46 protein-coding genes are annotated in these 47,043 nt (G+C 75.9%); 20 read left to right on the top strand and 26 right to left on the bottom strand.

The window, feature by feature from the left end; translation table 11 throughout:
* Nucleotides 1-111: 111 nt before the first annotated feature.
* The gene (locus ACI8AC_RS18720) at nucleotides 112-1,182 is read right to left on the bottom strand and encodes a sugar ABC transporter substrate-binding protein (RefSeq protein WP_456899346.1); all 1,071 of its coding nucleotides are present in this window, start codon (nucleotides 1,180-1,182) and stop codon (nucleotides 112-114) included.
* A gap of 255 nt (nucleotides 1,183-1,437) precedes the next feature.
* On the opposite strand from ACI8AC_RS18720, the gene ACI8AC_RS18725 reads away from it, so the two are divergent.
* Both ACI8AC_RS18725 and ACI8AC_RS18730 read left to right on the top strand, forming a co-directional pair.
* Nucleotides 1,438-2,643: a thiolase family protein gene (locus ACI8AC_RS18725; protein ID WP_456899347.1), complete on the top strand. Its 1,206-nt coding sequence runs from the start codon at nucleotides 1,438-1,440 to the stop codon at nucleotides 2,641-2,643.
* Nucleotides 2,640-4,739, top strand: coding sequence for a 3-hydroxyacyl-CoA dehydrogenase NAD-binding domain-containing protein (locus ACI8AC_RS18730; RefSeq protein ID WP_456899348.1), 2,100 nt, complete (start codon nucleotides 2,640-2,642; stop codon nucleotides 4,737-4,739). The genes ACI8AC_RS18725 and ACI8AC_RS18730 overlap by 4 nt, the downstream gene beginning before the upstream one ends.
* A 277-nt stretch (nucleotides 4,740-5,016) precedes the next feature.
* Here ACI8AC_RS18730 and ACI8AC_RS18735 read toward each other — a convergent pair whose 3' ends face one another.
* The 6 genes from ACI8AC_RS18735 to ACI8AC_RS18760 all read right to left on the bottom strand — a co-directional run bounded on the left by ACI8AC_RS18735 (nucleotide 5,017) and on the right by ACI8AC_RS18760 (nucleotide 11,646).
* Entirely contained in the window at nucleotides 5,017-5,301 is a 285-nt protein-coding gene (locus tag ACI8AC_RS18735) for a thiamine-binding protein (protein ID WP_456899349.1), read from the bottom strand.
* 102 nt (nucleotides 5,302-5,403) lie between these two features.
* Complete coding sequence (gene dxs / locus ACI8AC_RS18740) at nucleotides 5,404-7,338, bottom strand: 1-deoxy-D-xylulose-5-phosphate synthase (RefSeq protein ID WP_456899350.1); 1,935 nt, start codon at nucleotides 7,336-7,338, stop codon at nucleotides 5,404-5,406.
* A gap of 132 nt (nucleotides 7,339-7,470) precedes the next feature.
* On the bottom strand, nucleotides 7,471-7,839 hold the full coding sequence (locus tag ACI8AC_RS18745) for a hypothetical protein (protein WP_117379361.1): 369 nt from the start codon (nucleotides 7,837-7,839) through the stop codon (nucleotides 7,471-7,473).
* A gap of 48 nt (nucleotides 7,840-7,887) precedes the next feature.
* Complete coding sequence (locus ACI8AC_RS18750; protein WP_456899351.1) at nucleotides 7,888-8,118, bottom strand: DUF4177 domain-containing protein; 231 nt, start codon at nucleotides 8,116-8,118, stop codon at nucleotides 7,888-7,890.
* A gap of 152 nt (nucleotides 8,119-8,270) precedes the next feature.
* Nucleotides 8,271-9,614, bottom strand: coding sequence for a class I SAM-dependent RNA methyltransferase (locus ACI8AC_RS18755; RefSeq protein ID WP_456899352.1), 1,344 nt, complete (start codon nucleotides 9,612-9,614; stop codon nucleotides 8,271-8,273).
* Nucleotides 9,607-11,646 (bottom strand): APC family permease, encoded by a 2,040-nt coding sequence (locus ACI8AC_RS18760; RefSeq protein WP_456899353.1) that lies wholly within the window; start codon nucleotides 11,644-11,646, stop codon nucleotides 9,607-9,609. Before ACI8AC_RS18760 ends, ACI8AC_RS18755 begins: the two co-directional genes overlap by 8 nt.
* A gap of 160 nt (nucleotides 11,647-11,806) precedes the next feature.
* Between ACI8AC_RS18760 and ACI8AC_RS18765 the strand changes: the two genes are divergently transcribed.
* Both ACI8AC_RS18765 and ACI8AC_RS18770 read left to right on the top strand, forming a co-directional pair.
* Complete coding sequence (locus ACI8AC_RS18765; protein WP_456899354.1) at nucleotides 11,807-12,475, top strand: potassium channel family protein; 669 nt, start codon at nucleotides 11,807-11,809, stop codon at nucleotides 12,473-12,475.
* Nucleotides 12,475-13,143 carry a potassium channel family protein gene (locus tag ACI8AC_RS18770; RefSeq protein ID WP_456899355.1) on the top strand — a complete coding sequence of 223 codons (669 nt, stop codon included), beginning with the start codon at nucleotides 12,475-12,477 and terminating at the stop codon, nucleotides 13,141-13,143. The genes ACI8AC_RS18765 and ACI8AC_RS18770 overlap by 1 nt, the downstream gene beginning before the upstream one ends.
* A 145-nt stretch (nucleotides 13,144-13,288) precedes the next feature.
* Here ACI8AC_RS18770 and ACI8AC_RS18775 read toward each other — a convergent pair whose 3' ends face one another.
* The 7 genes from ACI8AC_RS18775 to ACI8AC_RS18805 all read right to left on the bottom strand — a co-directional run bounded on the left by ACI8AC_RS18775 (nucleotide 13,289) and on the right by ACI8AC_RS18805 (nucleotide 18,040).
* Entirely contained in the window at nucleotides 13,289-14,146 is an 858-nt protein-coding gene (locus ACI8AC_RS18775; RefSeq protein WP_456899356.1) for a DUF3159 domain-containing protein, read from the bottom strand.
* Nucleotides 14,143-14,520: an OB-fold nucleic acid binding domain-containing protein gene (locus ACI8AC_RS18780; protein WP_456899357.1), complete on the bottom strand. Its 378-nt coding sequence runs from the start codon at nucleotides 14,518-14,520 to the stop codon at nucleotides 14,143-14,145. The genes ACI8AC_RS18775 and ACI8AC_RS18780 overlap by 4 nt, the downstream gene beginning before the upstream one ends.
* A complete protein-coding gene (locus ACI8AC_RS18785) occupies nucleotides 14,517-15,326 on the bottom strand; it encodes an alpha/beta hydrolase family protein (protein ID WP_456899358.1) in 810 nt (269 codons plus the stop codon). Before ACI8AC_RS18785 ends, ACI8AC_RS18780 begins: the two co-directional genes overlap by 4 nt.
* Nucleotides 15,323-16,183: a DUF3710 domain-containing protein gene (locus ACI8AC_RS18790; RefSeq protein ID WP_456899359.1), complete on the bottom strand. Its 861-nt coding sequence runs from the start codon at nucleotides 16,181-16,183 to the stop codon at nucleotides 15,323-15,325. Before ACI8AC_RS18790 ends, ACI8AC_RS18785 begins: the two co-directional genes overlap by 4 nt.
* 1 nt (nucleotide 16,184) lies before the next feature.
* Nucleotides 16,185-16,688 (bottom strand): dUTP diphosphatase, encoded by a 504-nt coding sequence (gene dut, locus ACI8AC_RS18795; RefSeq protein WP_456899360.1) that lies wholly within the window; start codon nucleotides 16,686-16,688, stop codon nucleotides 16,185-16,187.
* Nucleotides 16,689-16,829: 141 nt separating this feature from the next.
* Nucleotides 16,830-17,666, bottom strand: a complete 837-nt coding sequence (locus tag ACI8AC_RS18800; RefSeq protein WP_456899361.1) for a hypothetical protein — start codon at nucleotides 17,664-17,666, stop codon at nucleotides 16,830-16,832.
* A gap of 71 nt (nucleotides 17,667-17,737) precedes the next feature.
* Complete coding sequence (locus ACI8AC_RS18805; RefSeq protein ID WP_117380010.1) at nucleotides 17,738-18,040, bottom strand: DUF4193 domain-containing protein; 303 nt, start codon at nucleotides 18,038-18,040, stop codon at nucleotides 17,738-17,740.
* Nucleotides 18,041-18,353: 313 nt separating this feature from the next.
* Here ACI8AC_RS18805 and ACI8AC_RS18810 point away from each other — a divergent pair, with 313 nt between their 5' ends.
* Together ACI8AC_RS18810 and ACI8AC_RS18815 are read left to right on the top strand one after the other, a co-directional pair.
* The gene (locus ACI8AC_RS18810; protein WP_456899362.1) at nucleotides 18,354-19,400 is read left to right on the top strand and encodes a phosphotransferase family protein; all 1,047 of its coding nucleotides are present in this window, start codon (nucleotides 18,354-18,356) and stop codon (nucleotides 19,398-19,400) included.
* 60 nt (nucleotides 19,401-19,460) lie between these two features.
* Nucleotides 19,461-20,009, top strand: coding sequence for a LytR C-terminal domain-containing protein (locus ACI8AC_RS18815; protein ID WP_456899363.1), 549 nt, complete (start codon nucleotides 19,461-19,463; stop codon nucleotides 20,007-20,009).
* A gap of 57 nt (nucleotides 20,010-20,066) precedes the next feature.
* On the opposite strand, the gene ACI8AC_RS18820 is transcribed toward ACI8AC_RS18815, so the two are convergent.
* Nucleotides 20,067-20,891 (bottom strand): inositol monophosphatase family protein, encoded by an 825-nt coding sequence (locus ACI8AC_RS18820; protein WP_456899364.1) that lies wholly within the window; start codon nucleotides 20,889-20,891, stop codon nucleotides 20,067-20,069.
* Nucleotides 20,892-20,950: 59 nt separating this feature from the next.
* Here ACI8AC_RS18820 and ppgK point away from each other — a divergent pair, with 59 nt between their 5' ends.
* The 5 genes from ppgK to ACI8AC_RS18845 all read left to right on the top strand — a co-directional run bounded on the left by ppgK (nucleotide 20,951) and on the right by ACI8AC_RS18845 (nucleotide 27,964).
* Nucleotides 20,951-21,694: a polyphosphate--glucose phosphotransferase gene (gene ppgK / locus ACI8AC_RS18825; protein WP_117380020.1), complete on the top strand. Its 744-nt coding sequence runs from the start codon at nucleotides 20,951-20,953 to the stop codon at nucleotides 21,692-21,694.
* Between the two features lie 261 nt (nucleotides 21,695-21,955).
* The gene (locus ACI8AC_RS18830; RefSeq protein ID WP_456899365.1) at nucleotides 21,956-23,323 is read left to right on the top strand and encodes an RNA polymerase sigma factor; all 1,368 of its coding nucleotides are present in this window, start codon (nucleotides 21,956-21,958) and stop codon (nucleotides 23,321-23,323) included.
* Nucleotides 23,324-23,902: 579 nt separating this feature from the next.
* Nucleotides 23,903-24,127, top strand: a complete 225-nt coding sequence (locus ACI8AC_RS18835) for a DUF7455 domain-containing protein (RefSeq protein WP_117380019.1) — start codon at nucleotides 23,903-23,905, stop codon at nucleotides 24,125-24,127.
* A gap of 140 nt (nucleotides 24,128-24,267) precedes the next feature.
* On the top strand, nucleotides 24,268-26,742 hold the full coding sequence (locus tag ACI8AC_RS18840) for a VanW family protein (protein ID WP_456899366.1): 2,475 nt from the start codon (nucleotides 24,268-24,270) through the stop codon (nucleotides 26,740-26,742).
* Between the two features lie 82 nt (nucleotides 26,743-26,824).
* Nucleotides 26,825-27,964, top strand: coding sequence for a YihY/virulence factor BrkB family protein (locus ACI8AC_RS18845; protein WP_456899367.1), 1,140 nt, complete (start codon nucleotides 26,825-26,827; stop codon nucleotides 27,962-27,964).
* Nucleotides 27,965-27,995: 31 nt separating this feature from the next.
* Here ACI8AC_RS18845 and ACI8AC_RS18850 read toward each other — a convergent pair whose 3' ends face one another.
* Nucleotides 27,996-28,226 (bottom strand): DUF3039 domain-containing protein, encoded by a 231-nt coding sequence (locus ACI8AC_RS18850; protein WP_117380005.1) that lies wholly within the window; start codon nucleotides 28,224-28,226, stop codon nucleotides 27,996-27,998.
* Nucleotides 28,227-28,324: 98 nt separating this feature from the next.
* Here ACI8AC_RS18850 and ACI8AC_RS18855 point away from each other — a divergent pair, with 98 nt between their 5' ends.
* Together ACI8AC_RS18855 and ACI8AC_RS18860 are read left to right on the top strand one after the other, a co-directional pair.
* A complete protein-coding gene (locus ACI8AC_RS18855) occupies nucleotides 28,325-29,227 on the top strand; it encodes a pseudouridine-5'-phosphate glycosidase (protein WP_456899368.1) in 903 nt (300 codons plus the stop codon).
* Nucleotides 29,228-29,247: 20 nt separating this feature from the next.
* Nucleotides 29,248-30,111 (top strand): carbohydrate kinase family protein, encoded by an 864-nt coding sequence (locus ACI8AC_RS18860; protein WP_456899369.1) that lies wholly within the window; start codon nucleotides 29,248-29,250, stop codon nucleotides 30,109-30,111.
* Between the two features lies 1 nt (nucleotide 30,112).
* Here the strand turns inward: ACI8AC_RS18860 and ACI8AC_RS18865 are convergent, their stop codons facing one another.
* The 7 genes from ACI8AC_RS18865 to ACI8AC_RS18895 form a co-directional block, all read right to left on the bottom strand.
* Nucleotides 30,113-30,460: a DUF3099 domain-containing protein gene (locus ACI8AC_RS18865; protein ID WP_456899370.1), complete on the bottom strand. Its 348-nt coding sequence runs from the start codon at nucleotides 30,458-30,460 to the stop codon at nucleotides 30,113-30,115.
* A 175-nt stretch (nucleotides 30,461-30,635) separates the two neighbouring features.
* A complete protein-coding gene (locus tag ACI8AC_RS18870) occupies nucleotides 30,636-31,244 on the bottom strand; it encodes an HhH-GPD-type base excision DNA repair protein (protein ID WP_456899371.1) in 609 nt (202 codons plus the stop codon).
* 156 nt (nucleotides 31,245-31,400) lie between these two features.
* Nucleotides 31,401-32,999, bottom strand: a complete 1,599-nt coding sequence (locus tag ACI8AC_RS18875) for a molybdopterin-dependent oxidoreductase (protein ID WP_456899372.1) — start codon at nucleotides 32,997-32,999, stop codon at nucleotides 31,401-31,403.
* A gap of 35 nt (nucleotides 33,000-33,034) precedes the next feature.
* Nucleotides 33,035-33,283 (bottom strand): hypothetical protein, encoded by a 249-nt coding sequence (locus ACI8AC_RS18880; protein ID WP_456899373.1) that lies wholly within the window; start codon nucleotides 33,281-33,283, stop codon nucleotides 33,035-33,037.
* 262 nt (nucleotides 33,284-33,545) lie between these two features.
* The gene (locus ACI8AC_RS18885; protein ID WP_456899374.1) at nucleotides 33,546-34,661 is read right to left on the bottom strand and encodes a flavin-containing monooxygenase; all 1,116 of its coding nucleotides are present in this window, start codon (nucleotides 34,659-34,661) and stop codon (nucleotides 33,546-33,548) included.
* 57 nt (nucleotides 34,662-34,718) lie between these two features.
* Nucleotides 34,719-35,195, bottom strand: coding sequence for a hypothetical protein (locus tag ACI8AC_RS18890; RefSeq protein ID WP_456899375.1), 477 nt, complete (start codon nucleotides 35,193-35,195; stop codon nucleotides 34,719-34,721).
* A gap of 118 nt (nucleotides 35,196-35,313) precedes the next feature.
* Nucleotides 35,314-38,031 (bottom strand): AAA family ATPase, encoded by a 2,718-nt coding sequence (locus tag ACI8AC_RS18895; RefSeq protein ID WP_456899376.1) that lies wholly within the window; start codon nucleotides 38,029-38,031, stop codon nucleotides 35,314-35,316.
* Nucleotides 38,032-38,159: 128 nt separating this feature from the next.
* Between ACI8AC_RS18895 and ACI8AC_RS18900 the strand changes: the two genes are divergently transcribed.
* The 4 genes from ACI8AC_RS18900 (at nucleotide 38,160) to ACI8AC_RS18915 (ending at nucleotide 40,857) form a co-directional block, all read left to right on the top strand.
* Complete coding sequence (locus ACI8AC_RS18900; RefSeq protein ID WP_456899377.1) at nucleotides 38,160-39,683, top strand: MFS transporter; 1,524 nt, start codon at nucleotides 38,160-38,162, stop codon at nucleotides 39,681-39,683.
* A gap of 96 nt (nucleotides 39,684-39,779) precedes the next feature.
* On the top strand, nucleotides 39,780-40,013 hold the full coding sequence (locus tag ACI8AC_RS18905; RefSeq protein ID WP_456899378.1) for a cation transporter: 234 nt from the start codon (nucleotides 39,780-39,782) through the stop codon (nucleotides 40,011-40,013).
* 80 nt (nucleotides 40,014-40,093) lie between these two features.
* On the top strand, nucleotides 40,094-40,216 hold the full coding sequence (locus ACI8AC_RS18910; protein WP_456899379.1) for a hypothetical protein: 123 nt from the start codon (nucleotides 40,094-40,096) through the stop codon (nucleotides 40,214-40,216).
* 215 nt (nucleotides 40,217-40,431) lie between these two features.
* Nucleotides 40,432-40,857 carry an ABC transporter ATP-binding protein gene (locus ACI8AC_RS18915; RefSeq protein ID WP_456899380.1) on the top strand — a complete coding sequence of 142 codons (426 nt, stop codon included), beginning with the start codon at nucleotides 40,432-40,434 and terminating at the stop codon, nucleotides 40,855-40,857.
* A gap of 377 nt (nucleotides 40,858-41,234) precedes the next feature.
* Here the strand turns inward: ACI8AC_RS18915 and ACI8AC_RS18920 are convergent, their stop codons facing one another.
* A complete protein-coding gene (locus ACI8AC_RS18920; RefSeq protein ID WP_456899381.1) occupies nucleotides 41,235-42,923 on the bottom strand; it encodes a LuxR C-terminal-related transcriptional regulator in 1,689 nt (562 codons plus the stop codon).
* Between the two features lie 73 nt (nucleotides 42,924-42,996).
* On the opposite strand from ACI8AC_RS18920, the gene ACI8AC_RS18925 reads away from it, so the two are divergent.
* From ACI8AC_RS18925 to ACI8AC_RS18935, 3 genes are all read left to right on the top strand, one after another.
* Nucleotides 42,997-43,797, top strand: a complete 801-nt coding sequence (locus ACI8AC_RS18925) for a class I SAM-dependent methyltransferase (protein ID WP_456899382.1) — start codon at nucleotides 42,997-42,999, stop codon at nucleotides 43,795-43,797.
* 510 nt (nucleotides 43,798-44,307) lie between these two features.
* Nucleotides 44,308-44,952: a dihydrofolate reductase family protein gene (locus ACI8AC_RS18930; protein ID WP_456899383.1), complete on the top strand. Its 645-nt coding sequence runs from the start codon at nucleotides 44,308-44,310 to the stop codon at nucleotides 44,950-44,952.
* 43 nt (nucleotides 44,953-44,995) lie between these two features.
* Entirely contained in the window at nucleotides 44,996-45,634 is a 639-nt protein-coding gene (locus ACI8AC_RS18935; RefSeq protein WP_456899384.1) for an SDR family NAD(P)-dependent oxidoreductase, read from the top strand.
* A gap of 49 nt (nucleotides 45,635-45,683) precedes the next feature.
* On the opposite strand, the gene ACI8AC_RS18940 is transcribed toward ACI8AC_RS18935, so the two are convergent.
* Both ACI8AC_RS18940 and ACI8AC_RS18945 read right to left on the bottom strand, forming a co-directional pair.
* Complete coding sequence (locus ACI8AC_RS18940) at nucleotides 45,684-46,535, bottom strand: alpha/beta fold hydrolase (protein ID WP_456899385.1); 852 nt, start codon at nucleotides 46,533-46,535, stop codon at nucleotides 45,684-45,686.
* A gap of 73 nt (nucleotides 46,536-46,608) precedes the next feature.
* Nucleotides 46,609-46,845, bottom strand: coding sequence for a VOC family protein (locus ACI8AC_RS18945; RefSeq protein ID WP_456899386.1), 237 nt, complete (start codon nucleotides 46,843-46,845; stop codon nucleotides 46,609-46,611).
* Between the last annotated feature and the right edge of the window lie 198 nt (nucleotides 46,846-47,043).

Raw genomic sequence — 47,043 nt, forward strand, 5'->3', positions numbered from 1 at the left:
CCGGGTCGCCCGGGGGGGCAGGGCCCCCGGGTGTTTGGGGGGGTTGGGGGGGGGGGGGGGGGGGGGGGGGGCGGGGGGGGGCCGGGGGGGCCCCCCCCCCCCCCCGGCGGTTCAGGCCTGGATGCCGAGCTCCTGGCAGGCGGCGAGGAACTGGCCCTCGCACAGGTCGGCGGCCTCGACGAAGCCGTCGTCCACGACCTGCTTGACGTTGTCCCGGAACACCGAGACCGGCTCGAGCAGCACGGCGTTGACCTCCCGGTCGCCCTCGGGGTCGTTGACCGTGTCGTCCACCTGCGGCTCCTCGCCCTGGGCCAGCGCGATGGCCAGCTCGGCCAGCGCGTTGGCCTCCTCCTGGATCGGCTTGTAGACCGTCATGCACTGGTTGCCGGCGAGGATGTTCTGCAGGCCCTGGGTCGTGGCGTCCTGCCCGGTCACCGGCACCTGCCCGGCGACGTTGTTGCGGGCCAGGATCGAGATGACCGCGTTGGCCAGGCCGTCGTTGGCGGCCAGGACGCCGTCGATGTTGCCGCCCTGCTGGGTGTACATCTGCTCGAAGATGGTCGCGGCCTGCTGGTTGTCCCAGTCGGGCACGGCCTGCTCGGCGACCTGGGTGTACTGGGTCATCGGGTCGAGGACCTCGTGCGCCCCCTGCGAGAACAGCGTGGCGTTGTTGTCGTCGGGCGAGCCGTTGAGGAACGCGATGTTGGCCGGCTCCGGGCCCAGGCACTGGGCCAGCCCCTCCCCCTGCAGGCGACCGACCTGGGTGTTGTCGAAGGAGACGTAGTAGTCCGACTCGCCACCGAGGGTGAGCCGGTCGTAGTCGATGGTCTGCACGCCCTGCTGCTCGGCCTGACGCTGGATGGCCGCACCGGAGGCCGAGTCGAGGTTGGTGATGGCCAGGACGGTGACGCCCTCGGTGATCATCTGCTCGGCGATCGTGGCCATGCGCTGCGCGTCGCCCTGGGCGTTCTGGATGTCGTAGTCGATCCCGGCCTCCTCGAAGGCCTGCTCGAGCAGCGGGCGGTCCGCGGACTCCCAGCGATCGGAGGACGCGGTGTCCGGGAGGATGACCCCGATCCGGCCGGCGGACTCACCACCGCCACCACCACCGCCGCCGCCACCGCCGTCGTCCCCGCCGCACGCGGCCAGGCTGAACACGAGCGAGGCGGCCAGAGCCGTCATCAGGGGGCGGGGTCGCGCCATGGGGTTCCTGCCATTCGTCGTGGTCCGACACGTTCCGGCCGCAGAGTGTGGTCGCGCTCACACGGCGATGGCAACGGGGCGGACGCCTCGTTGCGGGAACGTGACCGTGCCGGCGCGGGACCTCCCCTCGGTGGGAGAAGCCCCCGCGCGGCGTGGACCACCGTCATTACCAGCGGGTAACTTGGGCACCCCGGTCGGTCGTACCGGTCGGTAACCACTCGCTGCGGAGGTCCCATGTCCCGCTCCCTGCGCGAGGTCGTCTTCGTCGACGGCGTCCGCACCCCCTTCGGCAAGGCCGGCCCTGAGGGCGTCTACGCCGAGACCCGCGCCGACGACCTCGTCGTCCGGGTGATCCGCGAGCTGCTGCGGCGCAACCCCGCGCTGCCGGCCGACCGGGTCGACGAGGTCGCGATCGCGGCCACCACCCAGATCGGCGACCAGGGCCTGACCATCGGCCGCACCGCCGCGCTGCTCGCCGGGCTGCCGGAGACGGTGCCCGGCTACGCGATCGACCGGATGTGCGCCGGCGCGATGACCGCGGTGACCACCACGGCCTCCGGCATCGCCTTCGGCGCCTACGACGTCGCCATCGCCGGCGGGGTCGAGCACATGGGCCGCCACCCGATGGGCGAGGGCGCCGACCCGAACCCGCGGTTCTTCAGCGAGAAGCTGGTCGACGGCTCGGCGCTCGTCATGGGCTCGACGGCGGAGAACCTGCACGACCGCTACCCGCACCTGACCAAGGAGCGGGCCGACGCCTTCGCGCTGGCCAGCCAGCAGCGGTACGCCAAGGCCGTGGCAAACGGGCAGATCGGCCCGGAGCTGGTCCCGGTCGCCACCCGCAGCGCCGAGCAGGGCTGGGGCTACGCCACCGCCGACGAGCCGCCGCGGCCGGGGACCACCCTCGAGGGCCTGGCCGGGCTGAAGACGCCGTTCCGGCCGCACGGGCACGTCACCGCGGGCAACGCCGCGGGCCTCAACGACGGCGCCACCGGCTGCCTGCTGGCCGCCGAGGACGTCGCCCGCGAGCTGGGGCTGACCGTCGGCATGCGGCTGGTCGGCTACGGCTTCGCCGGCGTCGAGCCCGAGGTCATGGGCGTGGGCCCGGTCCCCTCGACGGAGAAGGCGCTCGCCCGCACCGGGCTGTCCGTCTCCGACATCGGGCTCTTCGAGCTCAACGAGGCCTTCGCCGTCCAGGTGCTGGCCTTCCTCGACCACTTCGGCATCGCCGACGACGACGAGCGGGTCAACCCGTGGGGCGGCGCCATCGCCGTCGGGCACCCCCTGGCCTCGTCCGGTGTCCGGCTGATGACCCAGCTGTCCCGCCAGTTCGCCGAGCGGCCCGACGTCCGGTACGGCCTGACCGCCATGTGCGTGGGCCTCGGCATGGGCGGCACCGTGATCTGGGAGAACTCGAACTGGGAGGGCTTCGACAAGTGAGCACCACCGTCCTCGCCGACGAGGTCGTGACCCGGGCGCTGGTCCGGTACCTGCGGGTGCCCGCCCTGGCCGGCGAACTGGCCCTGATCACCCTCGACAACGGCCACGACCACACCCGGCCGTCCACCTTCGGCCCCGGCGGGCTGGCGTCGCTGGACGCCGCGCTCGACGAGATCGCGGCGCGCACCCCGGCGCCGGCGGCCATCGCGGTCACCGGCAAGCCGTTCGTCTTCGCCGTCGGCGCCGACCTCTCCGGCGTCCCGGCGATCACCTCGGCGGCCGACGCCCGGGAGATCGCCGAGACCGGCCACCGGGTGTTCCGCCGGCTCAAGGACTCCGCGATCCCGACCTTCGCCTTCGTCAACGGGGTGGCGCTCGGCGGCGGCCTGGAGCTGGCGCTGCACTGCCACCACCGGACCATCGCCACCACCGCCGCGGTCGCCTTCCCCGAGGTCTTCCTCGGCCTGGTGCCCGGCTGGGGCGGCACCCAGCTGCTGCCGAACCTGATCGGCCCCGACCCGGCGGTCACCGTGATCGTCGAGAACGCCCTCGCCCAGAACCGGATGACCCCGGCGCCGAAGGCCGCGGAGCTCGGCATCGCCGACGCCGCGTTCCAGCCGGCCGACTTCCTCGAGCGGTCGATCGAGTGGGCGGCCGGCGTCCTCACCGGGGACGTCGAGGTCCGGCGTCCCGAGGTCGACCGCGCGGCCTGGGACGACGCCGTCGCGCGCGCCCGCGGGATCGTCGCCGCCCGCACCCGCGACGCCTCCCCTGCAGCCCTGCGGGCGGTGGAGCTGCTCGACCGGGCGCGGGCCGGGGTGGAGGGCGAGGCGTTCACCGCCGGCACCGCGGCGGAGGACGACGCGCTGGCCGAGCTGCTCATGAGCGATCCGCTGCGGGCCTCGCTGTACTCGTTCGACCTGGTCAACAAGCGGGCCAAGCGGCCGGCCGGCGCCCCCGACCGGTCGCTGGCCCGGAAGGTCACCGCGGTCGGCGTCGTCGGTGCCGGCCTCATGGCCTCCCAGCTCGCGCTGCTGTTCGTGCGCCGGCTGGAGGTGCCCGTCGTCCTCACCGACGTCGACCAGGCCCGCGTCGACAAGGGCGTCGGCTACGTGCACGGCGAGCTCGACCAGCAGGCCGCCGCCGGCAAGCTGTCGGCCGACCGGCTCAACCGGCTCAAGGCCCTGGTCACCGGCTCGCTGGACAAGGCGGCCTTCGCCGACGCCGACCTGGTGATCGAGGCCGTGTTCGAGGAGATGTCGGTCAAGCAGCAGGTGTTCGCCGAGGTGGAGGCGGTCGTCTCCCCCGAGTGCGTGCTGGCCACCAACACCTCCGCGCTGTCGGTGACCGAGATGGCCTCCAAGCTGGAGCACCCGGAGCGGGTGGTCGGCCTGCACTTCTTCAACCCGGTCGCGGTGCTGCCGCTGCTGGAGGTGGTCCGGGCCGAGCGGACCGACGACGCCACGCTGGCCACCGCCTTCGCCGTCGGCAAGCAGCTGAAGAAGTCGTGCGTGCTGGTCGCCGACGCGCCGGCGTTCGTGGTCAACCGGCTGCTCACCCGGTTCCTCGGCGAGGTCACCGCGGCCGTCGAGCAGGGGACGCCGGTGGCCGTGGCCGACCGGGCGCTGGACCCGCTGGGCCTGCCGATGACGCCGTTCGAGCTGCTCACGCTCGTCGGCCCGCCGGTGGCCCTGCACGTGGCCGAGCGCATGCACGAGGCCTTCCCCGGCCGGTTCGCCGTCGGCGAGGGGCTGCGGAGGATGGTCGAGCTCGGCAAGTCCTCGGTCTACTCCGAGCCGGGCGTCGTCGACCCCGACCTGGCGGGCATCGGCCATGGCTCCCCCACCCACCCCACGCCGCTCACCGAGGAGCAGGTCCGGGAGCGCGCGGAGCGGGCGCTGGCCGAGGAGATCGGGCTCATGCTCGACGAGGGCGTCGTCCAGGCGGTGCAGGACATCGACCTGTGCATGCTGCTGGGCGCCGGCTGGCCGTTCTGGCTGGGCGGCATCTCCGCCCACCTGGACCGCACCGGCGTCTCCGAGGCGGTCACCGGCTCCCGGTTCCTCCCGCGCGGGGTGGCGTCCCTGCCGGCCTGAGGGGCCCGGCCGATGACCAGGTGACCCGGTCGTCGCCGGTCCTGGCTCACCACCGTGGGAGGACCCCGTCCTCCTCACCGCTCGCAGGCTCGCGGCGAGCCTCTGGACGGGGCCGGGACCGGCGACGGTGAGCCAGGACCGGCGGCGAGCCCCGGGGATCGCCGGCCGCACCGCGGAGGCGCCGTCCTCACCGCGCACGGCGCGGCCGACCACCGCGAGGCGAGGACGGCGATCACGGCGCGGCGCACCCGGTCCCGCCGCGAGCCGCCACGGGGCCTCAGCGGAACTTCTGCGTGAGGCTGTCCATCGTCCGGCCCACCGAGGCGATCTTGACGTGCGAGATCCCGGCGGTCGCACCCGCCGCGAGCATCGCCTCGTGCGCGGCCCGCAGGGTGGCCCACACCGCGTCGGCGTCCCCCTCGAGCGTGGTGCCCAGCGCACCCACCTCGTGGCGCAGGCCCGAGGCCTCGATGACGGCGATGGCCGCCTCGACGTGCGCGTGCGGGTCCTCGGGCGTCCCCGCCGGTGAGGGCGCGACCTGGATCTCGGCGATCACCTGCACGACGTCCTCCAGTCCGATGGCGGTCCGGCCCTCCTGCCGAGCGGCCCCCGTGCCGGGCCCGGCCCGCCCCGAGGCCCCGAGGCGTGTGGCAGGAGGGTGGTCCTACTGCTGCGCCCCGTCCACCGGGGCGACCACGCCGCCCTCGGTCCGTTCGGCGAGCACGGCGGTCCACTCGGCGATCCGGCGGGCGACGTCCTGCTCGGTGAGCCCGGCGTCGGCGAGCACCTGCCCGCGGCTGCCGTGCTCGAGGAAGGCCTGCGGCAGGCCCAGCGTGCGCACCGGGACGTCGCACTGCCGGTCCTGGAGCTCGCGGGTGAGCGCGCTGCCCACCCCACCGGCGCGGCCGCCGTCCTCGACGGTGACCACCAGCCGCGCCCCGGCCGCCATCTCGACGAGGTCCTCGGGGACCGGCAGCACCCAGCGGGGGTCGACCACGGTCACCTCGATGCCGTGGTCGGCGGCCCGCTCCGCGACCGCCTGGCACATCGGCACCATGGAGCCGACCGCGACGAGCAGCACGTCCGGCCGCTCGTCGCCCCCGTGGCCGGCACGGCGCAGGACGTCGACCCGGCCGCGGCGCTCCAGGGCCGGGATGTCCGGGGGGAGGGTGCCCTTCGGGAAGCGGACGGCCGACGGCCCCTCGGTGACCGCCACCGCCTCGCGCAGGGCCTCCCGCAGGGTCGCCTCGTCGCGCGGCGCGGCCAGGTGCAGGCCGGGCACGACGGAGAGGATGGACATGTCCCACATGCCGTTGTGCGAGGCGCCGTCGTCGCCGGTGACCCCTGCGCGGTCGAGCACGACGGTCACCGGCTGGCGGTGCAGGGCGACGTCCATGAGCAGCTGGTCGAAGGCCCGGTTGAGGAACGTCGAGTAGACCGCGACCACCGGGTGCAGGCCGGCCATCGCCAGCCCGGCGGCCGAGGTGAGCGCGTGCTGCTCGGCGATGCCGACGTCGAAGGTCCGCTCGGGGAAGCGCTCGGCGAAGGGCGCCAGCCCGGTCGGGTGCAGCATCGCCGCGGTGATCGCCACGACGTCGGCCCGCTCGGCGCCGATCCGCACCAGCTCGTCGGCGAAGGCGTCGGTCCAGGCCAGGCCGGCCTTGCGCGCGCTCGTGCCGCTGTCGGGGTCGAACACGCCGGTGGCGTGCCAGGCGTCGACCTGGTCGGTCTCGGCCGGCGGGTAGCCGAAGCCCTTGGTGGTGACGGCGTGCACGATGACCGGCCCGCCGAAGGACCGGGCCCGCCGCAGCGCCGACTCCAGCGCGCGCACGTCGTGGCCGTCGACCGGGCCGACGTACTTCAGGCCGAGGTCCTCGAACATGCCCTGCGGGGAGAGGACGTCCTTGAGGCCCTTCTTGATGGCGTGCAGGGCGTCGAACAGCGCCGAGCCCACCACCGGGGCGCGGTTGATCGCCCGCCGCACCTGCAGCAGCGCCTGCTCGTAGCCGGGGCGCAGCCGCAGGGTGGCCAGCGCGTCGGCCACCCCGCCGATGGTCGGGGAGTAGGAGCGGCCGTTGTCGTTGACGACGATGACGACCGGGCGGTCCTTGTCGGCGGCGATGTTGTTGAGCGCCTCCCAGGCCATCCCGCCGGTCAGGGCGCCGTCCCCGATGACGGCCACGACCGGACGGCCGTCCCCGCGCACGGCGAACGCCTTGGCCAGCCCGTCGGCGTAGGACAGCGAGGTGGAGGCGTGGCTGTTCTCGACCCAGTCGTGCTCGCTCTCGGCCCGGCTCGGGTAGCCCGAGAGCCCGCCGCGCTGGCGCAGCCGCTCGAAGCCCTCGACCCGGCCGGTGAGCATCTTGTGCACGTAGGACTGGTGGCCGGTGTCGAAGACGATCGGCTCGCGGGGCGAGTCGAAGACCCGGTGCAGGGCGATGGTGAGCTCGACGCAGCCGAGGTTGGGGCCGAGGTGGCCGCCGGTCCGCGCGACGCTGGTGACCAGGGCGTCGCGGATCTCCGCGGCCAGGGCCGGCAGCTGGTCGGCGGGCAGCGCACGCACGTCGTCGGGTGTGCGGATCGATCGCAGGAGCGACACGAGGGGTCGGCGTCCTCTCCGTCGGCGGCAGGTCCACGGCGTCGGAACGGCCGCCGACCAACTGTAGTCGCGGTTCGCACGGTCTTCCGGTCGAGCGCCGGACCCGGATGCAGGGTTCGGGCGCGGGCCCGGTCAGAGCCGGGGCACCCACCGCTCGCCGCGCAGCGCGCCCGCGACGACCCCGACCGCGCGGGCCGCCGCGGCCAGCCGGGCGCCCTCGCGCTCGTAGGCGCGCATCGCCGCCTCCATGGCGTCGGCGGGCAGCTCGTCGGCGAGGTCGACCCGCACCGTCCGCCAGCCCGCCCGGGCCGCCTCCAGCCCGGCGGTCACGTGGTCACGGGCGAAGCGGGCCAGCAGCACCGGGTAGCGCCGCAGCACCTCGTGCGCCCGGTAGTCCGGCGGCACGAGGTCGAACAGCCAGGCCACCGCGCTCTGCTCCCAGTCGGGGGCACCGGGCGGGCGCACGGCGTCCGGCCAGCCCGGCGGCAGCGTCTGCTCCACCGGCCCAGTGTGCCACCGGGTCGAACGTGCGTTCGACGGCGAGATCCGCTACGCCGAGGTGGGCCGCTTGAGCCAGAACTGCTCGAACCCCCAGGTGCCGGCCCCGCTCGAGTGGTAGCTGACCAGCTCCCAGCCCTCGCTGCCCAGCCGGTTGAGCACCGAGCTGGTGTCGCCGCTCTGGCGTTCCAGCTGCCCTCCGGGGAGCTTGACGCTCACCCCCGCGCGGTTGGACTCCGCTTCGTTGGCCGTGATGACCGAGGCGTACTCCCAGGTGGTCACACCGGAGACGGTAGCCCGTGGCCTCCGCGGACCGACGCGGGACGGGGTCGGTGCGGGGTCAGGGTGCCCACGGCCGCGGGGGCGACCCGGACGGGTCCCGCGCTCACCCGGGCCGGCGAGGGGCCGCCCGCGCGTGGCGGACGGCCCCCGGGTCAGGGGCGCCGCGCCGGCACAAGCAGCGCCACGCACTCCACGTGGGCGGTCATGGGGAAGGCGTCGAAGGCGCGCAGGGCGGCGAGCCGGTACCCCCCGGCCGCGAGGGTCGCGACGTCGCGGGCGAGGGACGCCGGGTCGCAGGCCACGTAGACGAGCGCCCGGGCACCGGTCCCGGCCAGCACCCGGCTGACCGCCGTGCCCGCGCCGGCCCGCGGCGGGTCGAGGACGACGACGTCCGGGCCGCCCACCTCGGCCAGCAGGTCCTCGAGCCCCGGCGCGTCGACCTCGCCCTGCCAGACCTCGGCCTGCGGCAGCGCGGCCAGGTTGGCCTCCGCGGCGGCGCACGCGGCCGGGTCGGCCTCGACGCAGAGCACCCGGCCGCCCTCCCCCACGCCGGGGGCCAGCGCACCGCCGAACAGGCCGGCGCCGGCGTAGAGGTCCAGCACCGTCTCCCCCGGGGTCACGCCGGCGAACCCGGTCACGGCGCTCACCAGCGCGTCGGCGGCCGCGGGGTGCACCTGCCAGAACCCGGTGCCCTCCACCTCCCAGTCCCGGCCCGCGGCGGCCCGCGACGCCCGCCCGGCCGGCGGCTCGGGGCCGTCGGCGCCGAGCACCCGGGTGGAGCGGGCGGCACCGCGGCGGTCGAGGCGGGTGGTGGTCACCGTCCCGCGCGCGTCGACCGCGACGTCCACTGCGCCGTCACCGGGCCAGGTGCACCCCAGGACGGCGTGCGCCGCGGGCTCGGCGGTGATCGGGCAGTCGTCGAGCACCTCGACCTCGTGCGACCGGTGCCGGCGCAGGCCCGGACGGCCGTCCCGGTCGACGGCGAACCGGGCCCGCGAGCGCCAGCGCAGGGGACCGCCGGGGAGCTCCTCGACCACGAGACCGGTCAGCAGCGGGTCGTCGGCGGGCAGGCCGCCGAGCCGGGTCAGCTGCTCCCGGACGACGGCCGCCTTCAGGTCCCGCTGCGCGGCCGGCGCCACGTGCTGCCAGTCGCAGCCGCCGCAGCGGCCGGGCCCGCTGTGCGGGCAGGGCCGCTCGACCCGGTCGGGGGCGGCGGCGAGCACGCGGACGGCGTCGGCCCGGCAGAAGGCGGGCCGGCGGTCCTCCGTCACCCGGACCACCACGCGCTCCCCGGGCAGCGCGTGCCGGACGAAGACGACCCGGCCCTCGTAGCGGGCCACGCAGTGCCCGCCGTGGGCGACGGGGCCGACGGTGACCTCGAACTCGCGCCCGGTCCAGCCCTGCCCCCGGGCATCCTGGCGCCCACCGCCGCGGCCCCGTGCCGAGGAGGACGGGGTCCCCTCGCGGCGGGGGGACGGGCGTCGTCGCTCAGCCATAGGGTGTCGCCTGCGACTCGTCCTCGGCGAGGCCCCGGCGCAGGTCCCCGGGCGCCGGTCCGGTGGCGCGCAGCCCGGCGTCCTCCCGCCCGATCGAGCTCTCCAGCTGCCAGGGCACCGTGGTGATCATGACGCCGGGCTGGAACTGCAGCCGGGCACGCAGCCGGAGCGCGCTCTGGTTGTGCAGCACGTTCTCCCACCAGTGGCCCACCACGTACTGCGGGACGAACACCACCACCAGCTCGCGCGGGCTCTCCCGGCGGATGCCCTTGACGAAGTCGACGACCGGCCGGGTGATCTCCCGGTACGGCGACTCCAGCACGGTGAGCGGCACCGGGATGTCGTAGCGCTCCCACTGCGCCTGCAGGGCCCGCGTCTCGTCGTCGTCGACGTTGACGGTGAGCGCGGTGAGCTGGTCGGGCCGGGTGGCGCGGGCGAAGGCGAGGGCCCGCAGGGTCGGCTTGTGCACCTTGGACACCAGCACGACCGCGTGCACCTTGCTGGGCAGCATCCGGGAGTCGGTGTCGGGCGCCAGCTGCTCGGCGACGTGCGAGTAGTGCCGGTAGATCGCCCGCATGAGGACGATGAGGAACGGCATGGAGACGAGCACCAGCCATGCGCCGTGGACGAACTTGGTGACCACGATGATCACCAGCACGGTGCTGGTCAGCACGGCGCCGGTCAGGTTGATCGCCTGCGAACGGCGCATCCGCCCCCGCTCGCCCGGGTCCTCCGTGGCGCGCAGTTCCCGGTTCCAGTGCCGGACCATGCCCCACTGCCCGATGCTGAAGCTGATGAAGACCCCGAGGATGTAGAGCTGGATCAGCTGGGTGACCGACGCGTCGAAGACGACGATCAGCAGGGCGGCGAACCCGGCCAGCAGCAGGATGCCGTTGCTGAAGGCGAGCTTGTCCCCGCGGGTGTGCAGCTGGCGGGGCATGAACCGGTCCTGGGCGAGCACCGAGCCCAGCAGCGGGAAGCCGTTGAACGCGGTGTTCGCCGCGAGGATCAGGACGGCGGCGGTGAACGCCTGCACGGCGAAGAACCCGACCGACTGAGGTCCGCCGAAGGTGGCCGCGGCCACCTGGGCGATGACCGTCCGCTGCGGCGCGGTCTCGCAGTCGGCGAAACCGACCAGGTCGCAGGGCGTCTCCGCGTACCGGACGCCGGACAGCAGCGCCAGCGCGGTGATGCCGGCGAACATCGTGGCCGCCACGCCACCCATGAGGGCGAGGGTGGTGGCGGCGTTGCGGCTCTTGGGCGGCCGGAAGGCCGGGACGCCGTTGGCGATCGCCTCCACCCCGGTCAGCGCGGTGCACCCGGAGGCGAACGCCCGCAGCACGAGCAGGACCAGCGCCAGACCGCCCACTTCGGCGTACCCCGCCTCGGGGGTGATCCCGTACCCGGCGCTCTCGGCGCTCAGCCCGTCGCCGAGGAAGTGCCGCACGAGGCCGGTGACGATCATCAGCAGGATCGCGGTGATGAACAGGTAGGTGGGGGCGGCGAAGGCGCGGCCGGACTCCCGCACCCCGCGCAGGTTCAGCGCGGCGAGCAGGGCGACCAGGCCCAGGGCGATCACCACGCGGTACTCGTTGAGGACGGGGAAGGCGGAGATGATGTTGTCGGTGCCGGCCGAGACGGACACCGCCACGGTGAGCACGTAGTCGATCAGCAGCGCGCTCGCCACGACCAGCCCGGCGAACTGGCCGTGGTTCTTCATGGCCACCTCGTAGTCGCCGCCGCCCGACGGGTAGGCCCGGACCACCTGCCGGTAGGACGCCACCACCGTGATCAGCAGCAGCACCACGCCGACCGCCAGCCACGGGGTCAGGAAGAGGAACGCCGTCCCGGCGAGGGTGAGGATGACCAGCAGCTCCTGGGTGGCGTAGGCCACCGAGGAGAGCGGGTCGCTGGCGAAGACGGGCAGCGCGAGGCGCTTGGGGAGCAGCGACTCACCGAGCCGGTCGCTGCGGACGGCACGACCGACGATCAGGCGTTTCGGCAGTTGTCCGAGGTCGGACAGGTGAGGCACGGCGGCGATGGTACGGAGCCCGCGCGCCCCCGCGCCGCTCCCCGAGGGGTGAGTTCCGGCGCTGCGGACGGCGGCCGGTCACCCCGCCGGGTGTAGCTTCGCGCCCGGACCGCGCCGGGATCCGCCCGGCGCCGGCGGACCGGGAGCGGGGAGTCGTCCAGTGCACGTGGTCGTGATGGGCTGCGGCCGCGTGGGGTCGGCCATCGCCCGCCGGCTGGAGGAGATGGGCCACAGCGTGGCCGTCATCGACCAGGACCCCGAGGCCTTCCGCCGGCTCGGCCCGGACTTCAACGGCCGCCAGGTCACCGGGCTGGGCTTCGACCGGCAGACCCTGCTCGACGCGGGCATAGACTCCGCGGGTGCGTTCGCCGCGGTCAGCAGCGGCGACAACTCCAACATCATCAGCGCGCGGGTGGCGCGGGAGACCTTCGGCGTCCAGCACGTCGTGGCCCGCATCTACGACTCCAAGCGCGCCGAGGTCTACGAGCGCATGGGCGTGCCGAGCGTGGCCACGGTCCCGTGGACGGTGAACCGGCTGCTGCGCGAGCTCCTGTCGGTCAAGGTCAGCGAGCTGTGGCGCGAGCCCAGCGGTCAGGTCGTGCTCGTCCGCGTGACCGTGACCGAGGTGTGGGTCGGCCGCAAGCTCGCCGAGCTCGAGGCCGCCTCCGGGGCCCGGGCCCCCTGGATGGTGCGGTTCGGGGAGGCCGTCATCCCGACCGCGGGCACGGTCCTGCAGGACGGCGACCAGCTCGTCCTCGCCGCGACCGACGCCATCACCCCGCGGCTGCACGAGGTGGTCGAGCGCGGTCCCCAGGGAGGGGTGTCCTGATGCGCGTGGCCATCGTCGGCGCCGGCGCGGTGGGCCGGTCCATCGCCGGGGAGCTGCTCAGCAACGGGCACACCGTGATGCTCATCGAGAAGGACGGCCGCAAGGTGCGCACCCGCGCGGTGCCCGGCGCCGAGTGGGTGCAGGCCGACGCCTGCGAGGTGTCCTCGCTCGAGGAGGCCCAGCTGGCCACCTGCGACGTGGTGGTGGCCGCGACGGGTGACGACAAGGCCAACCTGGTCGTCTCGCTGCTGGCCAAGACGGAGTTCGCGGTCAACCGCGTCGTCGCCCGGGTCAAGGACCCGCGCAACGAGTGGCTCTACACCGAGGCCTGGGGCGTCGACGTCGCCGTCTCCACCCCCCGCGTGCTCGCGGCGCTGGTCGAGGAGGCGGTCACCGTCGGCGACGTCGTCCGGCTGATGAGCTTCCGCAAGGGCGCGGCCAACCTCGTCGAGATCACCCTCGCCGAGGACACCCCGTGGGTCGGCCGGCCGCTGCGGGACGTGCCGCTGCCGCGGGAGACGGTGCTCACCGCCATCCTGCGCGGCGAGCGGGTGATCACCCCGAGCCCGGACGAGCCGCTGGAGGCCGGTGACGAGCTGCTGTTCGTCACGCACGCCGACGTCGAGGAGCAGCTGCAGCAGGTCCTCTCCCCCGCGTCCGCCGGCTGACGCAGGACCCCGCTCACCCTCCCCTCCCGTCCGCCGTCCCCCTCCGCCGTGATCATGGGCGTCTTGCCGGGGACACGGGTCGACACGCCGGACGAGCCGGCCACAACCCCGTGATCACCGCGGGGATCGGGCGCGGGCCCGGAGGTCAGGCGGCCGGGCGCGCGGCGTGGCCGTCGTCCCCCTCGCCGGGCGGCTCGGCACCGGCCGGCTCCACCCGGTGCCGGTGCAGCCGGGCCACCACCCACAGGGTGAGCAGCAGTTCCGCGGCGGTGACCGGCAGCCCGAGCACCAGCGAGACGGTGCCCAGCAGCTCCACCTCGTCGGCGCGGTAGAAGACCCACTGCACCACGACACGGACCAGGAAGGTCCCGCCCCAGAGCAGGGTCAGCCAGCTGTAGGCCCGCAGCATCCGCGGGTCGTCCCGCCAGTGCCGCTCGGCGACGGGGTCCCGAGGGCGGGCCCCGGTCCGCGGGTCCGGTGGCGGGCGGTGGTGGAGGGTCGCGTTCACCCGGTCGATGCGGCGGCGCAGCCCGGGCAGCGAGTGCGACGCCATGGCGCCCAGGTGGCTGGGGGCGAGGAACTCGGCGACCACGCCGACCAGCGGCCAGCGGACGGCGATGGACCCGATCAGCACGATGCCCAGCGCGGCGTTGCGGATCAGGCCGGGGACGAAGAAGTCGCGGGCCTGCCCCGACCAGGCGGCGATGCCCACCGCGACGGCGACCCCGAACACCCCGCTGAGGGCCTGCTGCACGCTCTCGCGGCGCGCCAGCCGCAGGCTGAAGACCAGCAGCGCAGCCCCCAGCGCGCTCCAGATCCCGACCCGCAGGCCGCCCAGTGAGTTGGCGACGATGAAGGCGATGGTCGGCAGCGTGGCGTCGAGCATGCCGCGCCAGCCGCCGAGCTGGTCGAGGACGAGGTGGCGGTCGAAGACGACCGTGTCGTCGGGCGGCGCGGCGTCCCCCGGGGAGGGGCGCCCCTCCCCCTCGGGCCGATCGGTCACCCGGCGCTCAGCTCGTACCGCGGGTTGTAGATGACCTGGCGGCCGTCGAAGGACCCGAACCGACCGCAGGCGGTGAGGCGGCGGCCCGGCTCGATCCCGGGGATGCGGCGCCGGCCCAGCCACACCAGGGTGACCGACCCCGAGCCGTCGAACAGCTCGGCCTCGAGGGTCGGGACGGTCTCCCGCGGGGTGTAGACCACCGACTTGAGCCGACCGGTCACGGTCACCACCGCACCCTTGCGGCAGGCGCTGACCGCCTCGCAGCCGGCGGTGGCCGACTCCTCGCGGAGCCGCTCCGCGTCGATGGTGTGGTCGTCGGCGGTGAGCCGCTGGAGGGTGCGGGCGAGCCACCCTCCCGGACGGGTCTGTGTCACGGTTCGAGGGTAGATCGGCCGTCGCGCTCCTGGCCGCGGTGGCACAGCCAGTCGCGCGCGAGGGCCCACGGCCGGCTACCCGGGTCGATGAGCACCATGTGGTCGGCGCGCTCGACGAGGTCGACCCGGACCCGGTCGCCGGCCGCGGTGGCGGCGTCGGCGTACCGGCTGCTCTGCTCCGGCGCGACGCGGTCGTCGGCGGTGCCGTGCACGCAGAGCACCTCGGCCCCGGTCGGCAGCAGCCGCACCGGGTCGGCGGCGGCGTACCGGTCGGGGACGTCGTCCGGGCCGCCGCCCAGGAACGCCGCGACCGCGCCGTCCCCCATGCCCTGCCGGGCCGCCCGCGCCAGGTCGAGCACCCCGGCCTGCAGGACGGCCCGCGCGACGCGGACCCGCGGGCCGGCGCCGGGGGCCCCGGGCGGCAGCCGGTGCCGCCCGGCCGCCCAGGCGGCGAGGTGCCCGCCGGCGGAGTGCCCCACCACCGCGACCTCGTCGACGACGAGGCGGCCGTCGAGGGAGAGGCGCTCGTCGAGGTCGGCGAGCGCGTCGAGCGCCGCGGCGACGTCGGCGAGGGTGTGCGGCCACCCGCCCCCGGCTCCGACCCGCCGGTACTCGACGGCGACCGCGGCGAGACCGGCCGAGGCGAGGTCCGCGGCCAGCGGCCGGGCGAGCTCGACGCCGTACGCGGCCCGCCAGAACCCGCCGTGCAGCACGACGGCGACCGGGGCGGGACCGTGCCCGGCCGGCAGCGTCAGCTCGAGGAACTGGTCGGGGTGCGGCCCGTAGGCCACGGTGCGGGCGCTCACGCGGTCGGCGGGGCGGGCGGCGTCGCCGGTGGGGCGGGCGGCGTCGCCGGAGGTGCGGCGGTCGGTGGTGCGGCGGTCGGTGGTGCGGCGGTCGGTGGTGCGGCGCGGGGCGGGGCGGCGGCCGGTGCCGGGCGCGGGGCGCCGGCCGGCGGCCGCACGCCGGGCCGGGCCGCCTGCTGGCGGGCCGCGGCCTGCGCGGCGATCTGCGCGGCCGCCTGCGGCGGGAGGGTCAGGGGCAGCTGTTCGCGCACCGGCATGGGTTCGGACCCGCGGACGACGACGATCTGCCGGAAGGCCTCCTCCAGCGCCCCGGCCGCCTCCGGGCCGGCCGCGGCGGGCCCGGTGATCATGCCGCGGAGGAACCAGCGGGGGCCGTCCACGCCGAGGAAGCGGGCGGGCCGGCGGACCTTCTGCGCCGGCGCGTTCTGGCCCGGCTGCGGCAGCGGCGTGGCCAGCACCGTGCCGGCCAGCTCGGGGCCGAACGGGCCGTCGACCTCCCGCAGCGAGCCGCCCTGGCCGGAGGCGCTGCGGGCGAGGTCGGCGCGGACGTCGTCCCAGATCCCGGCGGCGCGGGGCGCGGCGAAGGCCGACACCTGCAGCAGCGACTCCCCCTGCCGGAGGGTTGCGCCGACCACCTTCTGCTGCGGGTTGACGTCGACCCGCAGCTCGGTCCCCGGTATGGCGGGCACCCGCAGGGAGCCGAGGTCGACCCGGGCGAGGCCGTCGTCCGGGGCGTCGGCCTCGTCCCAGGGGCCGGTGGTCTCCTCCACCTCGCGCGGCCGGTGCTGCGGCTCCGGCGGCACCCCGCGCTCGCGGAGGCTGCGGTCGATCCGGTTGCGTCGCCGTCCGAACGGCATGTCAGGGGCGTCCCTTCGCAGAGGTCTCGGCGTGCCCGCCGGTCGACCCGTGCCCGCCCGTGCCGCGCGCGCTGGCCGGCAGCTCCTCGACGGGCACGAACCGTGCCCGCACCACCGGCTGCACGACCAGCTGGGCGACCCGGTCGCCGCGGCGCAGGGTGAGGGGCGTGGTGGGGTCGAGGTTGACCAGGTTCAGCTTGATCTCCCCGCGGTACCCGGCGTCGACGGTGCCCGGGGCGTTGACCAGGCTCAGCCCCAGCCGGTGCGCCAGGCCCGAGCGGGGGTGCACGAACCCGGCGTAGCCCTCCGGGATGGCCACGGCCACCCCGGTGCCCACGAGCGCCCGCTGCAGGGGGGCCAGCTCGAGGTCGCAGGCGATGGCCAGGTCGGCCCCGGCGTCCCCGGGGAGGGCGTACGCGGGGACGACGGCCTCCGGGGACAGCGTCACCGGGACCTCCACCTCGGGCCCCGGCGCGGCGGGGCGGGGAAGGGTGGCGTCGGGCACGTCGGCGACCCTAGTCGCGGGCGCGGACCCGGCGCCGGAGGGCAGGGCGCGGACCCGGCGCCGGAGGGCAGGGCGCGGACCCGGCGCCGGAGGGCAGGGCGCGGACCCGGCGCCGGAGGGCAGGGCGCGGGGCCCGGCGCCTCAGGGCAGGTGCCGCCGGAGGTCGGCCCGCAACCGGCGGCCGAGGGTCTCGGTGGCCCGGCGGTTGGCGTGCCCGCCGAGGGCGGCCCCCACCAGGAACGGGGCCGCGACCGGGAGGCTGCCGGCCAGCCGGCGGCCCACCTGTCGCTGCAGGGCGCGCAGCCCCGCCGCCCCGAGGACCGAGGGGATGCCGGCGCCCGGCTCGCCGTCGACGGCCCGCTGGTCGGTCCAGGCGGAGAGGTAGGCGGCCGCCCGGGCCCGCGCGTCCCCGGGCGCGGGGCGGCCGGCGAGCTCGTGCAGCTCGGCGACCAGCACCACCTCGACGGCGGCCACCGCGGCCGTCTCGGCCCCGAGCTCCAGCGGCAGCGCCACCAGGGACGGCGGGGCCAGCCAGTGCGCGGCGAAGAGCCCGCCGGTCGCCGCGCCGATCGCCGTCGTGAGCCGGGCCGTGCGGGCGACGAGGGCGTCGGCGATCTCGTCGTCGGAGAGGCCGGGGTGCTCGGCCCGCAGCGCCGCGGCGTCCCGGACGGGCAGGTGCGGCGCCGCCGCGGCGAGCAGGTCGCCGACCACCGCGCCCGGGAACCGGCCGGTGCCCTCGGCCGGGGGCGTCGCGGCGGCCACCCGGCGGGCCGCGGTGGTGACCGCTGCGGCGACGTCCCGCAGGACGGCGGCGGCCGGGACGCGCCGGCCGAGCAGCCCGCCGACCGCGTCGGCGAGCAGCCGCCCGGCCCGGGCGGCCGGGCCCTCGGCGTCCGGGGCGGTACCGGCCGCGGGCGCGACCGGACGGGGCGGGGGGACGTCGCGGACCTCGGCGGTCCGCTCCCCCTGCTCCGTCACCCGGTCCTCCTCGGTCGAGTCCCCTGCGGCCCCGTCCCCGAGCCTACGAGGGGCGAGGGGGACGGGCTCCCTCAGGCCGCGCAGTCGCGGCAGTAGAGCTGCTCGCCCTTGGTGGCGGCCAGCCGGCTGCGGTGCTGCACGAGGAAGCACCGCGAGCAGGTGAACTCGTCCTCCTGCTTGGGGAGGACGCGGACGGTGAGCTCCTCGTTGGACAGGTCCGCGCCGGGGAGCTCGAGGTTCTCGTTGAAGTCGGTCTCGTCGACGTCGACCGACGAGGACTGCGCCTCGGCCCGGCGCGCCTTGAGCTCCTCGAGGGAGTCCTCGCCGAGCTCGTCCGCCTCGTTGCGGCGCGGGGCGTCGTAGTCGGTGGCCATGGGGTGTGCCCCTCCTCCGGGGTTCTCGCGGGCGGCGAGGCCCGCATCGTTCGTCGGCGGCCGGGCCGCCGACCTGGTCGGTCACCGGGGCGACCGTGGTCCGGGGCCGGCGGCCCGCGTGCGCGGGTACCGGCGTCTGCCTGCCGTGCGCGCCCGGCCGGTGCCCGCCCGGGGGCGGGACCGGCACCGGATGCGACCGGCGGACCCCCCAACGTCGTCCGGGCCCGGTTTGTGCCCGGCCCCGGGGGCCGGCACCCGCGGGGCCCGGGCAGGAGTGTCGGGGGTGCGGAGCGCCAGAGGTTACCCTGCGCCGGTGTCGACTCCCGTGGGTGCTGACCCGGCCGTCGTGGGCCCCTACCTGGCCTCCGTGTTCGCCGACGACCGCTGGCGGTCCGTGACCGTCGAGATGGTCGCCGCCGGCATGTCCAACCTCACCTACGTCGTCACCCCGGCCGGCGGCCCGCCGGAGGACGCCGTGATCCTCCGCCGGCCACCGACGGGTGCGGTCCTGGCGACCGCGCACGACATGGCGCGGGAGCACCGGGTCATCTCCGCGCTGGTGCCCACGCCGGTGCCGGTGCCGCGCACGCTGCACCTGTGCGAGGACACCGGCGTCCTCGGTGCGCCCTTCTACGTGATGGAGCGCGTCGTCGGCGTCCACGTGGTCACCGAGCTGCCGCCGGGCTACGCCGACGAGCCCGCCCAGCGCCTGGCGATCGGCGAGGGCCTGGTCGACGTGCTGGCCGACCTGCACGCGGTCGACCCGCAGGCGGTCGACCTCGGGGACTTCGGCCGGCCCGAGGGCTTCATGGCCCGCCAGGTGCGGCGCTGGACCAAGCAGTGGGACGCGACCCGCGACCGCGACCGCCCGGGTATGGACGCCCTGGCCGCCCGGCTGGCCGAGACCGTCCCGCGGACCCAGCGCGACGGCATCGTGCACGGCGACTACCGGCTGGACAACTGCCTGCTCGACCCGGGGACGCCCGGCCGCATCCGCGCCGTCCTCGACTGGGAGATGTCCACCCTCGGCGACCCGCTCGCCGACCTCGGGCTGATGCTCGTGTACTGGCCCGAGGCCGGTGAGGACCTCCCGGCGACGCAGAGCTCGGTGACCGCGCTGCCCGGCTTCCCCGACCGCGCGGCGGTGGCCGAGCGGTACGCGCAGCGCACCGGCCTGGACCTCGCGGAGCTGTCCTGGTACGTCGGGTTCGCGTACTTCAAGTTCGCCGCCATCGTGGCCGGGATCGTGGCCCGGTCGGCTGCCGGCGCCATGGCCGGGAAGGACACCTCCGGCTACGCCGACCGCATCGACCCGTGCGTCGAGCGCGGACGCGCCGCGCTCGACGACGGTGCGATCTAGCCGGTCGCGCCGGCCCTAGACTCCCGCCGACCGTCCGCCGCCGAGGGGGGATCCCAGCTCGTGACCGCGCCGCCCACCGACCGTCCCACGGTGCGCCCGCGCAGCGGCCGGCGACCGATCCCGCCGTTGATCTTCCTCTTCGTGCTCGCCCTCGCGGCGCTCGCGGTGTGGTGGAACGTGCTGTCCGACGAGCAGGACCGCCAGGCCGCCCAGGAGGCGGCCTGCACGACGGCGGCCCAGGCGCCCCCCTCGCTGGACCCGAGCACCCTGTCGGTCCGGATCTTCAACGCCACCGACCAGGCCGGGCTCGCCCAGCAGGTGGCCGAGGAGCTGCAGAACCGCGGCTTCGTGGTCGGGGAGATCGCCAACGACCCCAGCGACCGCGAGGTGACCGGGCCCGGCGAGATCCGGCACGGCCCGCGCGGCAACGACGCCGCGGCCTTCCTCGGCCTGTTCGTCCCCGGCGTGGGGGACTACCTCGACACCCGCGCCACCGCCCAGGTGGACCTCGTGCTGGGCCCGGAGTTCGTGTTCCCCGACAGCCTCGCGGCGCCGGAGCAGGTCTCCGCGGCCCTCAGCACCGTCTCCAGCGCCGCCGCCGCCTGCTGACGGCCCTCCTGCAGGGCCCCGCCGCGAGCCTGGGAGCGGTGGGGGGCAGGAGGGTCCTTACGGGTGCAGGCGGTCGAGCAGGGCCACGAACTGCTCGGCCACCGACGGCGCCACCGCGATGCCCAGCGGCTGCGCGAAGGGCCGGCCGGGCAGGCCGGTGACCACCGCGCCCGCCTCGGCGGCGACCAGCGCGCCGGCGGCGAAGTCCCACGGGTTGAGGTGGAGCTCGTAGTAGGCGTCGACCCGGCCGGCGGCCACCGAGCACAGGTCGAGGGCGGCCGACCCGTTCCGGCGGATGTCGCGCACCTGCGGCAGCAGCTCGGCGACGACCGCGCCCTGCACCCGGCGCTGCTCGGTGCCGTAGCCGAACCCGGTGGCGACCAGCGCCCGCCCGAGGGACGCCGGGGCCCCGACGGCCAGCGGCACCGGGTCGGCGCCCCCGGCCCGCAGGGTGGCGCCGCCGCCCCGCGTGGCCGACCACAGCTCCCCGGTGGCCGCGTTGAGCACCACGCCGGCCTCCACCCGCCCGTCGACCTCCGCGGCGATGGACACCGCGTAGGCCGGCAGCCCGTAGACGAAGTTGGTGGTGCCGTCGATGGGGTCGACGACCCAGCGCACCCCGCTCGTGCCGGTGCGCTCGCCGCCCTCCTCCCCCAGCAGGCCGTCGTCCGGCCGGGCGCCGAGCAGCCGGCGGACGACGAGCTCCTCGCAGGCCCGGTCCACCGCGGTGACCAGGTCGACCGGGCTGGACTTCACGTCGACCTGCTCGGCAGCCGAGGCGCGGCCGCGGGCCACCAGGCCGGCGGCCTCGCGGGCGACGTCGACGGCGAGCTCGAGCAGCGCGGCCGGGTCGGGGGGCGGGGCGTCCGGGAGGGGGGTCACCCGCACGATCCTGCCCGCCAGAGGGGTGCGCCGCGGGTCCGGGTCACTACCCTGGCCGCGTGCTGGGCTTCGGGGTCGACATCGGTGGCAGCGGGATCAAGGGGTGCGTGGTCGACCTCGACCGCGGCGAGCTGCAGGGCGAGCGGGTGCGGATCGAGACGCCGCAGCCGGCGATGCCGCAGGCGGTCTACGCCGTGGTGTCCGAGGTGGTCTCGGCCTTCGAGTGGACCGGGCGGGTGGGCGTCACCTTCCCCGGCGTCCTCAAGCACGGCGTCGCCCACACGGCCGCGAACGTCGACAAGAGCTGGCTGGGCACCGACGTCGCCCAGGGGTTGGACGCGGTCCTCCCCGACGGCGTGCAGACCCTCAACGACGCCGACGCGGCGGGCCTGGCCGAGATGCGCTACGGCGCCGGCCGCGACAAGCGGGGCGTCGTCCTCATGCTCACCTTCGGCACCGGCATCGGCAGCGCCCTGTTCACCGACGGCGTGCTGGTGCCGAACACCGAGTTCGGCCACATCCAGGTCGACGGGGAGGACGGCGAGCGCCGCGCCTCCGCGTCCGCCCGGGAGCGGGAGGACCTCAGCTACCCGGAGTGGGCCAAGCGGGTGGACCGGTACCTCGACGTGCTCGAGGCCGGCGTGTGGCCCGACCTGATCATCGTCGGCGGCGGGGTGAGCAAGAAGTCGCACAAGTGGGTGCCGCTGCTGTCCACCCGGACCCCGGTGGTGCCCGCCCAGCTGCTCAACGACGCCGGGATCGTCGGCGCCGCCCTGGCCGCCGAGGAGCGCATCGGGCAGTGACGGCGCCGCCGGGACGCCGTGCCGGGCACCCGGCAGGGTGTCCCGGCGCCCCATCGGGGTCATCACGACGGTGGTTTCGGCCGAGAGCGTCGTTACAATGGAGGAGCCCCGCCCCGTCGCTCCCGACCGAGAGACATCCCCCGCTCACCCGCCGGTGAAACCCGGTCGGTGCGGCGCTCTCCGCAGCGGACGTCGGCGAGGCCGCTGCCCGGGGACCACACGGCCTCCTGGGGAACGCACCCAGCACGGGAAGGAACCTGAGTGCCCGCCGACCAGTCAACACCGGACTCAGCCGCCGCGAGCACCACACGCGCCAAGGCTGTCGCCGCCGGTTCCCGGGCCTCCCGGACCAGCGCACCGGTAAACGCTGGGGGCGCCGCGGCGCCCCGGAAGAAGACCGGGACCCAGGCGGCGAAGTCCGCCGCGAAGACCACCCGGACGAAGCCGAGCATCACCCCCTCCCCCGGTTCCGGTGAGGGCGCGGTGCTGACCGCCGTCGCCACCGAGGACTCCGCGGTCGCGGTGGTCGACGCGGGCCCCGAAGGTCTCAAGCTCGACGAGACGGTCGTGGCCGGCCCCGACGGGGTCGCCGAGGGCGCCGCCGTCGAGGGCGAGGCGGCCGAGGAGGCCGACGCCGCCGACTTCGAGTGGGACGACGAGGAGGAGTCCGAGGCGCTCCGGCAGGCGCGCAAGGACGCCGAGCTGACCGCCTCGGCCGACTCCGTCCGCGCCTACCTCAAGCAGATCGGCAAGGTCGCGCTGCTCAACGCCGAGGAGGAGGTCGACCTCGCCAAGCGCATCGAGGCCGGGCTCTACGGCGCCGAGCGGCTGCGCCAGGCCGAGGAGGAGGGCCAGAAGCTCTCGCCGCAGATGCGCCGGGACCTCAACTGGATCGTGCGGGACGGCGAGCGCGCCAAGAACCACCTGCTCGAGGCCAACCTCCGGCTCGTGGTCTCCCTCGCCAAGCGCTACACCGGCCGCGGCATGGCGTTCCTGGACCTCATCCAGGAGGGCAACCTCGGCCTGATCCGCGCCGTCGAGAAGTTCGACTACACCAAGGGCTACAAGTTCTCGACCTACGCGACGTGGTGGATCCGCCAGGCCATCACCCGCGCCATGGCCGACCAGGCCCGCACCATCCGCATCCCGGTGCACATGGTCGAGGTGATCAACAAGCTCGGCCGCATCCAGCGCGAGCTGCTCCAGGACCTCGGGCGCGAGCCCACCCCGGAGGAGCTGGCCAAGGAGATGGACATCACCCCGGACAAGGTGCTGGAGATCCAGCAGTACGCCCGGGAGCCGATCAGCCTCGACCAGACCATCGGCGACGAGGGCGACAGCCAGCTCGGCGACTTCATCGAGGACTCCGAGGCGGTCGTGGCCGTCGACGCGGTGAGCTTCACGCTCATGCAGGACCAGCTGACCAGCGTCCTCCAGACGCTGTCGGAGCGGGAGGCCGGCGTCGTCCGGCTGCGGTTCGGCCTCACCGACGGCCAGCCGCGCACGCTCGACGAGATCGGCCAGGTCTACGGGGTCACCCGGGAGCGGATCCGGCAGATCGAGTCGAAGACGATGTCGAAGCTGCGGCACCCGAGCCGGTCCCAGGTGCTGCGCGACTACCTCGACTGAAAGAGGACCCGCTGCGCGGCCGGTCCGGCACGGCACCGCGACGGCCCCCGACCCACCCGGGTCGGGGGCCGTCGTCGTCCCGGGGCGGGCGACGGGTCGGCACCGGGACGCGCCGGGGGTGATGTGCGCCACGGCCGCGGGGCGCACCGGTCGCGCACCTCCCGGGCCGGGCGGCGGGCCGGCGCACGGCGCGGACCCCTGACCGGCCGGGACGCCGTCGGCACCGGTCTCTGTATCGGATGGGTCACGATCTCACCCCGTCGGGCGGCCGCGGTCGTGTACGCCGTCACCCGCCGGGTAAGCGGCGTAGCGTGGACGTCGTCGAGACAGCAGCGGACCCACCCGGCCGGACGACGACCGGCGCACGAGCAGTGACGAGCACGACCCCGACCAACGACCACGACAGACCGAGCACGACACAGTGAGTCCCTGCTGGTCCGGTCCACCGCACACCAGCGGCCCCGGGGCCCGGACCGGGAAGCCCGGGCCGGCCCGGAGGACCGGGAACACAGGGCCACCCGCTGACGCTGTGCAGGAGGCCGATCCGCAGCCGCGGGTCCGTGCGGTAGAGAGCGAGTGATGACCCAGATGACCCAGACGCTGACGACGACCCCGCCCGCCGACGACCTGGTCGTTCCCTTCCACTGTGACCGCTGCGGTGCGCTGGCCAAGGTGCGGGTGGTCCTCGCCAGCGGCAGCGACCTCGTCTTCTGCGGGCACCACGCCCGCGAGTACGAGGGCAAGCTGCGTGACATCGCCGTCGACATCATCGAGACGGACGGCGAGCAGCACCTCAGCCGCTGAGCGAGGCGCTATCGTCGCTCACAGCGATGAAGGCCTCACCCGACGACGCCGCCGGCGTCCCCGGCCCGCCCTGTGCGGGCGGGGACCCGGCGGCTCCGTCGTTCCCGGGATCCCCCGGTCGACGCCCACCCGGAGATCCCATGTCCTCCTCCCAGTCCCCTGCCACCCGGTCCCCTGCCGCCGGGCCGTCCACCGGCGCGCCGACCCCGGACGACGCGCCGGGTGCCGACGACACCCGGCCGGTGCCGCGCGACCGCGGCCCCGTGGAGGCCGCCGGCGACGCCGCGGAGCCGGCCGCCCCGGCAGCGGCGCGACCCGAGGCCGCCACCGCCGGTGACCCCGAGGACGACAGCAGCACCCAGGACATCCGCTTCGCCCCCGGCACCCGCCCCGGCGCTGCGCCCGAGCCGCCGGCTGCCGGCGACCCGGACGACGACAGCAGCACCCAGGACATCCGCTTCGCCCCCGGCACCCGCCCGGGTGCCGCGCCCGAGCCGCCGGCTGCCGGCGCCTCCCCCGCCGGCGCGGCGGCGGCCGCGGACGACCCGCCGACCGCGCGGACCGAGCCGGTGGAGGACCGCCCCTCCGTGGCGCCCCCGGGCGCCGGCGACAGCGGCGAGCCCGTCGGCGGCCCCGTCGGCGGCCCCGTCGGCGGCGAGGTCCCCGCCTCCCGTGCTCCGGGGCAGGACGGTGACGGCGCAGTCGGCAGCCGCGCGGACGGTGGCGGCCCCGGGAACGGCGGCCCCGGAAGCGGTGGTCCCGGGAACGGCGGCCCCGGCGAGCCGGGCAGCGACGGCGCGCCGCAGCGGCCCTGGTGGCGCCGCCCGGTCGTGCTGGCCCCCGTCGCCGCCCTCGCGCTGCTGGGCGGCGCGTACGGGGTGGACCTGCTCGTGGCCGGCGGGGACGTCCCGCGCAACACCGTCGTGGCCGGCGTCGAGCTCGGCGGCCTGAGCCCGGCGGCCGCGGCCGAGACGCTCGAGACCGAGCTGGCGCCGCGGGTCGCCGCCGACCACGTCGTGGTCGCCGACGACGTGGAGGCGACGCTCTCCCCGGCGACCGCCGGGATCACGCTGGACGTCGACGCCACGGTCGACGCCGCCACCGACCAGCCGCTCAACCCCTGGACCCGGCTCACCACGTTCTTCGACGACCGCGAGGTCGACCCGGTGATGACCGGGGAGGAGACCGCGCTCGCCGCACAGATCGACGCCCTCGCCGAGCAGGTGGACCGTGCGCCGGTCGACGCCACGATCGCGGTCGAGGGCACCGACGCGCGCGTCGTCGACCCGGTCGACGGCCGCACCCTCGACCGGGAGGGCGCCGCCGACACCGTCACCGAGTTCCTCGCCGACGGCGGCGACCCCGCGACCCCCATCGAGCTGCCCGTGGAGACGATCCCCGTGCGCGTCGACGCCGAGGAGGCGCGGCGGGTGCTCGACGAGGTCGTCACCCCGGGTCTGGCCGCGCCGGTCACGGTCACCAGCCAGGACGGCGGCGCCTCGGCCGTGGTCCCGCCCGAGGCGATCGCCGCCTCGCTCACCTTCACGCCGCAGGACGACGGCGAGCTCGCCGTGGCGCTCGACCCGGCGGCGCTGCAGGAGGCGGTCGGCGACGGCTTCTCCGCCTTCGGCACCCCCGCCGAGGACGCCCGCTTCGAGGTCGCGGGTGAGGAGGTCTCCATCGTGCCCTCGGTCGACGGCACCGGCGTCGACCCGGACGCGCTGGCCACCCAGCTGCGCGACGTCCTCCCGGAGCCGGCGCCGCGCACGGTCACCGCCGAGCTCGGTCCGGTGGCCCCGGGGTTCTCCACCGCCGACGCCGAGGCCCTCGGCATCCGGGAGCAGATCAGCACCTTCACGACGAACTTCACCAGCGCGGCCAGCGGCACCAACATCCGGGTGGCCGCCGGGGAGATCGACGGCGCGATCATCCGGCCCGGGGAGACCTTCAGCCTCAACGACTACACGGGCCCGCGGACCGAGGCGCAGGGCTACGTCCCCGCCGGCGTCATCAACAACGGCGAGTTCACCACCGCGGTCGGCGGTGGCGTCAGCCAGGTCGCGACGACGCTGTTCAACGCCGTCTTCTTCGCCGGGCTCGAGGACGTCTACCACAAGCCGCACAGCTACTACATCAGCCGCTACCCCGCCGGGCGGGAGGCGACCGTCTACTACGACTCGATCGACCTGGAGTTCCGCAACGACAGCGACACCGGCGTCTACGTCGACACCCAGTGGACGCCGAGCTCGCTGACGGTCAGCTTCTACGGGACCAAGCGGTACGAGATCGAGTCGGTCAGCAGCGACCGGTACAACATCCGCCAGCCCGTGGTCCAGGAGAAGCCCGACGACGGCGACTGCAGCCCGTCCAACGGCACGACCGGGTTCGACATCACCGTGACCCGCGTCTTCAACGACCTCCAGGGCAACGAGCTGCGCCGGGAGGACTTCCGGACCCGCTACGCCGCCGAGCCGATCATCCGGTGCGTCCCGCCGGAGCCCGAGCCCGGGACCGGGACGGCCCCGGACGGCACCACCCCGGCCTCGGCGCCGGCCCCGGCGGGCCGTCGTCCGGGCGCACCGGCCCGCCGCCGCACGCCGCCGGTCCCCGCCTGACCGCTCGCCCGACCGGGGGGCGCCGTCCCCCGCAGGGCCTCGGCGCCCCGCCCGCCCCGGCGGTGCCGTGCACACTGGGCAGGTGAGCGCCGTGCTGCCCGGGGAGCCCCGCACCGGCGACGGCGTCGCGCCCTCCGCCGGTCGGCACCCGGGCACGGCCGACGGGCACCCGGGTCCGGACGACCGGCACCCGGGGGCGGCCGACGGGCACCGCGACCCGGCGGGCGGCTCGGGGGCGACCGCGCGCCCCGTGGCCGACGGCGACCGGCCCGGCCGGCTGGCCCGCTGGCCGCGGCCGGTGCGGATCCCGCTGGAGGTGCTGGGCAGGACCCTCGCCAAGGCCTGGCAGGACCGCATCCTCGGGCTGTCCGCCGAGGCGGCCTTCTGGCAGATCCTCTCCGTCCCGCCGCTGCTGATCGGGCTGCTGGGCTCGCTGGGCTACCTCGGGACCTTCATCGGGGCCGGCTCGGTCGCCGAGATCGAGAGCCAGCTGCTCGGCGCCTCGTCGGAGGTCCTGACCCCCGACGTGGTGGACTCCCTCGTCGCGCCCACGCTCGCCGACATCCTCGGGTCCGGGCGGCTGGACCTGGTCAGCGTCGGCTTCCTGCTGTCCCTGTGGGCGGGGTCCTCGGCGACGGCGACGTTCATGAACACCGTGGTCATCGCCTACGACCAGCGCGACGTGCGCGGGCCCATCGCCACCCGGCTCATGGCGCTGTGGCTGTTCGTCATCGGGCTCGTGCTCGCGGTGCTCATGCTGCCGCTGCTGGTCCTCGGCCGCGGGGTGCTGGTCTCCCTCCTGCCGGAGGGCTGGCAGGCCACCGCGACCGTGCTGGTCAACGCGGTCTACTGGCCGCTGGTGCTGGTGGGGCTGGTGCTCGCGCTGACCAGCTTCTACCACGTGGTGCTCCCGCGCCGGCTGCCCTGGCACCGGCACCTGCCGGGCACCCTCCTGGCGGTGGCGTTCTTCGTGGTGTCGGCGCTGCTGCTGCGCACCTACGTGGCCGACATCCTCACCGCCACGCTGCCGTACGGGGCGCTGGCCACCCCCATCGCGGCGCTGCTGTTCTGCTTCCTCTTCGGGATGTCCGTGCTGCTCGGCGCCGAGCTCAACGCCACGGTCCAGGCGCGCTGGCCGGCCCCGCTGCGACGGCACCTCAAGCGCCGGCAGGCCCGCCGGGCGGCCAAGCTCGAGCGCGCCCGGCGGATGGACCTGCTGTGACGCGACCGGCGGTCGCCGGGTGCTCGCGCGGTCAGTCCTTGCGCAGCTGCTCGTAGACCTCCTTGCAGGCCGGGCACACCGGGCTGCCCGGCTTGGGCGACTTGGTCACGGGGAAGACCTCGCCGCACAGCGCCTCGACCATCGTGCCCATGACCGCGCTCTCGGCGATCTTGTTCTTCTTGACGTAGTGGAAGACCTCGTTGGCGTTGCCGGTGTCGCCCTCGCGGACGTCGGGCTTCTCGAGGAGGTCGGTGTTGCTCACGCGGGTGCTCCCTGGTCGTCGGCGGACGGGTGCCTGCCCACCATGATGGCAGGGTGCAACCCGCGAGCCGGTCCGTTCCCGCCCGACCCCCCGCCGCCGTGCGGCTCTCCCCCGAGGTCGCCGAGGCGCTCGGCAGCGGCCGACCGGTCGTCGCCCTCGAGAGCACCCTGCTCGCGCACGGCCTGCCGCGCCCGGACAACCGCGCCGCCGCCGACGAGGTGGAGGCCGCGGTCCGGGCCGGCGGGGCGGTCCCGGCCACGGTCGCCGTCCTGGACGGCGTCCCCCACGTCGGGCTGACCGCCGAGCAGGTCGACCGGGTCTGCGGGGACCCCGACCTGGCCAAGCTCGGCGTCCGGGACCTGCCGGTCGCCACCGCCCTCGGCCTGTCCGGGGCGACCACCGTGTCCAGCACCGCCCTGCTGGCCGAGCGCGCCGGCGTGGCGGTGTTCGCCACCGGCGGGCTGGGTGGGGTGCACCGGCAGTCCGCCGACACCTTCGACGAGTCCGCCGACCTGGTGGCGCTGGCCCGCACCTCGCTGGTGGTCGTGTGCGCGGGGGTGAAGTCCATCCTCGACGTCCCGGCCACCCTGGAGCGGCTGGAGACCCTGTCGGTGACCGTCGTCGGCTACCGCACCCGCACCTTCCCGGGCTTCTACGTGGCCGACTCCGGGTCCGCGGTCGACTGGTCGGTCGCGGACCCGGCGCAGGCGGCCGCCGTCTTCACCGCCCGCCGCGACCTCTCCCCCGGGGCGGTGGTCGTGGCCAACCCCCTCCCGGAGGACGAGCAGCTCGACCGCGACCTGCACGACCGGGTGATCGCCGACGCGCTGGCCGCGGCCGACGCGTACGGGGTCCGCGGCAAGGAGGTCACGCCGTTCGTGCTCGACCACCTGCACCGGGCCAGCGAGGGCGCGACCCTGGCGGTCAACGTCCGGCTGGTCCTGCGCAACGCCGAGCTCGCGGGGCGGATCGCGGCCGCCCTCGCCGGGGCGGCCCGCTGAGCGCGCGCGAGCCGGCCCTCGTGGTGGTCGGCGACCTGGCCACCGACGTCGTCGCCGTCCTCGCGGGCGAGCCGGCGCCCCGTTCGGACCGTCCCGCGGCCATCCGCACGCGCGGGGGCGGCGCCGGGGCGAACGTCGCCGTCCACCTGGCCCGGCTGGGGACGCCGGTCGTCCTGGCCGGGTGCGTGGGCGACGACCCGGCCGGGACGGCGCTGCTCGCGGAGCTCGCGGGGGCCGGCGTGCGGCCGGCCGTGCGGGTGGTTCCCGGGCAGCCGACCGGCACGATCATCAGCCTCGTGGAGCCGGGCGGGCAGCGCAGCATGCTGGCCGACCGCGGCGCGAACCTGGCCCTGGAACCGGCCGACGTGCCGTGCCCGGTGCCCGGCGGGCACCTGCACCTGTCGGGCTACACGCTGCTCGACCCCCGCTCGAGGCCGGCGGGGCTGGCCGCGCTGGCCGCGGCGGCCGGCGCCGGCTGCACCGTGTCGGTCGACCCGGCCTCGGCGGACCCGCTGGCCCGCTACGGCGTCGGGCGCTGGCTGGCCGACACCGCGGCGGCCACCCTCGTGCTGCCCAACGCCGACGAGGCGCGGCTGCTCACCGGGTGCGCCGACCCGGCCGACGCCGCCCGGGCCCTGGCCGCCCGCCACCCGGTGGCCGTGGTGACCCTGGGCGGCGACGGCGCCCTGTGGGCCGCCGGTGACCGGCTGGTGCACCGGCCGGCGCTGCCGGCGGCCGTGGTCGACACGACGGGGGCCGGCGACGCGTTCGCCGCCGGGCTGCTGTCGGTGTGGCTGACCGACCGGGACGGCGACCCGTCGCGCGCGCTGGACGCCGGCCTCGCCCGTGCCGCGGAGGTGGTGGCCGGCACGGGCGCCCGCTGATTCAGTGATCGATGACCCGGCCCGCTCCCGGCCGCGCGGGGTTCTCCAGGATCCGGTCGGGCCGCGGGGCGTTGTAGCGGTGGACGTCGAGCTTCTTCTTGGGCGGCCGGTCGTTGGCCATGAGGACGGCGATCCACGGCAGCACGGTCCCGAGGACGGCGAAGATCACGGCGAGCCACAGGGTCTGGTAGAAGACGGCGGCCAGCACCAGGCTGAGGGCGCGCACCGCCATGGTGATCACGTAGCGCCGCTTCCGGGCGGCGTGCTGGTCGGCCAGGCTCGGTTCCGCCTCGGTGATGAGCACCGGGTCCGGTCGACGGGATCGCGCGGGCTGCTGGCTCGAGGCCACGGGCTTCCTCCCCTCCGCCGCGGCGGGTGCGCCGCCCGGCGGACTCCTCCACGGGCTGCGGAGCCCGGCGTCCCGACGGCGTCCGGGTCCCGGCGCAGCCCGGGGTCCGGCTACCCATCGTGCCACTGGATCGCGGGCCACGCAGTCGTCCCGGCGCCCCGTCCGCGACCCCGTCTCAGGGGGTCGCGGCCGCCCCCGCCCGCTGCCCGGCGGCCTGCTTCGCGGCCTGCTTGGCCTCCTGCTTGAACCGGCGGACGGCGGCCAGCGACTCCGGACCCGTCACGTCCGCGATCGACCGGGTGGCGCCCTCGGCGCCGTACTCCCCGGCCGCCTCACGCCAGCCCGGCGGGGTGACGCCGTACTGCTTGCCCAGCAGCGCGACGAGGATCCTCGCCTTCTGCGCGCCGAACCCGGGCAGCCCCCTGATCCGACGCAGGAGGGTCGCCCCGTCGGGGGCGTCCTCCCACAGCGCCTCGGTGCGGCCGTCGTGGCGCTCCACGAGCAGCCGGCACACGGCCTGGGCGCGCGCCGCCATCGAGCCCGGGTACCGGTGCACCGCGGGCGGCCCCTGGAACCAGGCCGCGAGCTGCTCCGGGTCGGCGTCCGCGATGGCGGCGGCCGAGAGGGGGTCCGCGCCCATCCGGTCGGCCAGCAGCCGCGGCCCGGCGAAGGCCCGCTCCATGGGGAACTGCTGGTCCAGCAGCATGCCGATCAGCAGCGCGAGCGGGTCGCGGCTGAGCAGCTCGTCGGCGGCGTCGTCCTGGGAGATGCGGAGGGTCGGCACACGGGGATGGTGCCGCAGAGCGGCCCTACCGCAATCACCCCGCGTCCCGACGGTGCGTTGCTGTGAGGCCAGGGGCGGCCGCTGGTCGGAACACCCTCGTGTGAGCGGAGCAGAACAGCCGAAGTGACTGGTCTGGGGAGGTGGCGGTGCGTGTGGTCAGGTGCCTGGATCGGCGGGCCGGGCTGCAGCTGGACCGCCGGGCTCTGGATGACGCCATGCGGCGACACTCCGGACCGCCCAGCTCGCACGGGTGACGCCCAGGGCGACCAGCCGGCGCAGCGCTGGCCCGGCGGGACTGCCGCCGACGTGGAGGGTGACGACGTGTAGGCCGCGCACGCCGTGCGGGAAGGGTGTTGTGGTCGTCTCCTCCTGCCACTGGCCGGTGGTCGCGCGGCAGCGGACGCGCAACCGGTGGGTACCGGGCGTGGCCCTCCAACGGGCCGTCCACGGCCGCCAGGCGTCCGGGCCGAGGTCGACCCCGAGGGTGGCGTCGGTCCACGAACCGCCGTCGATCTGCAGCTGCACGCGGTCGACCCCGACAGGCGGCGCCCAGGCGTAGCCGCGGATCGTCACCTCGCCGGGGTGGGCGTGGCCGTGCGCGCCGGGCGTGTCGATGCGGGCGGCCGGGTGCACCGGGTAGGTGCCGTCAGACCAGCCGCGGGAGCCCCAGTACGACAGCGGCGGGGTGGTGGTGATGGTGAGGCGCCGCAGCCACTTGAGGTTGCCGTCCTGCCCGTGCCGGCCGGAGACGAGCAGCCGGGCGGGGCTGCCGTGCTCGCGAGGCAGCGGCTGGCCGGCCATGCCGACGGCGAGGAAGCCGTGGGAGCGGGCGACGTCCAGCGGCAGCACGTTGGTGTAGCCGTCGACGGCCTCGGCGACCAGCCAGCCGTCGTCGTGGACACCGGCCTGCTCGAGCAGGTCGGCCAGGCCGATGCCGGTCCACCGGGCGCAGCCCATCCGGGTGCCACCGACCGGGTTGTGCACGCAGACCATCAGAAGGTCGCGCTCCTCCAGCGGCAGCGCGAGCACCTCGGGCAGGGTGAGCGACAACGGCTGCTTGACCTCACCGTCCACCTGGAGTCGCCAGGCGTCGAGGTCCGTGCGCGGTTCGGGCACGGTCACGTCGATGACGACCAGCTCGCCGGGTTGAGCCAGCAGCGGGGCGACACCGGGGTGCGGTGCGGCGTCGGCGGCGGGCACCGGCGGCAGCGGCTGGGCAGGGGCGGGCAGCGTCACCCGGTCGCGCAGCGCGGCGGCGGCGTGGCGTCGGGACCGCCGGTCGGCGGCCGCGACCGTGAGCGCGGCGGCGGCGGTGGCGGCGACCACCGCCGGCGGGCGCACCGGCATCGGGGCGACGGCGGTCGCGGCGGTGAGCATGCCGGCGGCGGTGGCGGTGGCGGTGTCCCGCGTGGAGGCGTCGCCGCGGCGCACGGCGAGGTAGCCGCCGAGCGCGTGCGGCGCGGCCGCCATGGCGGCGCCGAGCAGCGGCCGTCGGCGGGCCAGGGTGCCGCCGGCGGCGGCGAGCAGGCCGCTGGTGCCGGCCGCGAGCACGGCCAGGCCGGGCTTGTCCGCGCGGCCGACGAGGGCGACGCCGCCGTCGACCAGCATCGCCGGTGCGGCGTCGACCAGACCCCGGGCCAGGCCGGAGGACGGAGAGCGGCCGCGGCTGGTAGCGGCGGCGGTGATCTCTCCGGCCGCCGCGGCCAGCAGCCCGGCGAGCAGGCCGACGGTGGGGCGGGTGGCGTGGGCGCTCATCGGAAGCTCCTCGGATGCTGGATCGGTCGGGGTGGTCAGTCGCGGGTCGGAGGCTCGCCCGCGGGTGGGGCGTCCGGAGCCGGCGGTTGTGCGGCCATGACCAGCGCCACGACCAGCACGGTGCTCACCGGCCCCCACAGCACGAGCCCGGCCGAAGACAGCCAGCCCAGCGCGGCCGGTCCGGCCAGCACGGCCGCCGGAGCTCCTGGCGCGACGAGCACGGCGCCGTCCGGCCAACCCCGGCGGCGCAGCCAGCCGGCCGCGACCAGCGTCCAGCCGCCCACGAGGGCACCGGCGACCGGCCAGGCGTCGCGCCGAACAGCGACCAGCCGAGCTCCAGGGCGATCACGGCGACCAGCAGCGGCAGCAACGTGGCGGCCCAGCCGGTGAGGAACCGGACCATCGCGGCATCGGTGGTGCTCGGTGCGGGGGTGGCCGGCACGGTCCGCGGTGGCAGCGTCACGGTGGACACCGGTTCCTCCTCAGCGGACCGGCGGCGGGATGGACGGGTGTGCTGCGGGCGACGCTAGGAAGGCGGCGGCCGTGTCACGCCGGCGAAACCGCCGGGATCGCCGGCGAGGGCCGCGGCTGGCTGGCGTCGGCAGCCAGGCGGTCGGAGAGGGCAGCGGCGTCGGCGCCGACGAAGCCGAGCAGTGCCGAGCCGCGGCAGGTCTGCCAGGGCAGGCCGAGGAAGTACAGGCCGGGCACGTCGGTGACCCCGCCCTCGTGACGGACGGCGCCGTCGACGACGACGCCGGGGACGTGCAGCCAGGAGTGGTCGGGCCGGTAGCCGGTGGCCCACACGATGGCGTCGACCGTGGCGGTGCTGCCGTCGGCGAAGGTGGCGGTGCGGCCGGCGAGGTCGGCCAGCCGCGGGCGGAAGTCGATGCCGCGGCGGCGGAGGGTCTGGCTGCGGGTGCCGATGACGATGTCGCCGCGGGCGCGTAGCCGTCGGGCGATGCGGGTGTGCGTCGGCACGGTGAAGAGCCCGAAGCGGGTCAACCAGGAGAACAGGTCGCGGCCGGCGAACCGCTGGGGCAGCTCGGTCGGCCGTGTGCCGACGGCGACGGTGACCGGTTGGGTGGCGGCGAGCTCGGCGGCGATCTGCAGGCCGGAGTTGGCGGCGCCGACGACGAGCACCCGGCCGCCGCCGGGCAGCTGGGTCGGGTTGCGGTAGCCGGCACTGTGCAGCTGCGGCACGCCGGGGTCGAGGCGGTCGGCGAGGGCAGGGATGTGCGGGGTCTGGAACGGACCGGTGGCGACCACGACCTGCCGGGCGCGCAGCGTGCCGATCGGGGTGCTGGCGGCGAAGGTGCCGTCGGTTTCGCGGTGCAGCCGAGTCACCGGGGTGCTCAGCCGGACCGGCAGGGCGAAGTGGGCGGCGTAGGTGGCCAGGTAGTCGGCGACGTCGTCCTTGGTGGGATGGGTGTCGGCGGGGGCGGGGAACGGCAGGCCGGGCAGCGAGTCGTACCGGGCGGGGCTGAACAGCCGCAGGGAGTCCCAGCGGTTCCGCCACGAGGAGCCGATCTCGGGGCCGGCGTCGACAAGCAGGAAGTCGGTGCCGCGGGCGGCGAGTTGGTGGCCGAGGGCGAGGCCGGCCTGGCCGGCGCCGATGACGAGCACGTCGAGGACCTCGTCGGCGGTGGAGCGTGGCGTGGGCATGGGATCTCCTGACAGGGCGACGGGTGGGCAGGGGGTGGGCGCGTGACACGCGGGCGTTCAGACGAGGCCGACGGTGAGCAGCGCGGCGGCGAGGACGAGGTCGGCGACCAGGCATGTCTCGGCGTACCAGCGGGGCACGACCCGGCCGAGGCGGTGGTGGGCGACGTCCCAGGCGGCGTGGGCGAGCCAGCCGGCGGCGAGCAGGTAGCGGGCCGCGGCCGGGTCGACGGCGACCGCGGCGAGCGCGACCGCGCCGAAGCCGAGCACGGCCGCGGTCTGCGCGGTCAGCAGCCGCCGGTCGGTCAGGTCGCCGCGGACGGTGCCCCAGGTCAGATAGATGACCGCAGCCAGCAACACGCACCAGGCGCTGATCCAGGCCTGCGCGGACGCGGGCAGCCGGGCGACGAGCACGAAGCTGTTCACAGCGGCGATGGCACCGAGGGCGGCCGGCCAGCGGCGGGTGAGCGCGCCGCGGACGCCGGGGCGGTAGCCGGTCGCAGCCGGAGCGGCGGGAGCGGCGGGAGCGGCGGTCATCGGGGCCTCCTCGGTCGGTGCTTGATCCGCACCGGACGCTAGGAGCGGGGCCGCCGGCCTCTCGCCGGGGAAATCGCCAGGTTTCGTCGCCGGGCGCTGCACCCGGCGACGGTCGGCGTCAGAGCTGGAGCGGGAGCGCGGTCAGCTCGGCACGGGAGGTCACGGCCAGCTTGCTGAACACGTTGCGCAGGTGGAAGTCGACGGTGCGGGGGCTGACGAACAGCTGCGCGGCGACGTCGCGGTTGGACAGTCCCTGCCGGACGAGCGCGGCCACCTGGCGTTCCTGTGCGGTGAGGTCGGTGGCGGTGGTGACGTCGCGGCGGCGGGCGGTCTCGCCCGAGGCCCGCAGCTCCTGCGCGGCACGCTCGGCCCACGGGGTTGCGCCCAGCTCCTCGAACAGCGCCAGGGCGGTGCGCAGGTGCTCGCGGGCGTCGACCCGCCGCCGTGCCCGGCGCAGGTACTCGCCGTAGGCCAGTTCGGTGCGGGCGCGATCGGGTGACCGCGGCGACTTCGCGTGCGCGGTCAGCGCCGCCTCGAAGTGCGCTTCGGCGTCGGCCCCCTCGGCCACCAGCGCGCGGCCGTGCTCGGCGGCCGCGAGCGCGCTCGGGGTGCCGGTGCCCTCGGCGAAGGCCGCCACCTCCTCCAGCCAGGCGCGCAGGACGTCGAGGCGCCCGGCGCGGAAGGCGAGGTCGAACAGGTCGAGCGCTGCCAGGCGGCGCAGCGCCGGCCCGGACACCTGCGTGAGGTGGTGCACCGCGGTGGCCGGCTGGGCGGCGGTGCGCAGGGCGCGGGCCCAGTGCGTCACGCCGACCACGAGACTGTCGGTGATGCCGACCGGATGCCGCTCGCGGATCGCGGCGGCCTCGGCCAGGCGGTCGTCGGCGGCGGCGTCTCCGCGCAGGGCGGCGACCAGGGCCTGCTGCACCATCGGCAGCGCCGTCATGCCGGGGTGCCCGGTGCCGGCCGCCAGCGGCAGCGCCTCGTCCGCAGCGGCGGCCGCCCTGCCCCACGCTCCCATCGCGATCTGGGCGTAGAAGCCGCGGGTCAGCGCGTGCTCGACCATGCTGAGCGCCCCGGCGCGGCGGGCGGCGGTGAGCTGGTTCTCGTGCAGCCGGAGGCTGCGCTCGTCGTCGTCGATCAGCCACGCGGCGATCGCGAGGTTGGGCTGCAGGACGTGGTCGTCCTCGAGCGGCTCGGCGTCGGTCCGGGCGAACGCCTCACCGAACGACGCGCCGGCGGCGGCGTAGTCCCCGCGGCCGAGCGCGCGGAACCCGTGCATCAGGTCGAACGCCACCCGCGCCGCGGTCGGCGCGTCCGGCGGGGGCTGGGGTACCAGCGCGACCGGGTCGAACGTCCGCGGCGACCGGGCGCCGAATCCCGACAGCGACGCGCACAGCATGGCCAGCTGCCGGGCCAGCGCGTCGTCGGCCCCGGCGGCGACCTCGGCGGCCTGCAGGATGAGGTCGTAGCCGTCGTGCAGCGAGCGGGTGTTCCACTCGATCTGCCCCTGCAGCACGAGCAGCCGCGCGCGGAGCACCGGCTCGCCGATGTCGGCCGCGGCGGCCTGCGCCAGCGCGGCCGCCCGGGACGGGTGCGCGCCCAGCCATGCCGAGGACGCGGCCCGGTACAGCCGCCGGCCGCGGTCGCCGCCGCCGGGGGTGAGTTCGGCAGCGCGGGCCCAGGCGGCGGCCGCCGCCTCGTGCCCGCCCCGGGCCGCGGCCCGTTCGGCGACGCCGTCGAGGGCGCTGACGACGGTCTCGTCGGGCCGGTCGGCGGCGGCGGCCAAGTGCCAGGCCCGCCGGTCGGCGTCGCCGGTGAGCACGGCGGCGAGCGCGCGATGGGCGGCGCGCCGCTGCGCGCTGGTCGCGGCCCGGTAGACCGCCGAGCGCACCAGCGGGTGGTAGAGGGCGACGGTGTCGCCGTCGATGCGCAGCAGCCCGGACCGCTCGACGGCGTCCAGCGCCGCATCGTGGGCGGCGAGCCGGTCGGCGGCGTCGCGGATGACGGTCAGCCGGGCGGTGTCGTCGGCCGCGGCGACCAGCAGAAACCGCTGCGCGGGCTCGTCGAGGCGGCGATAGCGCTCGCCGAAAGCCCGCTCGACCCCGCCGGTCAGCGGCAACGTGCTCGGCAGCGGCACCCGTCCGGCCAGCTGCTCGCCGGTGAGCACCCCGGCCAGCTCGACCAGCGCCAGCGGATTGCCGCCGGTGCCGGCCACCAGCTGGTCGCGCACCGACGGGTCCACGCCGACCCCGGCGCGCGCTGTCAGGAGCGCGTCGGCGTCGGACCCGGTCACGCCGCCGAGGACGACGGTGGGCAGGTCGGGGGCGTCGAAGCGCCGGGCGTCGCCGTCGCGGGCGGCGAACAGCAGCGCCACGCGCTCGTCCTGCAACCGGCGGGCGGTGAACAGCAGCGCGGCGGCGGAGGCGTCATCGAGCCAGTGGGCGTCGTCGACGACGGCCAGCACCGGTGTCTGCTCGGCGGCGTCGGCCAGCAGACTCAGCGTGCCGAGGAAGGCCAGGAACCGGTCGCCGTCGCCGGCGGCTTCGCCCAGCGCCGCACCCAGCGCCGCGGCCTGCGGCGCCGGCAGCGCGTCGATGCCGCCGCGCAGCGGCCACAGCAGCCGCTGCAGCGCGGCGAACGCCAGCGGGGACTCCGACTCCACCCCCGAGGTGCGCAGCACCCGCATGCCGGCGGCGGCGGTGACCGCGTCGGTCAGCAGCGTCGACTTGCCCGACCCGGCCACGCCGCGAACCACCAGCGCCCCACCGGTCCCGGTGCGGGCGGCGTCGAGCAACGCAGCGATCGCCGCGCGTTCGGCATCCCGTCCGGTCAGCACGACGGGCACCGTACCGACCGCCGGGGACACGTCCGGGAATCGCGATCCCGGTGGTTTTCCCGGCGTGAGTGATCTTGGCGGCGGCGAGCGTGGAGGCAGCCCCGCAGATCCCACCTCGAGGAGGAGCCATGTCGGCCCACCCCACCGCCGCACCGGCGGCCCGCTCGCACGGGCACCGTCCCGCCCCCGGCCATGCCACGCCCCACACCGGCGACGTCGGCGGCCACCCGCCGGCGGCCGGGAACGAGCCGCGCCGGCCGTGGACGGTGTTCGCCCTGATGATCGCCGCCCAGTTCATGGTCATCCTGGATGTTTCGGTGGTGAACGTCGCGCTGCCGTCCATCAGCGAGGGGCTGCACCTGTCGGCGGCGGACTACCAGTGGACGATCAGCGCCTACGTGCTGCTGTCCGGTGGCCTGCTGCTGCTCGGCGGGCGCGTCGCTGACCTGCTCGACCGACGCCGCGCCTTCCTCGCCGGCGTCGCCGTGTTCACTACGGCCTCGCTGGTCAGCGGCCTGGCACAGACCCCCCTGACCCTCGTCCTGGCCCGCGCCGCGCAGGGCGCCGGCGCCGCGCTACTCACCCCCGCCGCACTGTCGATCATCATGACCGCCTACGCCGGCAAGCAGCGGCAGACCGCGCTCGCCGTGTGGGGCGCCGTCGGCAGCCTCGGCATCGCCGCCGGCGTCCTCTTCGGGGGGGCGCTGACCAGCGCTCTCGGCTGGCGGGCGGTCTTCTTCATCAACGTCCCGATCGGTGCCGCCGTCGTCGCCGGCACCCTGCGCGCCGTCGCCCGGGGAACCTCCCAGCCCACCGCGCTGCGCCGCCTCGACGCGCCAGGCGCGGTCACCTTGGTCTCCGGGCTGCTGGCGCTGGTGTTCGGCATCGAGGCCATCCGCTCGGCCGGGCCAGCCGCGCCGCGCACCTGGCTCGCGCTGGCCGCCGCCGCGGTGCTGCTGGCCACGTTCGCCCGGCTCGAGCGCCGCGCCGCCGACCCGCTCGTGCCGCCGTCCACCTGGCGGATGCGATCGCTGGTGTCGGCCTCGGCGGTGATGGCCGGCGTGACCGGTGCCGTCGTCGGCGCGATCTTCCTGTCCTCGCTGTACCTGCAGGAGATCGTCGGCTCCTCACCGCTCGTCGCGGGGCTGCAGTTCTTGCCGCTGGCCGCCGCGATCACCCTGGCCGCCGCCGCGGCGTCCAAGGTCATCGGCCACCTCGGCGCTCGCCCGCTGATCCTCGGCGGACTGGTGGTCATGGCCGGTGGGGTGCTGTTGCTGGCCGCCGCTGCTGGCGGCACCTCCTACGCCGCCGACGTGCTGCCCGGGTTCCTGCTCGTCGGCGCCGGCGTCGGCCCGATGTTCGTCGCCGTCGCCGTCGCTGCGATGAGCGACGTGCCCGCGGAGAAGTCCGGCCTGGCAAGCGGGCTGATGATGACCGGCCACGAGGTCGGCGCCGCGCTCGGCGTCGCCGCGCTCACCGCCGTCGCCGGCAACCTCGCCACGGTCACCGGACTCGTCGACGGCTACGGCCGCGCCTTCACCGTCACCGCCGCCGTTCTGGCCGGGCTGTTCGTCCTCACCGCGCTCGCCGTTCCCGGCGGCAAGCCGACGGCCGGCACCAGCGGCCACGGACACGGCGTCCACGGTCACTGACCCGGCCGATCCCGGCGGTTTCCCCGGGGAGAGGCACCCAGCTGCTCACCGACTCTCACCACCGAACGCACCACACCTGCTCGTCGAGGAGTTCCCATGCTGTCCGGCACGCCCCGCACGTTCATCGGCGCCACCACCTTCGCCGTCACCGGCATGAGCTGCGAGCACTGCCACGAAGCGGTCACCACCGCGATCGCTGGCGTCGCCGGCGTCGAGACCGTCACCGTCGACCTGGCCAGCGGCACCGTCACCGTCACCGCCGCGCGGCCGGTGGACCGCGCCGACATCGCCGCCGCGATCGAGGCGGCCGGCTACCGCGTCCTGCCCTGACCACCCGGCGGCGGAAAGCGCCGTCAACGCTTCCGCCGCCGGCACCCCCGACCGCCCCACCTCGCGAGAGGACACCCGCCGTGAACCCGCTCTACGAGGAGCTCTTCCACGCCCGCCAGAGCGAGCTCCTCCGCGACGCCCGCCTCCACCGGCTCGCCCAGTCCGCCAAGGCCCGCTCTCCGCGCCGGCGCCGCATCCACTGACCGCTGCGACCCCCTCACGTCCCAGGAGACGCCATGCCCGCCCGCCCACTTCTCCCACCGCACCCGCGGCCCGCCCCCGCAGAACCGACCCCGACGTCTCGCCCGGCCACCGCGACGCGGGAGGACGCGCCGGCGATCGCCGCCCGCGCGCCCGACCTGGTGAAGACCTGCGGCCGCGGCGAAGCCACCGTCCACGCCCTTTGGACGGCGCCTCCGTGACGATCCCGGCGGGCGAGTTCACCGCCACCATGGGCCCCTCCGGGTCAGGCAAGTCGACCCTCGTGCAGGCCCTGGCCGGCCTGGACAGCGTCGACTCCGGTCAGGTCGTGCTCGGTCACACCGACCTGACCACGTTGCCCGAGCGGGACCGCACCCTGCTGCGCCGCGAGCGACTCGGCTTCGTCTTCCAGGCGTTCGACCTCATCCCGGCGCTGACCGCCGCCGAGAACATCACCCTGCCGCTCACCCTCGCCGGCGAGCGGCCCGACCCGGCCTGGCTCGCCGAGCTCGTCCGGATGCTCGGCCTGGGTGACCGGCTCGACCACCACCCCGCGCAGCTGTCCGGCGGGCAGCAGCACCCGCACGCTGGGCCAGACGATCGTCATGGTCACCCACGACCCGGTCGCCGCCGCCCACGCTGACCGCGTCGTGTTCCTCGCCGGACGGCCGCATCGTCGACGAGCTGCCCCACCCCACCGCCCGACACCGTGCTCGCCCGCATGGCCGGCCTCGACGACCTGGTCGGGGGGTGAGCTGGGATGTTCCGGCTCACCATCGCCAACGCCCTCGGATCCCGCTGCCTCGTCGACGCATGTGAGGGTCCGGCGTCATCCCCAGAAGCAGGGCGGGCGGATCGCGGCTCAGCGACGCGTCGGCGGCTTCGTCCTGGTTGACGCGGAGGTCGGGCCCGCTGGAGATGGCGCCGTAACCCCCACCGGGCGGCGCACCTGCCGTACGCATCCACTGCAGGTACCTCCGTGGCCGCATCGCCGCCGGATCCAGGCGCGATTCGAGGTGACTACCTGGCCGGCGGGTCCTGCCAGGTGCTCACGGCGGGGTGGGCAACGCGCCCTGCCTCGACCTGTTCCCGTGCGCGCAGGGCGACGGCCTCGGCGCGGCTGCGGACGCCGAGCTTGCCCAGGATGCTGCTGACGTGGTGCGCGGCGGTCTTGCGGCTGATGAACAGCCGAGCGGCGACCTCCGGGTTGGACAACCCGAGAGCGAGCAGGTCGAGCACCTCCCGCTCGCGGTTGGTGAGCACCTCCGTGCTACGTCCCGACCTCCGCGGGCGGGCACCGAGGGAGCGCAGCAGGGCCGCCGCGGCGTCCGCCTGCGAGCGGGCGCCCAGCCGGTCGAACGTGGCCAGGGCGGCGTACGCGTCCTCCACCGCCAGGGCGGGCGCCGTCCGTGCCTCGACGCGGGCCAGCGCGAGCTGGACGCACCCGGCGTCGAACGGCAGGTCCAGCCGCCGCAGCAGCCGGAGCGCGGTCGAGAAGCAGCCGGCGGCCTGGTCCGTGGCGCCGCGGGCCGCGGCGACGTGGCCGGCGGCGGTGCTCGCTCGGGCGGCGGCGAGACCGGTCGGGTGCCGGGCACCCAGCACGGTGAGCCGCTCGACCGCCGGTGCCGCCGCGTCCGCGCCGGCGAGTGCGAGCTGCGCCTCGACGACCCGGGCGAGCACGGCCGACTCCGTCTCCTCCGGCACGCCGGTGCCCAGGCAGCCCTGCAGCCGGGCGACGGCGGTTGCCGGTTCCCCGCGGGCGAGGAGCAGTTCGGCGGTGAGCAGCGCGTCGTCGCAGTCCCGCGCCAGTGCCTCCGCCTCTTCCAGCCGGCCCTGGCGGAGCCGGAGTCCGGCCAGCCGGGCCAGTGCCAGGACGTGCGGCAGCGGCCCGGCGCCGCCGGCCATCCGGACGGCCGCCGCCAACTCCCGCTCGGCGTCGGTCCAGCGGCCCGTCGCGATGAGGAGGCCGCCGTAGTGCGTGCGGCACGTGGCGTACAGGAACGGGCAGCCGTACCGGGCGGAGAAGTCGTCGACCACCCGCAGCCACTCCGTCGCCCGACGGACGTCACCGGTCGTCTCGCAGGCCGCGAGCATCGTGCAGGCCGCCCAGACCACGGTCTGCCGACGCCGGCACTCCCCACCCAGCGCGCCGGCCATCGCCTGGTCGATGAGGCCCAGCCCCTCGGCCGCCTGGCCGACATGGACCAGCCGGCCGCCGAGGTCCGACAGCGCGGACAGCTCCAGGTCGGCGTCCCCGCGTCGCCGCCCCTGCTCCAGTGCCCGGCGGATCAGCGCGCATGCCGTCTCGTGGTCGGCGCAGAGGTAGGCCTCCAGCAGCCAGAGCCAGCCCTCGAGGTCCGGCGGCGCGCGGTCGGCGAACACGCTGCGCGCGCGGCCGAGCCACCCCGATGCGGCCGCCGCGTTGCCGAACTGGACCAGGTGGCCGACGCAGGCCTCCATCGCCGCCCAGGCCGCCGCGCCGGGCCTCCCACATCGGCGGAAGGCCACGTAGGCCCGTTCGCGGCACCCGAGAGATGTGCGCGGTTCGCCGAGCCACCAGAGGGCCTCGGCCAGCCCGTCCCAGGCCTCGGGGGCGCCACCCTCCGGATCCTCGGCGGCCAGCGCGGACTCGAACGCGGCGCGGGCCTCCGCCCAGCGCCCCGCCTCGAGCGCCGCCGTCCCGGCGGTGACCGGCTGCCCGCCCGGCACCGGCTCAGTATGCGCTCCGACATGGGGCAGCTGACCCATGCGCGCCCCGGCTCCCGCGGCCACGCTCCGGGCCATGAGCAGCACCGACACCTTCCAGATCTCGCTCGAGACAGCGGAGACCTACGAGGCGGCGTTCGTCCCCTCCCTCTTCGCCCACCTGGCACCGCACCTGCTCGACGCGGCCGAGGTGGCCGCTGGTGATCGTGTCATCGACGTCGCCTGCGGCACCGGCATCGTCGCCCGCACGGCCGCCGAGCGCACCGGTCCGACAGGTCGCGTGGTCGGGCTCGACCTCAACGCGGCCATGCTGACCGTGGCCAGGCGGATCCGGCCCGACCTCGACTGGCGGCAGGGCGACGCCGTCGCCGTGCCGTTCCCGGACGGTTCGTTCGACGTCGCCCTCTGCCAGTCCGGCCTCATGTTCGTCCCGGACCCGGCCGCGGCGGTGGGCGAGCTGGCCCGCCTCGTCCGCCCCGGGGGCCGGGTCGCCGCCCAGGTGTGGAGCTCGCTGGACCGGCAGACCGCCATCCAGCCGCTCGCCGACGCCGTGGCCCGCAATGCCGGCCGGGACGCGGTCGACCTGATCAGCACGTACTTCCGGCTCGGCGACCGGGAGCAGTTCACCGGCTGGTTCTCGCAGGCCGGCCTGCGGGTGACCGACGTCCGCACGGTGCCGGTCGCCGTGCGGGCCCCGTCGGTCGACGACTACATCACCACCGAGGTCGAGAGCACTCCGCTGATCGACCGGATCAGCGCCGACGTGTACCGGCGGATCCGCGAGGAGGCACGGACCGGGCTGGTCGGCCACTGCTCCCCCAGCGGTGCGCTGGTCCTCCCGCTGGAGGCCTACATCGTGGCGGCCCGCCGAGAGTGACCTCGCCACGCCGGCGACGCCCGGGACAGCGCTGGCACGACCGCCGCACCGGTCCCGCTCGGTTGCGGTCCCTGCTCTGCTCCCCGTGCTCAGCGGTGCCAGCCGGCGCATGCACCCTGACCGAGCTCGGCTGTGAGGGGTGCGGTGCACCCGGTGCGGAGCGGTCGGCTCGACCGCGCGGGGGCAGGGTGGGTCCGACCAGGCTGCCGCGGGACGACTGCGACCGCCGCCGACACGGTGGCTGCGATGGGCGCGGACCGGTGCGCGCCTTTCGGCCGTCGACGACTGCCACCTCTGCCACGCGGTCCGGCCGAGGGGCAGGCCGGACGGCTGGGCGGTTCCAGCGGCCGGCACGGCGTCTTTCCTGCCGCGCCGGCCGCATCCTGAGCTCGCAGCTCGGGCATCGCCGGCCGCAGCCCGGTCCCCCCCTGCGTACCGCATTTCCCTGCGGCGATGAGTTCCCCGCTGAGCGACGGTCCACCTGTCACCGACCGCGCGAGGAGGAGCCACGTGGACCAGCTGCTCAGAGTCCAGAACTTCACCGTCTCCAGCGACGGCTTCGGTGCCGGCGAGGGCCAGAGCCTGGAGCGGCCGTTCGGTCACGCCGACCCCGGTGAACTGATGGCGTGGGCCCTCGCCACGGCGAGCTTCCCCAACCGCGCCGTCCCGGGAGGCAGCCGCGGGCTCGACGACTACTTCACCCGGGACTTCGCGCACGGCATCGGCGCCGAGATCATGGGCCGCAACAAGTTCGGGCCCCAGCGCGGCCCCTGGGAGGACCACGAGTGGCAGGGCTGGTGGGGTGCCGAGCCGCCGTTCCACACCCCTGTGTTCGTGATGACCCACCACCCGCGCCCGTCGTTCACGCTCTCCGACACCACGTTCCACTTCGTCGACGCCTACCCGGCCACGGTCCTCGACCAGGCGCGGGAGGCGGCCCGTGGCCGGGACGTCCGACTCGGCGGCGGGGCCACCGTCATCCGGCAGTTCCTCGACGCCGACCTCGTCGACACCCTGCACGTGGCGATCTCACCCGTGCGGCTCGGCTCCGGCGTACGGCTCTGGACCTCACCCGACGAGCTGCTGGACCGCTTCCACCTCGACGTGGTGCCCAGCCCGAGCGGCGTGACGCACCACCTGTTCTGGCGCAAGTGACACGAGAACCCCACGATGGAACGCCGGATGCGGTGATGTGAGCGTGGCTGCTCCTGCGATCAGCCGGTCGTGGCAGCCATCCGGGCCGACGGCGGCACGGGCCGCCGCCTTCCGCGCCGACATCACCGACGAGATCGCGGTCACCGGGCTGGTCGAGCAGGTGAGGGCGGCGCTGCGGCCCATCGCCGTCCTCGTGCTCAACGCCACCGGCCCGCGACCGACCGTCCCGGCGGTGGAGTCGACTGGCCGGATGTGTCCGCCCAGCTGGACTTCTTCGTCAAGAGCCCGGTGCTGCTGGTGCGGGACAGCCCGGCCGACCTGCGCGCGGGCTCGGGCGCCGCGGATCGTGCACGTGGGTTCCGACGTGGTCGATCGCGCCCCCGAGGGCAACGCCGCCTACGTCGCAGCCGAGACCGCCCAGCTCGGGCCGGCCCGCGTGCAGGCGCGTGAGCTCGCGCCGCTCGGGATCACGGTGAACACCGCCGCCCCGGCTGGGTGCCGGTCGAGCGGCACGCACTCCGGCGATCCCCGGGCCCTGGAGGCCTACCGCCGCCACGTCCCGCTGGGGCGCACCGGCACACCCGGTGACGTCGCTGCGGCCGTGTCCTTCCCCGCCTCCGAGGACGCCACCTTCATCCCCGGCGCACGCCTGCACATCACCGGCGGAAGCACGACGGGCTGAGGGCGCAGCAGCCGGCCTGTCCCCGGAGTCGGCGGGCGAGCCTCATCCCTCAGTCGTCGGCAGGTACCGGCGGGAGAGGAGCGAGGGCCCGGAGGTCCAACCACGCCCGCAGCTCGTCGGCCAGAGCCACCGGGCGGTCCAGGTGCACGAGGTGACCGGCGCCCTCCAGGAGCCGCACCGTCGAGCCGGGGATGGCCCGGTGCAGCTCGGCCGCGCGGTCGACGGGGATCCACGTGTCCTCAGCGCCCCACAGGATGTGCACCGGAGCGCGGACGTCGCCCAGCAGCGGGCGGATCTCGTCGGTGAACCGCTCGTCGGCCTGGGCGATCTGGCGGTAGAACGCCGGCCGCCCGTCCCGGGTGGTCCACGGCGCGGTCAGCTCGGCGAGCTCCCGCTCGGTCAGCTCCCGGTGGCTGGCGCTCTGCACGTAGGCGCGCACGGCACCGGCGTGGACTCCTGACGGAAGCCGGGCGAACACCTCGGCGTGCTCCCGCACCAGGGCGAAGAACGGCGATCCCCAGGGGCTGAGCGCTACCACGTCCAGCAGGAACAGCGACGCGAACGGCCGTCCGTGCAGCAGGTGGGCTCTCAGCGACACCGCGCCACCGAAGTCGTGCGCCACCACGTGCGGTTCCTCGAGACGCCACTCCGCCAGGAGCGCGGCGAACAACTCCCCCTGGACGCCGAGGTCGACGGAGTCCTCGGGGTTCTTCGACGAGAGACCGTAGCCCGGCATGTCCCACAGGTACACCGTGAGATCCCTGCTCAGGGCCTCCGCGAAGGGCGCCCACAGCGCGGACGACCAGGGGGTGCCGTGGCAGAAGACGACCGGAGGCCCCGAGCCTCGCCGCGTCCACGCCACCGTTCGGCCGCGCCACCGCCATCGCTGCTCCAGCTGCACCGCTCCTCCTCCGTTCTCCCTCGATGGGCGACACCCGCCCGGTGAGGGGCCTGGTCGTCCTCTTCTGCGCCGCTCAGGCGCCATCCCGGGCCGCTCCGACGAGGTTCCACCGGTTGCCGTACGGGTCGGCGAAGACCGCGACGGTTCCGTACGGCTCGCGCCTCGGTGACTCGAGGAAGCGGACGCCGGCCGCCCGGAGACGGGCGTGGGTCCGGGTGATCTCGGTGGTGCTCAGGAAGGACGCCACCCCGCCACCGGTCTGCCGGCCGCTGCCCGTCATCGGCAGCGCGGGCGAGCACCAGCTGCGCACCCGCGCCGCCGGACGGCGCGACCACCGCCCAGCGCTTGCCGGGTGACAGTGCCACGTCCTGGACGAGGCCGGACAGTGAGGATGTGAGGGGACGGGGTCACCCCTGGTGGTCTGACTCTCCGCCTGACCGACGCCTTGCTGTCCTGCTGTGGGATGTGTCGGCCGTGTGGGGGTGGCCCCGTCCTTGCACGTCACCGG

The organism is Geodermatophilus sp. SYSU D00758 (genome assembly GCF_054049955.1).

What these genes read in the sequence shown, in the direction of transcription:
- ACI8AC_RS18720 (WP_456899346.1), bottom strand. Translation starts at nt 1,182, where the DNA reads ATGACGGCTCTGGCCGCCTCGCTCGTGTTCAGCCTGGCCGCGTGCGGC.
- ACI8AC_RS18725 (WP_456899347.1), top strand. Translation starts at nt 1,438, where the DNA reads ATGTCCCGCTCCCTGCGCGAGGTCGTCTTCGTCGACGGCGTCCGCACC.
- ACI8AC_RS18755 (WP_456899352.1), bottom strand. Translation starts at nt 9,614, where the DNA reads ATGGCTGAGCGACGACGCCCGTCCCCCCGCCGCGAGGGGACCCCGTCC.
- ACI8AC_RS18770 (WP_456899355.1), top strand. Translation starts at nt 12,475, where the DNA reads ATGCGCGTGGCCATCGTCGGCGCCGGCGCGGTGGGCCGGTCCATCGCC.
- ACI8AC_RS18790 (WP_456899359.1), bottom strand. Translation starts at nt 16,183, where the DNA reads ATGCCGTTCGGACGGCGACGCAACCGGATCGACCGCAGCCTCCGCGAG.
- ACI8AC_RS18805 (WP_117380010.1), bottom strand. Translation starts at nt 18,040, where the DNA reads ATGGCCACCGACTACGACGCCCCGCGCCGCAACGAGGCGGACGAGCTC.
- ACI8AC_RS18835 (WP_117380019.1), top strand. Translation starts at nt 23,903, where the DNA reads ATGACCCAGATGACCCAGACGCTGACGACGACCCCGCCCGCCGACGAC.
- ACI8AC_RS18840 (WP_456899366.1), top strand. Translation starts at nt 24,268, where the DNA reads ATGTCCTCCTCCCAGTCCCCTGCCACCCGGTCCCCTGCCGCCGGGCCG.
- ACI8AC_RS18875 (WP_456899372.1), bottom strand. Translation starts at nt 32,999, where the DNA reads ATGAGCGCCCACGCCACCCGCCCCACCGTCGGCCTGCTCGCCGGGCTG.
- ACI8AC_RS18885 (WP_456899374.1), bottom strand. Translation starts at nt 34,661, where the DNA reads ATGCCCACGCCACGCTCCACCGCCGACGAGGTCCTCGACGTGCTCGTC.
- ACI8AC_RS18890 (WP_456899375.1), bottom strand. Translation starts at nt 35,195, where the DNA reads ATGACCGCCGCTCCCGCCGCTCCCGCCGCTCCGGCTGCGACCGGCTAC.
- ACI8AC_RS18900 (WP_456899377.1), top strand. Translation starts at nt 38,160, where the DNA reads ATGTCGGCCCACCCCACCGCCGCACCGGCGGCCCGCTCGCACGGGCAC.
- ACI8AC_RS18905 (WP_456899378.1), top strand. Translation starts at nt 39,780, where the DNA reads ATGCTGTCCGGCACGCCCCGCACGTTCATCGGCGCCACCACCTTCGCC.
- ACI8AC_RS18925 (WP_456899382.1), top strand. Translation starts at nt 42,997, where the DNA reads ATGAGCAGCACCGACACCTTCCAGATCTCGCTCGAGACAGCGGAGACC.